This is a genomic window from Allosalinactinospora lopnorensis (assembly GCF_000981225.1).
In the GTDB taxonomy this organism is placed as follows: domain Bacteria; phylum Actinomycetota; class Actinomycetes; order Streptosporangiales; family Streptosporangiaceae; genus Allosalinactinospora; species Allosalinactinospora lopnorensis.
The window spans coordinates 1-48,203 of the sequence record NZ_LAJC01000043.1 but is presented as its reverse complement, the minus strand read 5'-3'; the positions used below and the strand labels follow the sequence as shown (position 1 = coordinate 48,203).

Here is a 48,203-nt window from a genome sequence, read left to right as displayed (position 1 = left end):
CCCCCGCTGCCGGAGAGCGCCGGGGCCGCGCCGGAGCCGGCGCGGCAGGCGGAACCCGGCGCCGGCGAGCCGCTGCTGAAGGCGGAGAACCTGCGTATGCGGTTCAAGGTGCGCGGTGGCCCGTTCAGCGGAGGCAGCGATTTCTACGCGGTCGACGACGTCTCCTTCGACCTGTACAAGGGGGAGACCCTCGGCGTCGTCGGGGAGTCGGGCTCGGGCAAGAGCACCCTGGCGCGGATGGTCATGCGGCTGCTGCAGCCGACCGCGGGCAGGGTCACCTTCGAGGGGCGCGATATCACCCGGCTGCCCGAACGGCGGCTCCGCCCGCTGCGGCGCGACGTCCAGATGATCTTCCAGAACCCCTACTCCTCGCTGAACCCGCGGGTGACCATCGGCGACAGCATCGGAACGGCGCTGCGTGTTCAGGGGGTGCGCGACACCAGGCTCATCAAGACCCGTGTGCAGGAGCTGCTGGAACGGGTGGGGCTGGAACCGCGGCACTACAACCGGTTCCCGCACGCGTTCTCGGGCGGGCAGCGGCAGCGGATCGCGATCGCGCGGGCGCTGATCCTCCGCCCGAAGCTGGTGATCTGCGATGAGCCCGTCTCGGCGCTGGACGTGTCGACACAGGACCAGGTGCTGCGGTTGCTGTCGGAACTCCAGGACGACTTCGAGCTGACCTTCATCTTCGTCGCGCACGACCTGGCGGTGGTGCGCCAGGTCAGCGACAGGGTCGCGGTCATGTGCAAGGGGCGGGTCGTGGAGATGAGCCACGGCGACGAGGTCTATGAGAACCCGAGCCACCCCTACACCCGGCAGCTCCTGGCGGCCGCCCCGGTGCTCGATCCCGACGAGGCCCGCGAGCACCGGGCCGAGCGGGCCGCGCTCCGCGGGCACGCCGGCTCGGAGGAGGCCGCGACCTCGGTGTGAACGCCGCCGCGGCTCAGGCCGGCGTCGGAAGCGTCGGGGCTCCGATCAGCAGGAGGACGCCGGCCGCCATGAGCGCACCGCCGACGATCCCACTGACCGGCCAGCCGTGCGGCAGTGTCTTCTCCAGCAGGATCACGCCCGCGACCAGTGCCATCCAGGCCAGGCTCATCACACCGAGAAGTACCAGGACGACCATCAGCGCCCAGCAGCAGCCCAGGCAGTAGCCGCCGTGTACGGCACCGGTCCGCACCCCCGCCAGTCCGCCTGACCTGAGCCGCGCCGCGTGCTCGGCGATGAATGCCAGCGGGGACCGGCATTGGCGCAGACACGCCCGCTTCAGCGGCGTGAACTGGTACAGCCCCGTCAGGACGAGCAGCGCCGCCCCCAACCTCACGGCGGTGTCGCCCGAGGGCAGCAGCGGAACCAGGTGGACGATGACGGTATAGGCGAGCAACCCGGCGGCGGACCAGACGAGTAGGTACCCGCTGACGAACAGGACCGTGGCCGCGCGGGGGCGGTCGGTCCGGGCGACCCAGCGGTCATAGGTGACGACGACCGGGAGGACCGACGGGAACATCATCGCCGCCATCATGATGACCCAGGTGGCCAGGAACAGTCCCAGAGCCGCCGGCGCGGGGCCGCCCCCGGCGTGCATGGGCATCATCTCGCCGACCCCGGTCAGCAGTCCGAGGCGCATGTGGGGATCGGCGAGCCGGCCGGTGGTCACCCATGCCAGGGCCGCCAGCCCGAGCAGGCCCGCGACCAGTGCCGCCTCCCAGGTCGACTCCGGCCGCACGCGGCGGGTCGTATGCCCGGTCACGGCTCGTCAGGGCCGCTCCAGTCGAACCGCATGTGCTTGCTCGACTGGCCGGACCGGTCCCATTGGAACGCGAACCCCTCGGCCCGGTCGGCGACCGACACCCCCTGGGTGGCCACGGTTCCCGGACCGACCTCGCTTCCCGCGGGGTTGTGCACCTGCACGCGCCGTCCGGGCAGGCTCGTCGGCCCCGCCAGGGCCTCGGCGCGGGCCTCGACGCGCCCGGGGATGCGCGCGCTCCACGACTCCAGATCGTCGTCGACGTCGAACTCGATGGGGGCGAACTCCATGCCCCGCATCTCCCCGATGAGCTCGGCGAATCCCTTGGGCCAGCCTCCTGCCTGGCCGGTGAAGATCGCCTGGAGCGCTGCACGTTGGCGCTCATCGGCCCGTTCGTCGAAGAACACCCCCATCGCGGCCTTGGTGCCGCCGGCCCAGATATTTCCGGTGAACGCACCCAGAGCCAGGACGTTCAGACCGTCGAGGACGACGTCTCCGTACCGGCCCTCACGGATGTGCCACACGAGCGTCCCGTCGCAGGAGCCGTAGGTCGGCGCTTGCGCGAAATAGCACGGGCACGGGATGTCGCACTTGCAGACGTCGAACCAGTCGCCCTGTAGGCGCCACTGCGGAACCTGGTTCATGGTTCCTCCCCTCCTGAGGGGGGATGGGCCCTGTGACTTGCGAGGCACTAAGTCTACGCCGCTCGACTGGAAAAACGCAGGGTTGGCGCCGAGAACGTACACGCGGGAGACGGGGCCGCGGCCCGGCGGGCGCTGAGGCTCACTGTGAGCGCCTCTCCGGGGCCGGTGTGCGCTAACCGGAGTTCCGTGCCAGGGCTGCCAGCAGGGTCTCCAGGCCCGCGCTGAAGCGCTGTTCGGGGGTGGTCTCCTCCTCGGTCAGCCGAGCGACGTGCGGGTAGCGTCCGTCCATCGCCGCCGGGTGCGGGCTGGCCAGTCCCTCACCGCGCACCTGGTGGATGACGGCGCCGGTCACATAGGAGTCGAGCGCGGCCGCGGCCTCGACAATGGCGCGGCCGGTCAACCCCGCCTCGGCGAACGCGGCGTAGTGCATCTCCAGGGAGCGCATGGCGGCGGCCGTGTCCGGTCTGCGGTTGATGAGCAGGCTCAGCGCGCCGGAATGGTCCAGCAGCGCCGTCCGGTAGTCGCGGGCCCAGGCCCGCAGCCGTTCGTCCCAGGGGCGCTCCTCGTCGGGAGGGGCCGCGGCGGGGTCTCCGTCCTCCTCGGCGTCATCCTGGGAGGCCCCGCTGGGGGAGACGTCGGTGATGTACTCAACGATCGCGTCGAAGAGCTGCTCCTTGCCCAGCGGAAAGTGGTGGTAGATGGCCATCGCCTCGACTTCGAGGGCGTCTCCGAGGCGGCGCATGGTCAGTCGGCGCAGGCCCTGGCCGTCGATGATGCGCAGGGCTTCGACGATGATGCGTTCGGTGCTGAGACCGGCGTAGTTACGGCTCACGCACCCTATCCTAGACTTACTTTGTAAAGGTGGTGATACGGGGACACCCCTTGCGCGCGGTGCCGCGCATCACCTCTAAAGTAGATCCCCGACCACACTGCATGCGTCCGAGAACAGCATCGAACTTTTTCGAACACGCCGGAATGGAGCGAGCATGGGGTTGTTGGCCTCCCGGAAGGTCGATGAGAGCGCGCAGCGCCGCTACGCCGAGGACCAGGAGCTCGCCGAGCGGCTGCCCGAACTGCTGAAGGCCGTCGCCTCCGCCGAGCGCGACCTCTACGACGCGCGTGAGCATGGGACGGACTACGCCGAACTGAAGCGGTGCGGAGTGGCCCTCGACCGTGCGCTGACGGACGCGATGCGCGCGGCCTATGCCAAGGAGCGTGTGCTGATCGGCCCGCGCGGTCTCACCGATCGCATCTACCGGCGCAAGCGCCTGGCCAGGCCCGAGGTCAAGCAGACCACCGCGCTCGCCGAGCGGCTGCTCACCGAACGCGAAACGCACCGGTTGCACGGGATCGAGCGCGTGCCGCGGAGCCTGGAGGTCGGGTAGCGGCCGAGCTGGAACGGAACGTGCGCGCCCGGCCCATTGGTGGCAGGATCGTGGGAAGCGCAGTGTCACGGCCGGGCCCCGGGCACCGATCACGGCAGGGAATGGGGGCGAGGATGCCGGATTTCATCCGGATAGACCCAGCGTCGAAGGTGCCCCCGTATGAACAGATCCGGGCTTCCGTGGCCAACGCGGCCGCCAACGGCGACGTCCCCGTCGGTTTCAAACTGCCCACGGTCCGCGCTCTCGCGGAACGGCTGTCGGTCGCGGTCAACACGGTGGCCCGCGCCTATCGCGAGCTGGAGCAGGCCGGAGTGGTCGAGACGCGCGGCCGTTCCGGGACCTTCGTCGCGGCGGGCGGAGACGACCAGCGCGCGGAGGCGGTGGCCGCCGCTCAGGAGTACGCCGATGTGATCGCCCGGCTCGGGCTCGGCTCCGGCGAGGCTCTCGACATCGTGCGGGCGGCACTGCGCCAGTCGTCTCCTTCGGTGTAGCCGCACCGCCCGCCGGCGCCCCGCGCCCGGGGTCAATGGCCGAAGCCGCGCACCGTGAGGATGTAGAAGGTGATCAGCCCGAGCCAGGCCGCGACCAGGCCGGCCGGCCCGACGAGCGCTCCCCCGATCGCTGAGAGGGGCACGGACAGCCCCAGCGCGATGATGCCGAGGATCATGCGCGCCGTGTTCGTCCCGATGCCCTGGTGCCGGGCGGGCTGGGGCCGGTGCCGGGCGAGCTGGACACGGACGCGTTCGTCGATGGTGTGTTCCAGGCGCTCGGCCAGCGAGTCCGCGATGGCGTCGTCGTAGTCCGGGCCGAGTTCGCGGCCGGCCCGCAACGACGCGGCCACCTCGCCTCTGGGGACGGTCTCTTCTGCCATTGCTCCAGTATCCCGCCGGCCCGCGCCCCGTATGCTCGCTCGGCCGGAAACTCAGGGAAACCCCAGGGGCATCCCTGAAGGGTGCGGCCCGGCGTGGGCGCGGCCGGAACCGAAAGACCCCGTGCCCGCTCCCAATGGGGCGGGCACGGGGTCGGGTGCTGTTGCTTCGGTCGGCCGCGGTCAGCTCGCGAAGTCCAGCAGCTGCTGGGCCCTGCTGGGATGCCGCAGCTTGGACAGCGACTGCTTCTCCAGCTGGCGGATGCGCTCGCGGGTCAGCCCCAGGTGCTTGCCGATCTCGTCGAGCGTGCGGGGTCGGCCGTCCATCAGGCCGAACCGCAGGGACATTATGGTCGCCTCGCGCGGTTCGAGGTCGTCGAGCGCGCGACGCAGCTGGTCGGCCATGAGCTGGCGGTCGACCACCTCGGACGCCTCAGAGGCGTCGATGTCCTCGATGAGATCGCCGATCCGGGTCTCGCCGTCTTCGCCGATCGTGGAGTCGAGGCTGATCGGCTGACGGGTCACCCGAAGCAGTTCCTCGATCTGGTGCGGGGTCTTGTCCAGCTCGAACGCCAGCTCCTCCGGTGTCGGCTCGCGCCCCAGCGTCTGGTGCATGTCGCGCTCAAGCCGGCTGACCTTGCTGAGCAGTTCCAGCACGTGGACCGGGAGGCGGATGGTGCGTGCGGAGTCCGCGAAGCCGCGCTGTATCGCCTGGCGGATCCACCACATGGCGTACGTGGAGAACTTGAAGCCCTTGGTGTAGTCGAACTTCTCCACCGCTCGGATCAACCCGAGGTTGCCCTCCTGTACGACGTCGAGCAGGGACATGCCGCGGTCGCTGTACTTCTTGGCGACCGAGACCACCAGTCGCAGGTTGGCCTCCAGCATGTGCGCCTTGGCCTGCCTGCCGTCCTCGGCGACCCATTCGAGCTCTTCGCGCTCGGTGTCGCCGAGTTCCTCAGGCTCCGGTGCCTCGTCGAGGGTTCCGAGCCGGTACTCGGCGTAGAGCCCCGCCTCGATCCGCTTGGCGAGGTCGACCTCCTGCTCGGCGGTGAGTAGTTGGCGGCGGCCGATGGTCTTCAGGTACGTGTGGACCGAGTCGCCCATGGCCGGGGACTGGTCGTCGAGGTCGGCTTCGGGAATCTCCGGTTCCGGGGATGCCTTCGGCCCACGGCCCTCGGAGGCGATCTCGTCAAGTTCACCAGTCTCGTTGGTGTCGACGGGCTCACTGGTGGTGGCGAGGGTCTCCTCCAGCACATCGTCCTCGGCGTCGGCGTCTACGGACTCCACCGCTGCGGCGTCGTCGCCCCCGTTGGCGAGCCGCACTCCGGTATCGGTGAGTTCGCGCAGAATGGAGCGGCCGTCGGCCGGACTGATCCCGGCGGCGGAAAACGCGGCGCGGAGCTCTGCGAGGGACAGATGTCCCTGGGAGCGCCCCCGTGTGATCAGCTCGTCGAGAGCCGCCGACGCGACCTCTTTGCCGTCTGCGGTCTCCGCCACCGTGGGAGAAGTGGCTAGGGCAGTGCGCGTCATGCGGGCACCTCCCTCCCTTCCAAGACGTGAGGCACGCGGCGGCTTCGTTCGTTCTCCGCCGTCTTGGCGCGCCATTATGTCTAACGTGTCAGAGAGTCAAATGTTCCCGGTCTCGATTGGATATCGGCGTTCGTGGTGTAATTCACGCTCATCGTTGTGGCCGACAGGTCCCCCGAGCGGGTATGGGGCAGTGGCCTTCGGGCGGGCTCCCCGGGGGCGCTGCCATGCGCGGAGCGCCCCGAGAACCGGGTGATCAGCACAGCGCCGCCTCCTTACTCATGGGGGAGAAAAGCAGGATGTCCTAATAGACGCCCACGAATGCCAGGAAGTTCCGGTTCATGGTTCGCGCAGGATACAACCGCAGATGTCGATCATCCTGCCCACGCACCGCCAGGTCAATCGGGAGCGGTGGACGGGTGCCGAAGGGCGACTATGTCGGGTTTTCCAGTGACGAGCAACGGTATCGTCCGGCGCAGATCCAGTTCGTGTGGTGCGGCGTAGCGGGGTAGGTGGCCGGCTACCCATGAGCGCAGCGCGTCAAGCGTGGGCGGTGCACCGGGATCCGCGGGAACCACGACCGCGGTGACGCGCTGACCCCATTCACGGTCCGGGCGGCCGACCACGACGGCTTCAGCGACCGAATCGAGCCGTGCGAGCAGCGCCGCCACCTCGGTACCGACGACCTTGCGCCCGCCGGTGTTGATCACGTCGTCGACCCTGCCGCGTATCCGGAGCCGGCCCTCCCCGTCGAACCGGCCCAGATCGCTGCTGCGGAACCAGGTTCGCCCGTCCGCCTCCCGCACCAGGTGCTCGGCCGTCCTCCGGGGGTCGAGCCGGTACCCGGAGAACAGGGCCGGTCCGGTCAGCAGCACCCGGCCACCGGGCTCCAACTCGGCACGCATGCCGTCGAGCGGAACGCCGTCGTAGACGCAGCCGCCGCAGGTCTCGCTCATCCCGTAGGTTGTGACGATCCGGCCGCCGGCGTCGCGGGCGGCCAAGAGCAGATCCTCCTGGGCCGCGGCGCCCCCCAGGAGGATCGCCCGGAACGGCGACAGGTCGGCGCCTGCGGCCAGCAGCCTGCGCAGCTGGGTGGGGACGAGGGACACGTATGGGCGGAGATCGGCAGCGGCAGCCATCGTCATCTCGACGCTGAAATCCCGGAACACCGGTTCGCGCCCGTTGGCCAGGGCGCGCAGGATGACCTGGATGCCCGCTATGTGCGCGGTGGGCAGCAGGCAGAGCCAGGGGTCGGCGCGGCCCGCGCCGATCCTGCGCACCGAGGCGCGGGCCGAGGCCAGCAGCGCCGCGGAGGACAGTTCCACGCCTTTGGGCTCGCCGGTGGAGCCGGAGGTGGCCACGACCAGAGCGGTGTCCTCGGAGGTGCCTGTTCCGCCGTTCAGGGCGGTGACGCCTTCGGGAGTCCGCAGCGAGGCGGGGCGGAGGGCCCGCAGCAGGGCGTTCACCCGCGGCGCAGGCGTATCCTTGTCGATCGGTAGCAGTGCGGGACCGCGTCCGTCCAGGGCGCCGGAGAGGAGCGCGCTGAAGTGGGCGGGCTCCACCCCGGCCACCGCTTGCAGGGGTCGGTTCGACACGCTCCCACGTTAACGCCACCGGTGGTGAGGCCCTTCGGCGTCCCTGTGGCGGAGGGGGTTTGCGGACGTCCGGTGCGGCGCCGTGCGGCGGAACTATTAAGGTTGGCCTCTGACCGGTACAGCGGCGGAGGGGATTCCGGTGCCGCCGGCCGTCCCGCCGCTGTACAGCGTCGTCCGCAGTGTCGCGTAAGGAGAACCGAGAATCGTGAATGGTCTGAGCTGGCAGAGATCGGGCGAGTACTCCGACATCATCTACGAGACCGCCGAGGGCATCGCCAAGATCACGATCAACCGGCCCGAGCGGCACAACGCGTTCCGCCCGCAGACGCTGTTCGAGCTCCAGGACGCGTTCAACGTCGCCCGCGACGATTCCGAGGTCGGGGTAATCATCTTCACCGGCGCCGGCGACCAGGCGTTCTGCTCCGGCGGTGACCAGAGGATCCGCGGCGACGACGGCTACATGGGCGACGACAACGTGGCCAGGCAGGGCATCGGCCGGCTCAACGTGCTCGACCTGCAGGTGCAGATCCGCCGGCTGCCCAAACCGGTGATCTGCATGGTGGCGGGCTGGTCGATCGGCGGCGGAAACGTGCTGCAGGTCTGTTGCGACCTGACGATCGCCGCGGACAACGCCAAGTTCGGCCAGACCGGGCCGAAGGTGGGCTCGTTCGACGGGGGGTACGGGTCGTGGCTGCTCGCCCAGACCGTCGGGCTGAAGAAGGCGCGTGAGATCTGGTACCTGTGCCGCCAGTACAGCGCGCAGGAGGCTCTGGACATGGGCATGGTCAACACGGTCGTCCCGCTGGAGCAACTGGAGACGGAGACCGTCTCCTGGGCGCGGGAGATGCTGGAGAAGTCCCCGCTGGCGCTGCGCATGGTCAAGGGCGCCATCAACGCGGTCAGCGACGGCGCGGCCGGCATGCAGCAGTTCGCCGGGGACGCCACGATGCTCTACTACATGAGCGAGGAGGCCCAAGAGGGGCGCGACGCTTCAAGGAGAAGCGCCGCCCGGAGTTCGACAGGTTCCCGCGCCGCCCGTAACGGGCCCTGCGCCCCCGTCGTCACCGGAGTCCCGGCCAACGCGGAATGGAGGTGACCTCGATGGCTACGCCCCCTGCGGGCCAGTGGTCCCGCCCCGCTGCGCGGCCCGCCCGCCGGGCGCCGGGACCCGGGGGAGCAGCCGCCCGACCCCCGCTTCCTGGACGGGCGCGGTCACGGCCGGCTCGTCCACCATGCCCCCCCGCTGCGGCGCGGCGGCTGCGCCCATACCGCCAGGAAGGAGGAGGGCGTTCCCTATCCGGCCTGAATGCCGGATCCCCACGCCCGAGAACCTGATGACCCCCGGACGGCATTCTCGATCCCCATGCAGACCCGGTTCCGCGGGGTCACGGCCCGCGAAGGTGTCCTGGTGCGCGGCGCTGCGGGCTGGGGGGAGTTCTCCCCCTTCGCCGAGTACGGTCCCGCCGAGTGCGCCCGCTGGTGGGCAGCCTGCTACGAGGCCGCTGAGACGGGATGGCCCGCTCCGGTGCGCGAGCGGGTACCGGTCAACGTCACGGTGCCTGCTGTCGGCCCGGACGAGGCCGAGCGGATCGTCGCGCACTCCGGCTGCCGGACCGCGAAGGTGAAGGTCGCCGACCCCGGGCAGTCCTCCGCTGACGACATCGCGCGGCTGGAGGCGGTGCGCGGCGCCATCGGCCCGCAGGGCCGGGTGCGTATTGACGTCAATGGTGCCTGGGACGTCGAAACCGCGGTTCGGATGCTCGATGAGCTGCGTCGTTTCGACCTGGAGTACGTCGAGCAACCCTGCGCCACTCTGCCGGAGCTGGCGCAGGTGCGCAGCCGCAGCGATGTCCCGGTCGCCGCCGACGAGTCGATCCGGCGGGCGGAGGACCCGCTCAAGGTCAGCGCGGCCGGTGCCGCCGACATCGTGGTGCTGAAGGTGCAGCCGCTGGGCGGGGTGCGCCCGGCGTTGCGGGTCGCTGAGGAGTGCGGGCTGCCCGTCGTCGTCTCCAGTGCCGTGGAGACCTCCGTGGGGCTCGCGGCGGGTGTCGCGCTCGCCGCGGCGCTGCCGAAGCTGCCCTACGCCTGCGGACTGGCGACGATGCACCTGCTCACCGCGGACGTGTGCGCCGAGCCGCTGCTGCCGGTCGGCGGCTACCTTCCGGTGAGCGCGCCCGAAGTGGACGAGCAGCGGTTGCAGGCCGTCGAGATCGAGCCTGGGCCCTGGCAGGAGCGAATGGCGGCCGCCCGCAGGGAGTGGCGACGGCAGGCCGGCCCGGAGGTCGCACCATGACCGCCGGTACATGGCCGGCGGAGTGTCCGCGCCGCTGCTCGGGGATTTCGCGCCCCGCGGCGGAGCCGGACAGCGCGCGAGAGTCCGCGCGGCCGCCGCGCGTTCCGGGGCCTCGGGGAGCGGCCCTCGGAGACTGCCGTGATACTGGACGGTAGCGGCCGCGGCGATGTGGTCGGTGTCGCCTCCGGATGTGAGATGACCGGGCTGGCGGAACGCGTTGCCGTGAGGAAGCGGGGCCGGAGCCAGTATCGGAGGCCACGTTCGGGGTAATGGGCGCCTGGAAGCGCGGTACCGCGTGCCCGTGTGCCGGCCGCTGACCGAGCGGTGTGGCGCGAAGGGAGGCCACAGGGGACCCGCTGATACTGACAGCTACGTGACGACTTGAGAGCAGCCTGGATGAACCCGTCTACCGCTCTGGCGCGTGTCCTCGTCGATGAGCTTGCCCGGTGCGGGCTGGCCGAGGCCGTTGTCGCCCCGGGGTCGCGCTCCACCCCCTTGGCGCTGGCACTGGTCGCCCACCCCGAGATCCGGGTGCATGTCCGCATCGACGAACGGTCCGCGTCCTTTCTGGCCCTTGGGTTGGCCCGGGCGTCCAGACGCACTGTCGCCCTGGTCTGCACCTCGGGGACGGCGGCCGCCAACTTCCATCCGGCCGTGCTGGAGGCCGACCAGAGCCGGATTCCGCTGCTGCTGCTCACCGCCGACCGCCCTCCGGAGCTGCGCGGCACCGGAGCCAACCAGACGATCGACCAGATCGAGCTCTACGGCACCGCCGTGCGGTTCTTCACCGAGGTGGGCGTTCCCGAGCCGGTTCCGGGCGCGGTCGACTACTGGCGCTCCCTGGCCTGCCGTGCCTGGGCCGCCTCGATCATGGACCGGCCCGGGCCGGTCCACCTCAACCTGGCCTTCCGCGACCCGCTGGTTCCCGACGACTCGGAGGCGGGCCAGGAGTGGCCCGAACCGCTGGCCGGGCGCGCGAACAGCCGGGCGTGGATCGAGCGGCCGGCCCCCCCGCAGGAGCCCGCCCCGATGGAGCTGCCGCCGGTGGAGCGAGGCGTCATCGTCTGCGGCGACGGCGACTACGACCCCCTTCCCTACCTGGCGCTCGCGGCCGAGACGGGGTGGCCGCTGCTGGCCGAACCCACGTCGAACGCCCGTCGCGGCGATGCGGCCTCGTCGTACCGCCAACTGCTGGCGGTGCCCGGGTTCGTCGCCCGACACGAGCCGGAACTCGTGGTGAGCGTGGGACGGCCCGGCCTCTCCCGGCAGTTACTGGCCTACCTGCGGCGCGCCTCCAGGCACGTCGTCGTGGGCGATCCCAGGTCCTTCGACGACCCGGTCCGCACCGCCACCGATGTGGTCCCCGCTGTCACCGCCCCGCGGGACGCGACCCCCCACAGCGACTGGTCGGCCTCGTGGTGGGCGGCCGAAACCGCTGCCCGGGCCGCTACGGACGCGCTGCTCGACGAGGAGGAGGCGCTCAGCGAACCGCGCCTGGCGCGCGACCTGGCCGGTCAGCTGCCCAACGGATCGCTGCTGTTCGCCGGTTCCAGCATGCCGGTCCGGGATCTCGACGCGGCTATGGAGGCCCGTTGCGGGATCAGGATCATCGGCAACCGGGGAGTCAGCGGTATCGACGGCACCGTCTCCACCGCCGCCGGAGCCGCGCTGGCCCACCAGCGCGACGGCGGAGGGTGCGGCTACGCGCTGCTCGGCGACCTCGCCCTGCTGCATGACCAGAACGGCCTGGTCATCGGTCCTGAGGAGCCCAGACCCGATCTGGCGATCGTGGTCGTCAACAACGACGGCGGCGGTATCTTCTCCGGCCTGGAGCAGGCCGGACACCCCGATTTCGAGCGGGTCTTCGGTACTCCGCACGGAGTCTCCATGGAGCGCGTGGCCGCGATGGCCGATCTGCCCTATACCCGGCTGGAGTGGGCGACCGACCTGCCCAAGATCCTGCTGGGGGAGGGGATGCGCATCATCGAGGTACGCACCGGCCGCGTCGACTCCGCTGCTCTTCGCCGCCGACTGCAGGACACCGTGACCCGCGCCGTGAGCGGGTGACGATCGCCGTTCCCAGGGGGCCTGAGCCGGACCGGCGAACGGAACGCGATACTGGGCGCATGCCCCACGTCCTCCATATGACCGGGATGAGCCGGTGGCGCGACTCCCGCGGCGACATCGTGCCCGATTCGTTGAAGACCGAGGGGTTCGCGCACGCCTCGCCGGACGTCCCGACCCTCCTCGCGGTGGCCAACGCGTTCTACCGTGACGCGGCCGAGCAGCAGGTGGCACTCGTCATCGACACCGGGCGCCTGGACGCCGAGGTGCGCTGGGAAGCGGCGTCGCCCGCCCCGCCGCCCGGGGCCGTCCCCGGGTGGAGTTCCCGCACATCTACGGCCCGATCCGGCGTGCGGCCGTCACCGGTGTGCGCTACCTCCGCCGGGGCCCTGCGGGCGCGTTCACGGCGGTGGAGCAGCGGAGCGACACCGCTGACACGCTGGACCTGCTCCCGCACCCGGAAGGGGGCTGGTACCGGCCCACCTGGCGCACCGGCGTCGGCGTCCGGCCGCCGGGATATCCGGGAGAGCGCGACACCGCTTCGGGCATCCACTTCCTGCTCTGTCCCGGCGAGCATTCGCGCTGGCACCGGGTGCGTTCCGACGAGGTCTGGGTCTTCAACCGCGGCGGGCCGCTGGAACTGACCCTGGGCGGTACGGGCGAGCGCCCGGTCGAGGGGCGGTCCTGGACGCTCGGCCCGCGTATCGAGGCGGGGCAGGTACTGCAGGTTCTGGTGCCGGGCGGTACCTGGCAGGCGGCGCGCCTCCTCACCGCTGCGGAGGCGGTGGTCAGCTGCTTCGTGTCCCCGGGGTTCGAGTTCGCGGACTTCGAGGTCGCACCCGAGTAGCGCGGCGGCCGGCGCCGTTTCAGAGCCGTAGCAGGACCCAGAACACGCCGCACAGCACCGCTGCGGCGATCGCCAGCGAGAATCCGAAGTCGGTCCAGCGCGACCGCGGCCGCGTGCCGCGGGTGACCGGCAGCCGGGGCCAGCGCCACGCGACCAGCACCGCGGCCAGTGCGAGCGCGCCCCCTCCCGTCGCCCACACGGCGGGCATCGGGTCCAGGTCGCCGAGACGCAGCGACCACACCCACAGGGCGCCGCCCAGGATCAGGCGCGAGACGGCGCCCGTCCGGTCGAGCCGGGGCGCCCACCAGGTGGCGCGGCGCCGCGCCACCTGCAGCAGCAGGAAGAGCGGGTAGCACACGGCGAAGAACACCGACATCAGGGTCGTTGGGAGCGGCACCAGCGAGGGGCCCTCGAACCCGGGCGCGTCCGCGTCCAGCAGGCGCAGGCCGATCGTCTCGGCCGGAACGCGCGCGCTGTTGGCGAGCACGACGACGCCGCGGCCGTCGTCGGTGTGGGCGACGAACGAGCGCGAGCCGGCCGTCGCGCCGTTGTGCCAGGTGATCTCGGTGCCGTCGACGTTCCACAGCACCCATCCCAGACCGGTGCGCTCCCCGTGTTCCGCGTCCGAGGACCGTTCGGCGTGCGGCTGCCGGGCCGTCTCCATGGCCGGGGGGTCTCCCGCCATGGCGGCCTCCAGCAGTCTCACCAGGTCCCCGCTCGTCGTCCAGGTGCCAATGCCGGCCGGCGCGTTCGCGGGGTTGAAGGACGGCTGGACCTCCAGTAACGGATTGCGGTGGGGAGGAGCTCCGTTCTCCGGGACCTCGGGGCCGCTCAGAAACGTGGTGGCGTCCATCCCGATCGGCTCCAGGACACGCTCGGTGAGCAGCGACGGGTAGTCGTCGCCGGCGACCTTCGCCAGTGACTGGCCGAGAAGGGCGAAGCGAGGTTGGAGTACTCGAACCCGGTGTCCGAGTCGGGGCCATGGCCGGTGAGGTCCGCGGCCGCCTGCGCCGGGTCGCCGACCCCCCGGTACGGATCGGCGCCGAAATAGTTGTGCAGGGACAGCGAGAAAAGGTATCCGGCGTCCATGGAGATGGAGGGCAGGCCGGCGCGGTGCGTGGCGAGCTGCTCCAGGGTGATCGCGGCGACGTCGTCGTCGGCGAAGTCGATCTCGGGCCAGATCTCGCCGAGCGACGTGTCGAGTTCCACGTCGCCGGATTCCAGCATGTCGGCGAGTAGTGCCGCCGTGAGCACCTTCTGCACCGACCCCGTCTCGAACGCCGTGTCCGGCTCCACCGGAGTCGATCCGTCGGTCGTGCCGATCGTGGTCTGCCTGACCTCGTCTCCGTCGATCAGGGCGACCGAGACGCCCACGGCCGACCCTTCGGGCAGCAGCCCCCGCACGTCCGCCGCCACGCCGGCGTCGCCGCTCTCGTGGGCGGGGAGCGGCTCTGCGCGGGGCACCAGGAGGAAGACCGGGAGCGCTACGGCGGCGGCCGCGGCGCAGCCCGCGAGCCAGACGGTTCGGGGCGGGCGCGGGCTGGTCTCAGAGTGGGGGATGGTCATGGCCGCTTCTCTCCTAGGCGTGTCAGTGCCGCGCCGCGAGCAGCACGATGAACAGTGGGACAACGCGCGTCGGCGGTACCCGGTAGTGGCCCCGCCCCGCGGTCTGCAGCCAGCCGGCGGCGACGAGCCGCCGCAGGTGGTGGTAGAGCTGCCCGGTGGTTCCCAGCGCCGGGTCCTCCTTGAGGTCCGCGGCCGCGGTCACACCGGAGAGGACCCGCTGCAGCAGCAGCAGCCGAACCGGGTGGCCGAGCGCCTCCAGCGCACCGCTGACCTCCGTCCAGTCGCTGTCCAGCAGGTCCGCGGCGGTCCCGGCCTCCTGCCACTCGTACTTCTCGCCGGTGGGCAGTGGTGTGACACCGGTGAACAGGACCGCGCCGCCGCCGTCGCCGGCGAGTGACTTCAGCCTGTTCAGCGCCCAGTAGACCGACTCCGGATCGTCGCCGGCTGTGGGCGCCGCTTCCTGCGCGGGTGCGGATTCCAGCCGGGCCACGCGCTCCTCGAGGTCGGCCAGGCGCCGCCGCAGCTCATCGTCCGGTCGCTCCATGCCACTGATTATACGTAATTACGTAATTAAATAAAAATGCGCGTTCGTCCCGGCCGGGCAGGGCGGGCCGCCGAGGTAGGGGACGGAGCCGCGTCCGGGGGACCGCCCGTGCGGGACCGGGTGCGTGAGGCGGCCGGCACCGCGGCCGCATGGCCGGAGGCCGCGGCGGTGCCGTCTTCGCCCGCGGATGCCTCGACGCCGGCCGTGAGCCGCTGCCGCGGAGGCGTCAGTCCGTCAGCGCGGTCCGCATGACCCGGAACTTGGACTCGGTCTCGGCGATCTCCGACTCGGGGTCGGAGCCGGCGACGACGCCGCAGCCCGCGAGCAGCCGGGCGCGGGGCCCGTCGATCTGCGCGCAGCGCAGCGCGATCCCCCATTCGCCGTTGCCGTGCGCGTCGATCCAGCCCACGGGCCCGGAATAGCGGCCCCGGTCCATACCCTCCAGTTCGCGGATGAGCTCCATCGCCGTCCAGGCCGGGGTGCCACCGACGGCCGCGGTCGGGTGCATCGCCGCGAGCGCGTCGAAAGTGGAGACGCCCTCCCGGAGTGTGGCGCGCGCGGGGGAGGCCAGATGCTGCACGTTGGCAAGGCGCAGCAGCCGCGGGCGGTCGGGAATCTGGATCGAGGAGGACAGCGGGGACAGCGCCGCGCGCAGCGAATCGACGGCGTAGGCGTGCTCCTCGCTCTCCTTGGCCGATGCGACCAACTCGTCGGCGAGCCGCCTGTCCTGCTCGGCGCTGGTTCCGCGGGGGCGGGTCCCGGCCAGTACCAGGGAACTGACCTCCTCCCCGTCGCGCCGGAGCAGCAGCTCTGGTGTGGCCCCGACCATCCCGTCGACGGAGAACGTGTAGCAGCCGGGATAGGCGCCCGCCAGCCGGGAGAGCAGTGTCCGGGCGTCGATCGCGTTATCGGCCTCGGCGTGGAGATCGCGGGCCAGCACGACCTTGTGGAGCTCCCCTGTCCTGATGCGCCGCACCGCCGCGGCGACCGCCTCGCCCCACTGCGGCGCGGGCATGAGGCCGTCGCTCCAGTTCATCGGGCCGATTTTGCGGGTGGGGGTGACGCGGGAGAGGAGATCGCCGGGGTGCATGCCCGGCCGGTCGCAGACCGTGGTGAGCCAGGAGTGCCCGGCCCGGTGCCCGATCAGAACGCGCGGGACGACGAGTGCCGAGCCCGGGGATCGGGGGTCGAAGGTGAAACTGCCGAAGGCGACCGGTCCGGTGCCGGGCAGGCCGACCGCGTCGTCCACCTCCGTACGAGCGACCAGTTCCGACAACCACTGCGCCGCGGCGCTGAAGCGCTGTCCGTCCAGGCCGTCCTCGGCGGGCAGGGTGAGCCGCGCGGCCTCCCCCCACCCCACCAGTCCGTCGCTTCGTCGCAGCCAGGCCAGGGGAGTGGTTCCCGGAAGATGCCCGAGGAGATCACGGTGGTCCCGCAGCGGAACAGTACGAACCACCAGGCGCGGACTTTCACGGGCGACGCTCACGACATCCCAGCATAGGAGGTCCTCTGGGATGTTGGGTGCCTTCCGGGGCAGCGTTGCCGCGACCAACGCGAAAGGGCCCCGATTTGACGATCACGCCTAAGCTTTCCAGGTGCGTTACGAAATAGTTGTAGATGGGTGAGGGAGTCGGGTGAACGGGTGGGTGGGCCGAGCGGCCGCCGCTGTTGCCGTGTTGCCGCTGCTCGCAGGGTGTGTCAGTACTCCGTTCGGAGGAGGTGCGGACGCGGACGCGCCGGGGCGGATCCCACGCGACTGCGAGGCCGACACCGAGTCCGACAAACGGGACATGCGCGGCTCCTGGATCACCACCGTGCGCAACATCGACTGGCCCTCAGAGCCGGGCCTCAGCGCGCAGGAGCAGCAGCAGGAACTGCGTGACCAGCTCGACAGCCTGCGCGACCTCGGCTTCAACGCCGCGTTCTTCCACGTCCGCCCCACCGCCGACGCGGTCTACGAATCCGACAAGGAGCCGTGGGCCCGCTACCTGACCGGTAAGCAGGGCGGCGATCCCGGCTACGACCCCCTCGCGTTCGCCGTCGAGGAGGCGCACAAGCGCGGCCTGGAACTGCACGCCTGGTTCAACCCCTACCGCGTCGGCCTGAAGGATCCGGATCTGGAGAACCTGGTCGACGAGCACCCCGCGAAGCAGAACCCCGGGTGGTTGATCGAGTACGGCGACGAAGGCTACCTCGACCCGGGCAATCCCGAGGTGCAGGGGTGGGTCGGCGACGTCATCCTCGACGTGGTGGAGCGTTACGACATCGATGGCGTGCACTTCGACGACTTCTTCTACCCCTATCCCGATGGGGACGAGGAGTTCGACGACGACGCCAGCTGGAAGGAGTACGGCGAAGGCTTCGACGATCGCTCGGCCTGGCGCCGAAGCAACGTCAACACCCTGATCGCCGACGTCCACGCCCGGATCGGCAAGACCAAGCCGTGGGTGCGGTTCGGGATCTCGCCGTTCGGCATCTGGCGGAATGACGGGAGCGACGCCAGCGGCTCCGCCACCAAGGGCCTGCAGTCCTATGACGACCAGTACGCGGACACCCGGAGCTGGATCCAGGAGGGCATCGTCGACTACGTGCTCCCGCAGCTGTACTGGGAGCGCGGGTTCGAGAACGCCGACTACGAGGAACTGGTCCGCTGGTGGTCCGAGGAGGTCAGCGGGAGCGAGGTCGATCTCTACATCGGCCAGGCCGCCTACAGGGTCGGAGACGACGGCTGGACCGACGCCGACTCGCTCTCCCGTCAGCTCGACTTCAACAAGGAGCACCCAGAGGTCAGCGGGAACGTCTACTTCTCCCAGAAGGATCTGACCGGGCGCGCCGGCGAGGCCGTGGACCGCCTCGTCGAGGACCACTACCGCAGCGCGGCCCTGCCTCCGCGGGCCACCGGGTCCGAGGACGTCCCCGACCCGGTTCCCCGGCTGGACGCCGAGCACACCGGTGATTCGGTGCAGCTGGAGTGGGACGCGGTCGAGAATGCCCGCTTCTACGCCGTGTACCGCGTGCCGGGAGAAGACGCGGAGTTGTGCGATCTCGCCGATGCCACGCACCTTCTCGACGTCATCGGCCCGGGCGGGGACGGCTCCGTGCGTTTCACCGACACCTCCCCGACGGAAGAGCCCGCCGAGTACTTCGTGACCGCGCTCGACGACCATCGGAGCGAAGGCGCCCCCAGCCCTCCCGCTCCTGTAGATCACGGGTAAGAAAATCATTACCTAGGGGTTAGGAATACCAGAGGGGAAACCTGATGTATTCCGTCCGAATGACGGATAGAAATCGTGTAACGGGGAGATTTCCGGCATGCCCAGTGCGTAGGGTCGCCTACCGGCCGAGGAGGGTGCAATGGCTCTGCGGGAGTATGAGCGGCGGATCCTTGCCGAGATCGAGCACCACCTCTGCGAGGACGATCCGGGATTAGCCGACCGTATGGAGACGTTCGGCGCCGATGCCCCCTCCGAGGCCGAGGAGACACCGGGGGGCGGCTGGAAGCCGTGGGTCGTGTGCGCCATGATCGCGGTCGTGGTGATCGGTCTGCTGGCGCTGCTCTTCGCCCTCACACCGGGGGCACCCAGTGAACAGCCGCCGGCACCGGCGAACAACTCCGAAGTGGTCGTGCCCGGGCCCGGCGCCGACGCGTCGTAAGGGTCCGACCGGAGACAGCGCCGCGGACATGGGGACCCGGTCCGCCCGGGCGGCGACGGCGCGCAGGTATGGAGGAGAGGCAGGCATGCCGCGGAAACGGTGGCGCGATCTCGCCCCCGGAAAGCGCAAGGCGATCATGCTTCTGGGAGCCGCCCAAGTGAGCCTGCAAGCGGCTGCTCTCGCCGATCTCGCCCGCCGCCCACCCGAACGTGTCAGGGGACCCAAGCCCGTGTGGGCGGCGTTGTCGTTCGTCAACTGGGTCGGGCCGATCAGCTACCTCCTCTGGGGACGCCGCTGAGCTCCGGCCCTCCGCTCAGATCGCGTCCGCGAAAGCCGCGGCGATGGGACCGGCGACCTTTCCGCCGCTGCCTCCGCCCTCGACCACGACGGCGAAAGCGACGTCGCCCTTGTAGCCGACGAACCAGGCGTGGCTGTCGAGCTCGTCGTCCTCGTCCTCCGCGGTGCCGTACTCCGCCGAGCCGGTCTTGCCGTAGACCTCCCCGTTGAAACCCGCGTCGTCGGCGGTGCCTTCCGTCACGACCTCGCGCATCATCGGGCGCAGCTGATCGGCGTGTGCGATCTGCGCGGGCTCCGGCTGATCCTCCATCTGGGGATCGTTCACCAGGGTCGGCGAACGCCACGAGCCATCGGCGACCGCAGCGGGCACGGTGGCCATATGCAGCGGCGAGGTGAGGATCTGGCCCTGGCCGATGCTCTGCGCCGCCAGCATCGTGGTGCTGTCGGGCGCCGGGAACGCGGGTTCGGTCGTCGGAACACCGATGTCGAGGTCGCTGTTCATGCCGAACTGCTCCGCCGTCGCGGTGAGCGCCTGCGAGTCGAGCCTGTTCGCGACCTCCTGGACCAGCGCCGTGTTGCAGGAGGTCGCGAACGCCTCGGTCACGCTCTGCCGACCGTACTCGGCATCGCCGGCGTTCTTGAACTCCCAGCCCCCCACCTCGGCGGTCTCCGGACAGGTCATGGTGGCGTCGGCGGTGAGGCCGTGGCCGAGAAGGGCCTGGTAGCTGACGATCTTGAAGGACGACCCCGGCGCGTACTGGCCTTCGAACGCCCGGTTGTAGCCGCCGGGGATGTTCGCGGCGGCCAGGACCTCTCCCGTCGAGGGGCGAACGGCGACGAGCGCCGTCGGGTCGCTCTCGCCGTTGATGGCCTGCGCCGCGGCACTCTGGACCGCCGGGTCGAGGCTCGTCTGCACGTCCTCACCGTCGGTGCCCTCGATGGACTCGACGACGATGGGTTCCTCTTGGGCGGCGGCCTCCTCCTCTTCACCCTCGTTCACGACCCGGATGGAGGTTCCGGCCTCCCCGGCCAGACGCTCCTCGTAGGTCCGTTGCAGCCCGCTTACCCCTGTCGGGTCGCCGACGTTGTAGGCGGGCCCGAGCCGCTCCAGATCGTCTTCGGTGGCGGCGCCCACCTCGCCGACGATCATGCCGATCGAGCCGCCCCCTTCCTCGGTGTCCAGCCTGGAGCCGTCGGCGGCGAGGATACGCCCGCGCTCGCCCCAGGCATTGACGCGCGTGAGGGTCTCACCCTCACCGAGGTCGGGGTGCATCACGGAGGGGCTGAACTCCACCAGCCACTCCCCGTCGTTCCGGGTGAGCGGCAACTCACCCTCGTAGCTCCAGTCGCCGGCGTTCTTGAGCGAGAGCGTGACCTCGTAGGAGGTTCTGGCGCTGTCCCCATCGGCACTGACCTGACCCAGCTCCACCTCGATTCCGGTGATGCCGAGGTTGTCGGCGAAGCGGGTGAGGGTCTCCTCCACGTCCTCGCCGGTGGCCAGGTTCGCCGCTGCGCCGTAGTCCTCGGAGGCCAAGGCGGCGGTGTAGGCCTGGGCGGTCTCCTCGGGCTTGGGCATGTTCAGCACGTACCAGGAGACGCCGCCGCCAACCAGGGCGAGGGCCACCATGGTGCTCAGGATACCGATGATCAGCCCTTTGCGGGATCGGCGGCGCGGCGGCTCCTCCCAATCCGCGGAGTCGTCCGGGCCCTGGAACGAGGAAGGGGGCGCCGCTCCTGCGGCGGGGGGCCGGTTCGGGTCGGAGGCTGATACGCGATGGGCAGGTCCCCGGTGGGCGGCTCCGCTTTGGCGGCCGCCTCAGGCTCGTAGAACGGTTCACCGCGCTGTTCGGATCCATAGGACTGGTACCCCGGAGGGGCGGCCTCGGCCGGAGCTCTTGGGACCAGTGGGAGGCCCCATCGAACTGTCGGGGTTCGTGCCGGTGGTCGGTGGGGTGCGATGCGGCGGGCCGCTCCCATGGTTCGCCGAAGGGGGCGGGCGGTGGTGCCTGCGCGGAGCGGGGGGTGTGGTCGGCCGAGTCCGCGGTTGAGGGAGCCCAGTGGTCGTAAGCGGGCTGCGAGGGCTCGTAGGGCTGGTAGCCGCCGGAGTGGTCCGCAGCGGGACGGTCCGGTATGTCGTAGGTGGGGTCGGTGTGGAATCGCGGTTCGTAGGGGTCGTATGCGGTTGTGGGGGAGCTGGTGAAGTGTTCCCAGGGTTCGTGCGGGGGTGTGTTGGTCTGGTGGGTGTCGTAGTAGGGCTGGGCGGTCGGGTCGGCTGTGGTGGGGGGTTCCCAGGGCTGGTGGTGGTCGCTTGGTTGTTCTGGGGTGTAGGGGAGTTGTCCGGTGGGGTCTTCCCAGGGGGTGTGTGGGGAGGGGATGGGGTCTGCGCCGGGGGTTTCCGGTGTGTCCTGGGTGGGGTCGGTGTGGAATCGCGGTTCGTAGGGGTCGTACGCCTCAGGGGAGAAGGCGTCGGGCGACTCCGCGGACGCATCGGAGTACTGCGGCTCCGAGGGCTGCTGGTCAGAGGTGGGCCGCCCGTGATCAGTGGGCGGCTGCGCCTGGGAACCGGCCTCTTCGGGCCAGGACCGTGCTGCGGTGGATCCCGTCGCCCCCCATCCGTCGTCCAGCTTGCCGGCGAAGGTCCAACTCCACGAAGTGTTGTCCGTGCCCTCGGATGTGGGGAGTCGATACGGGCTCGCCGAGCTCTTCGGCTCCTGCGTGGCCGCGCCGGAGCCCCCGTCCTCGGGTGCCGCGGAGCTGTCGACCTCTCCCGGCTCCTCAGGGGCCGTGGAACTCTCCGGGATATCCGTGTCGGCCTGCGGCTCCTCGGCCGCCGGCGCCTCTGGCGGGGCCGACTCACCTGAATGCGGGCCTTCGGGGTCGGGCGGAGGCGAGGGCCGCTCGTCCCCCTGCCCTGGAGTCCACCTCTCGTCCACGCCGATTCGTCCTTCCGCTCGCCCAATACGAGATCGCCCCGCGTCCCTTGGGCCGGGACAGCGGGGCGAGGATGTCTAAGTGGCCGATGTGGCGGTCGCCTCTCGGCGCGTGGCACAACGCGGTTCCAGGTGACCGTGCGGCCATCCGGCTGGGCGGAGACCGCACGCGGTATTCCGCGAAGGCAATAGGTGAGGCCCGGGGGACACTTGCTACCACACCGGCCACCAGAGACTCTAACCTATTGCGTCCGCCTGATGTTCCCGCGTCCCGTATCGGAACCGTGCGGAGGAGATCACAATCAGGCGTAGCGGCGACGGTCAGCCGGACTCTCCGCGGGCGATCCGGACCATCTCGTCACGGGAGCGGACCTTGATGCGCTTGCGGCCGTGCGGTTCGCCGAGCGACTCCTCGTGGGCCTCCAGGCGCTGCCATCCCTCCCACGTCGTGTAGGGCACGTGGCGCTCCTCCAGCAGCCGCAGGAAGGAGACCGGGTCGGGGTCGGGCGCCGGGGCGAACGACGCGCGGTCGGCCACGAGGTTTCCGACGGTTTCCAGCGCATCGCCTTTGGTGTGTCCGATGAGGCCGACCGGCCCCCGTTTGATCCAACCGGTCGCGTAGACCCCGGGGATCGGCTGCTCGTCCAGGTCGAGTACGCGCCCTCCGTCGTTGGGGACGACGCCCTGCTCCTCGTCGAACGGCAGGCCGGCGGCGGGAGAACCGAGATAGCCGATCGCCCGGTAGACGGCCTGCACCTCGTGGTCGACGAACTCGCCAGTTCCGCGTACCCGCCCTCCGCCGGCGGGCTCCATACGTTCGGTGCGCAGGCCGCTGACCCGGTCCTGGCCGAGGATCGCCACCGGACTGTGCAGGAAGTGTAGGTGCAGGCGGCGCTCTTCGCCGCGCGGGTCGCGGATCGCCCAGTTCTGCAGCACCTTGACGTTCGTCTTGACCTGGTTGGACTCCTCGATGGCGGCGAGGCTGTCATCGTCGAGCTCGAAGTCCTCGGGGTGGACGATCACTTCCACCCCCGGCTGCTTGTCCAGCTCGCGCAGCTCCATGGGGGTGAACTTGGCTTGGGCGATACCGCGCCGGGCGAAGACGTGCACGTCGGTGATCTTCTTGGCGCGCAGCCCCTCGTGCACGTTATCGGTGATGTCGGTATCGAGCAGGTCGTCGGCGTTCTTAGCGAGGATCCGGGCGACGTCGACGGCCACGTTTCCGGCGCCGATGACCGCGACACTGGACCCGTCGACCCGCCAGGAGGAGGAGACGTCGGGGTGGCTGTCGTACCAGAAGACGAAATCGGCCGCCCCGTGGCTGCCGGGGAGGTCGGCGCCGGGAATGTCCAGGGGGCGGTCGCGGTCGGACCCGGTGGCGAAGATGACGGCGTCATAGTGCCGGCGCAGGTCCTCCAGCTTGAGGTCGACGCCGTACTCGACGTTGCCGAGGAAACGGATCCCGGGTTTGTCCAGGATCTTGTGGAGCGCCCCCTGGATCTGCTTGATGCGCGGGTGGTCGGGTGCCACGCCGTAGCGCACCAGGCCGTAGGGGGTCGGAAGCTTCTCCAGGATGTCGATGCTGACAGGGAGCCCCTCGGCGGCCAGGGTTTCGTTCTTGGTCAGCAGGTCCGCCGCGTAGATACCCGCGGGGCCCGACCCCACGATCCCCACTCGCAGTGGTCGCGTCATTGACAGGCTCCATTCTTCGCGTCTGCTCGGGGCGCCACGGCGGGCCCGCGTCCTTCCGCATTCCACACCACCGGACACGGTGGCACAGGCAAGGCTAACCTAAATAATCGGGATTGTCCCATTAAACCGACTACGAAGATAGACAATCGGTTCCGCCGCGGCCGTACTGGGGGTAGCCAATGCTTACCTGGTGCTTCCGACGCACGTCACCCGGGTGATCCGTCCTCAGGGCGCGGCCGACGCGCGGTTTCGCGACAATCGACCCGCAGCGCGTGTGGAGTGCCTCACATCGACGGTGAGCTCGACGCCCGTGCGCGGTGAGACCGGACACAACCGGAGAGCGGCTCCGCTGTCCCGCCGGTCCTCTCGACCGCGGGGCGGAACCGGGCAAGCGCCTACCGATGATCGTACGGGAGTGTCCCGGCTTTCAGGTCGGGGGTGGATCGTATCCCTAACCAGGCCGGAGGCTAGTCCGGTCTGGTTTGCTGCGAGATGTAGTCCTTGACGAGGGGCAGCGGAGCGCCACCACACGAGCCCGCGAAATACGACGGTGACCAGAACCGCCCCTGTAGCACCGCTTGGTTCACCCTTCCGGTGAACTCTGAACGCAACCGGCGCGACGATACCCCTTTAAGGCTGTTGACCAGTACCGACAGCGCAACCTTGGGCGGGTAGTATACCAACAGGTGAACGTGGTCGTGTTCACCATTGAAGTCGCGTAACTCGGTTCCGAAGTCGGCGCACACGTCGCGCATGACCTCCTCGCATCGGGCGAGCATGGCGTCATCGAAGACGCCCCCGCGGTATTTGGTGACGAACACCAAGTGCGCGTGAAGGGTGAAGACTCCCGATCGGGCATGGCTGTCGGAGGTTTCAGCGGTCGTTCTTCAACAGTCGTTGCGGGACCTGGACACCGCCTACCGGAACTTCTTCGAATCGTTGAAGGGCACGCGTCCGCGCATGGGCGCACCCCGGTTCAAGTCCCGCAAAGACCGACGTCAAGCCGTCGGACTGGCCGTGTCAGCCTGTGGAGCGCAGGTAAGCCCCGAGCATGCTCAGGCCCAGCGAGGCGAAGCAGGAACCCACCAAGACCCGGACCTGCGGGTAGTAGGAATCCCGGGCCTAAAGGCCCAGGAGGATGTCAACGGTTCCCCTCCAGCTCGGCCTTGACCGAGGCGGCGAACCGCGGCACCTGCTGCTGGCCGGACAGCCGCTGGATGGCCGCCATAATGGCGTCGGTGGCGGACCTGCGCGAGCGAGCGCGGCCGGCTTCCCCCGCCCACGGGGAGAGGTCCACCGCGGGGCCGAAACGGACACCGATTCGGCGGAACGCGGGGGTCCGGGCGCCGGCCGGCAGGATGCGGTCGGTTCCGGACAGCGCGAGGGGCACCACCGGAGCGCCAGAGCTCAGAGCCAGCCACGCCAGCCCGGTCTGGCCGCGGTACAGCCGGCCGTCGGGGGAGCGGGTGCCCTCGGGGAAGATCCCGAAGGCGGTGCCCTCCTTCAGCACCCGGAGGCTGTTCTCCATCGCCTCCTGAGAGCTCTGCCCGGGACGGCGGTCGATCGAGAGCTGGCCGATCGCGCGCAGTGCGCGGGTGAAAGTGCGCTGGACGAGGGTGCCTTCCGCGAACAGTTCCCGCTTGGCGATGAAGACGACCGGACGCGGAACGGCCACGCCGATAAAGAGCGGGTCGATGTTGGACAGGTGGTTGGAGGCGAGGATCACCGGCCCCTGTGGGGGGATGTGGTGGGTGCCTTCCACGTGCAACGGCCACATGGCCCGCGTGGCCGGTGCGATGGCCAGTTTGGCGGCCCCGTACAGCGACACTGCGCGTCCCCTCTCCTCTGATGTGCCGGTCGAGCAGGCGCCGCAGGCAGCGGCGCCGACCTGACATTATCGAGGTCGCCGGAACCGTGCGGACCTGGGATAGGCGACCGGGACGATCACGCCGGTTCGGAACGCGAAGGAAAACGGACGGCGCCGCATGGCCGCGGGGACAGCGGCGGTACTCCTCGGCGCCGCGGCCGGGTCTTCCGTGAGCAGGTTCCGAGCTGGTTTACCGTGGGGTTCAGCCTTTAGGGAGCGCCTATGGCCAGGTCACCTGCTGGGGAGCCGGTGCTGACGCGCGTCGTGCGCGTGCTGGACGCCTTCGAGCAGGACGGTCCCGCGTTGACCGTGTCCCAGATCGCGCGCCGCGCCGATCTGCCTGTCGCCACCGCGCACCGCCTGGTGAGCGAGCTGGTGGAGATGGGGCCGCTGGAGCGGGACTCCGACCGGCTGCGGAAGGCGATGGCGACAGCGAGCGGCTGCAGACGACGGCCGCCCTGATGGAGCAGTACGGGATCGTCGACGAGCCGTTCAACGTCAGCGACATGATCATCGGGTCCTGAGCATGCCCGGCGCCCCGGTCCGGCGGCACCGGACCGGGAGCCTGGGGCCGGCCCCGCCCTTGGCGTGCCGCCGGCCGTTCCCCGCCGGCGCCGGTCGAGGCGTTTGCGCCAAAGGGTGGGTGACACGGGTCTCACGCGCTAGGGTGCGGTCTAGACCTCTTGTGAGGTCGGAGGTTGACCACAGTCCGGCGCAGGCCCCGAGCAGGGTGGGCGCAGGGCGCGCAGAGAAGAGGGCGGAACAGTGACGCACCTGGTCGACGTCAGCCATCAGGTCACCGATGGGATGACCACTTATCCAGGCTTGCCCGGGCCCGTCATCGAGGACTATCTGACCTTCGAGGACTCCCAGCGCAACTATGCCCCTGGTACCGAGTTCAGCATCGCGCGCGTCTCGATGGTGGCGAACACCGGCACCTATCTGGATACGCCGGCCCACCGCTACCGCGAGGGCGCGGACCTGGCTGATCTCGAACTGGAGAAGGTCGCCGGGCTGCCGGGTGTGGTCGTGACGGCGGAGGCGGGGCAGCGCGCGGTCGGCTCGGACTCCTTCGAGGGCGTCGACGTTCAGGACAGGGCCGTTCTCATCCGGACGGGGTGGGACCGCCACTGGAGGACCGAGCGGTACGGCGATCCCGAACACCCCTACCTGACCGAAGAAGGAGCCAAGACGCTGGTGGGAGCGGGTGCGGTACTCGTCGGCATCGACTCGGTCAACATCGACGACACCTCTCCCCACTGCGGCGGCGCGCGGCCGGCGCACTCGACACTGCTGGCGGCCGGTGTCCCGGTGGTCGAGCACCTGCGCGACCTCGACCGACTGCCCGCGGCGGGATTCACGTTCTTCGCGGTCCCGGTGAAGATGCGCGGCCTGGCCACCTTCCCGGTCCGCGCTTTCGCCATGGTCGAGTGAGCGGAGCCGCCGCCCGGCCGCCCCAGCGTGCCGGCGCGGTTCAGAGGTCGGCGTCGACCTCCTCCCGGGCGCGGCGCTTCTCGCGCTGCGCCCGGCGCTCCTCCTGCAACGCCGCCGCCCGGGTGTCCTCGGCCACCGCGGTGCGCATCGACGCCGAGAGCGCGCGCAGCTCCCTGTTGATCTGCGGATAGTCCACCAGCCGCGGCAGCGCGCCCAGCCGCGGGGTGCGCCTCTCCCGCATCGCTGACATCAGTTCCTGGAACGCCAGGTCCAGGCGCTGCAGCGTGATATGCGAGGCCGAGGGCGGATTCTCCAGCGCCAGCGCCGCCAACGCCAGGTAACCGGTTCGCTGGGCCGCGACCACCACCGGCCACAGCGGCCGGGTCGCCGTGGCGCGCGGTACGTCGCCGATGGCGCTGTCATAGACACCGCGCAGGCTCACCAGGGCCGCACGCAGATCCCGTCGGAGGCGGTATCGCCGTTCCGGGCCGAGCCCGACATCGGGGTCGAGAACCGCCGTGATCGAGGTCCGAGCGTGGTCGAGAACATCGATGATGGTCTGCGGCAATCGGGTCGCCGAAGCCCGGCGCCACAGCAGTACCGCCCCCGCCATCCCGGCTATCGAACCAAAGAGGGTGTCGACGACGCGCTCCTGGGCGAGCGCCTCCACGGGATAGGGCGCGGCGGTGTGGGCCAGCAGCAGCGCCATCGGAGTGAGGAAGAACGTGGCGTGGAAGAAGTTCCGGGTGACCGTGAACTGGGCGAGCCCGTGGAAGAGCGCGGCCAGGCCGATGACCGCGGGCATCGGCGGGGCTAGGAGGAGCAGGCCGGCGCCGATGACGACGCCCAGCAGCGTCCCGAGCGCGCGCTGCATGGAGCGGTTCACGGTCAGTACCACGTTTCCGCCCTGCAGGACCGCGGTCGTGGTGATCGAGATCCAGTAGAAGCGGTCGATCCCCAGCGCGAGCCCGGCGACCCCGGCCAGCGCGACCGTGATCCCCATCCGCAGCGCGGTCGGCCGGATCAGCGACTCCCGGCTCAGGCTGGAGCGGAACGAGTCCGTCAGCGACGGGAAGCGCGTGTCGTACAGTTCCAGGCCTTGCCCGTCGCTCTCGTGCTCGGGGCGGCGCGCGGCCTGGGCCGCGCGGGACAGCTGGTTGTAGAGCCTGGACTCCAGGGAGCGCGGGCGCAGACCCTTGCGCAGCTCGTCGAGGTCGTCAGGATCCGGGCAGAGCGTGGGTCTGGCCACGGTAGCGGCCAGAGCATCGGCGAAGCGGGCGGCCTCCTCGGGGAGAGGTTTGATGCGGGCCATGGAGACGTCGGTGGCCGCGAGGTGGATGTCGGAGACCCAGCGCAGCAGGGCGCGCAGCCGCGCGGCGGCCGGAGTGTCGCGGTATCCGCGCGACTGGGCCAGGAGCATGATCCGCCACGCCTGCGCGACCGCGACCGACGCCTCGTGCTGGACATGGTCGAGCCGGGGCGTGCCGATCGCCCGCAGCAGGGCCGCCAGCTGCACGAACGCCTGCGCGACCGCCTGGTTCTCCGGGCGCCGGCCACGCGGCAGCGCCCCCGACATCGACACCAGCCAGCCCATGGCCGCGCCGAGCGCGGCGATACCGGCGTGCAGCGGAACCTCCGCGAGCCCGCCCGGAGCGATCGTGGAGATCGCGCCGACCAGCACGAAGAAGAGCGGGCCGGGACGGTCGACGCGCAGTGCCTGGCAGAGCCAGGTGGCGACGCCGGCCACCACTCCGATGGTCACCGCGGCCGCCCACGGATTGAGCGCGGACAGCGACCCCAGCGTCACGCTGCCGACGAACCCCAGACCGACGAGGGACAGAGCGATGGCCCGGTACCCGTAAGGAGTGTTCTTCTCATACAGGACCGTCATGGAGCCCAGCGCGGCGAGTGTCCCGAGCTGCGGACCGAACAGGAACGTTCCCAGGGCGAAGGAGACCGCCATGGCGACCGCGGCCTGGAAACCGGTGGCCCAGCCCCACCCGCCGGAACCGAGACCGAAGATCGCGGCGAGGTCCACCCGGTACCGCGGCCGGTCGGCGACCCGCGGCCGGCCCCTCTCCGGCGGCCGCCACTCGGGCCCCTCGTGCGTGGAATCGCCGGACTCACCGCTGCTCGCCGCCTCCTGGTCTCGCACATCCCCAATGGTAGGAGGGGTCGCGATCTCCGATGACGCCGGCTACACGGGCGTTCTTGCAGCGGCTTCGGCGGTCCTGGCGTTGTCGGAGCCGGAACGCCGAGCGCCTCGGAACCTTAGGCGGTCACGGCCGGTGCTGCGCGGCGCTCTCCGAAGCGCCGCGCAGCCGTTTGAGTTCGGACGCGGCGTCGTCGAACTGCTGTTCAGCGCGCTCGGCGCGACGGACGGTCTGCGCGCGGGCATCCTCAACGGCCGCGAGCCGCTCGGCCGCGGACTCCCTCGCCTCGGCGAGGACACGCTCCGCCGCGGCACGCTGATCGTCGAGTTCGGCCCTGAGACGAGAGCGTTCCTGCTCCGCCCCGGAACGGGTGCGTTCCAACTCGGCCGAAAGCCGATCGCGTTCGGCAGCCAGGTCAGTGGCCCGGTCACGCGCGCGTTCCGCGGCGGACTCGGCGCGCTCGGCCCGGCGTTCCGCCTCCTCGCGACCACGGCTCTGCTCCGTCAGCAGCCCCTGGAGACGCTCCTGTTCGGCCGCCGCCTGCCGGCGGACCTCGGAGAGCTCCCGCCGGGCGCGCTCCCGCTCCGCTTCCAGCTCCTCAGCGACCCGCTGCTCGGCGGCCCGGACACGGCGCTCGGCATCGGCCAGGCCCGCGTTTCCCTCAGCGACAGCCGCGTCGCGCTCCTCAGCGGCCCGCTTTGCGCGCACCAGCGCGCGATCGCGCTCGGCCAGCCCGGCTTCACGCCGGGAGACGGCCTCATCGGTCATGCGCTCGGCAGCCCCGGCCGCAGCGACCGCCGAGGCCGCGGCCTCCCGCGCCCTTCCGCGCTCCTGTTCGGCCTCGCGGCGGCGGTTCTCCGCCTCCAGCCGGGCGCCGTCCGCCTCCGCGACCCGCCGGGCGGCATCCAACCGGGCCGCCTCGACCTGAGCCTCAGCGCTGGCCGGGTCGCTCATGGTGCCGAAAGCCTCCGTGGCGGCGTTCAGCGTCGCGGTGAGCTGCTCCGCCTGGACCGCGAAACGGGTCAGCAGATCATCAGCGCGCAGCCGGGCACTGCTGACGGGAGCGGGATCGGCCGAACCGACCGGAGGGCCATCCGGTGAGGAGGCGGAGCCCCGGGAGACCCCCTCCTCCTCAGCGGAACGCTGCCGCTCCGCGGCCTCCTGCTGCAGCCGCTGACGCTCCCGCCAAGCGCGCCAGCGGGTGTGCTCGGGCAGGTCGCAGTACTCCGGCGGCCGACCGGGAGAGGAACCACGCGGGACAGGACGCTCGCACCCGGGAAAGTTGCAGGTGTTCGCGTCGGTGCTACCTTGCGCGCTCACGTTCCTCACTCTCTGCGCCGCCGGTGCGGGGGCCACCAGGACGAGACTAGCGGTTCGGCCGGGAAGAGCCGTTCCTCGGCGGGCCGGACCGCCGCCTCGGACACGGAGCCGCGCCGCGGTGCGGACCCGCACGAACGAGGCACAAGAGGGATGCGTAGATTCGCGGCATGACCGCCACCGCGATCGGCTCCGCGCGCAGGCGCGCGCACCGGAGCCCGCGCACTCCCCGGACCGCGGGATCGAGCGCCGCAGCGGCCCCATCGGCCGCGCCCGGCGGAGCGGTGACGGACACGGCGCCCGGAACGCGCGGATCCCGCCGGGATCCGGATGAGCACCCGGGCCCCGGCGGGATCCGCGCCGCGCGTATGCGGCGATACTGGCCGTGCGTGTCAGTCGTGCGCGCCGACCCCCACGATCCGGCAGACCATGGTCGTCACGAAGGGGCGGAACCCCTCCTGCTCGAAAAAGCGGATGTCGTCGGAGCTCGTCGCGAGCGCCGACAGCTCGATCTCGCGGATTCCGAGAGCGCCCAGCTGCCGCCGGACCTCCTCCAGCAGTCCGGAGCCCACACCGGTGCCGGTGTGCTCCGGGGGAACCGCGAGAGTCTGGACGACACCGACCCGCTCGCCCCGGTCCCACGATCCCTGCTGGCTCTCGCGGATCGTCACCATGGCGTAGCCGACGGGCTCGCCGCCGCGTTCGGCGAGCACCGCAAGGGTGTCGGGGTCGGCCAGCCAGTTCAGGTACTGGCTCCGCCGACGCCGCCAGGACTCATCGGCCCCCACGGAGATGATGACGTCCTCCAGGTGCGGGGCGACCGCGGTGTGCTGCTCGTGTACGGCGGTCCAGAGTTCGGCGAGCTCGTCGATCTCGCGCGGTCCGAGGTAGCGGAAACGCAGCATGTCCGAAACACCCACATGTGGTTTGGTCGCCAACGAAGATTCCATCTTTTTCTCACCCGTTCCACCCGCATCGACGCCGCTCAACCCCCGCTTTGGTCCATACCAATCTCGGTGGTGAGCTGTACATCCAAGCGTATGTGCCGACCTCGCGGGCGCGTTGGAGGACACGAAGAAAAGGAGGGGGTGTAATGACGACAGAGAAATTTTCTCCGTTTTTCACGATCCTGGGTCCGGGGGGCGTCGGCGGTCTGCTGGCGGGCCTCCTGGCGCGCCGGAGCCACCCGGTGACCGTCGTCGCCGGCGGGTCCACCGCCGCGCGGATCGCCTCCGAGGGGCTGCGGGTGGAATCGGCCGCCTTCGGCGACTTCACGGCCCGCGTCGCCGCCCGTCCTCGGCTGCGGCGACTCCCGGACGCGTCGGAGCGCGCCCGCCATGTGCTGTTCGTGGCGCCGAAGGGGACGTCTCTTTCCGCCGCTCTCGACCGGGTCCCCCCGGAGGCCGCGGCCGACGCCCTCATCGTCCCGCTGCTGAACGGATTCGAGCACATGGAGCTCCTCCGGTCGCGCTACCCGCGCTCGCTTGTGGCCGGCGCCGCGATCCACGTGGGAGCCGCCCGTGTCGCCCCCGGGCACATCGAACACACCAGCCCTTACACACGGGTGGAGCTCGCCGGGTCCGCGGCGGCGGGGGAGCGGACCGAGACGCTCTCCGCGGTGCTGCGTGATGCCGGCGTCGGAGTGCGGCTCGTCGAGGACGAGGAGCGCGTGCTCTGGGAGAAGTACGGTTTCCTGCTGCCGACCGCCCTGGTCTGCGCGCACACGGGGCTGCCCATCGGCGAGGCCCGCGTGCGCCACCGCACCGACATGGTGGGGGTGGTGGAGGAGGTGGCCGCGGTGGCCTCCGCCAGAGGCGTTCCCCTGGACACCGCCGCGATCATCGCCATGGCCGACGAACGCCCGGCCCACACCAAGCCGTCGATGCTGTTCGACCGCGAGACGGGGCGGCCCATGGAGCTCGACCCCCTGGGCGGTGCGCTGCTGCGCGCGGCGGAACGCGCCGGGGTCGACACCCCCACCACCGCGCGCATCGTCGCCGGCCTGCGTGCGGTCGACCGCGCACGGCTCTCGTAGACCGGGCCCCGTAACGCGGACCGGCGTTCCCGTATCGTGGAGTCCGACCGTTTCGGCTACCGGGGCGCGGGCTCCGCGGCCTGCCACGGAACCGTGATGCCGACCGCTGGTGCGGAGCGGGCCGGAGCCGAGACAGCCACTCTCACGATGGACAAGGGGCGCAGCGATGTCTCAACCCCTCGGAAACGCCGGCTCCGACCAGTCGCCTCCCCCCACTTTCCCCGGACGCATCACCGTCCTGGGTCCGGGGGGCGTCGGCGGTCTGCTGGCGGGGCTCCTGGCGCGCGACGGCCGCGAGGTGACGGTCGTCGCCACCGAATCCACGGCGGCGCACATCGCCTCCGAGGGACTGCGGGTGGACTCCGCCGTCTTCGGCGACTTCACCGCCGAGGTCGAGGCCGTCAGCCAGGCGACCGCCCCCACGGACGTTCTCGTCGTCGGCTGTAAGGCGACCTCCCTTGACGCCGCCCTGCGCCGGGTACCGGCCGAGTGCGTCTCCGGTGCGCTCGTGCTCCCGCTGCTCAACGGCCTTGAGCACATGGCCGTCCTGCGGTCGTGCTACCCCGGGGCGCACGTTCCCGCCGCCGCGATCCGGGTGGAGTCGACACGCGTCGCTCCCGGACGCATCGTGCAGAGCAGCCCGTTCACCATGCTCGACATCGCATGCTCCGGCGTGCCGGCCGAACGCGTCGAGGCGCTGGCCGAGGCCGTGCGGACCACCGGCTTCTCGGTCCAGGTGCACGACGGCGAGAACGCCGAGAACACCGTCCTCTGGACGAAGCTCCATGTCCTGCTGCCCATGGCGCTGGTCTGCGCGCATTCGGGCCTGCCCGTCGAGGGCGCGCGCACGACGCGTCGAGACGACCTCGCCGGGGTGGCCGGCGAAGTCGCCGATACCGCCGTCCGCCTCGGGGTGCGCCTCGACACCGCCGGGGTCCTAGCGATGGTCGACGCGATCCCGGGCCGGACCAAACCCTCGATGCTGCGCGACCGGGAGGCGGGGCGGCCGATGGAGGTCGACGCCTTGGGCGGCGCCCTCCTGCGGGCGGCCCGACGCGTCGGCGCTGACACCCCCGTAGCGGCCCGGATCGTCGCCGAACTGGAGCGCGTCGACCGCGCGTCGGCGCCCGCGACCTCCTGAGGCGGTACGGGCGGCCCTTCAGCGGAGAATTCGGCCGGACCAGGGAGTTCAGCGATCGGCTAAGGTCGGGCCAGTCATGAGCGAGAAAACTGATCTGGAACTCCTCCGGCAGTACGAGCCGGTGCTGAAGTACACCCGGGGCGAGCTGTTCTTCCCCACCGGCATCGAGGCCTACCTGAACTGCTGCAGCCTGTGGGTCGGGGACGACGAGGACAGGGAACGCGAGGTCGTCCCCGCTGGGGAGCTCACGGTGGAGCGCCTGGCCGGCGCCGAGGAGGAGTGGCCGGGCCGGTACAAGCACCTGCGGTTCGTCCAGGAGGCGTCCCTGGCGGCCGAGGCGCGGCGGTTCCGGCACGGCACGCGGCCGGAGATCCCGAAGAGCGGCCGGCTGGCGGCCGTCGGCGTCTTCGGGCGCATCCTCGACGTTCTGGTCAAGTTCTCGCTGCTGATCCGCGGTGCGGTTCCGGGCGGTCTCGCGGCGGCGGCCGTGACCCGCTACCGGGAGTACGTGGACGACGGCGGGGCCACCTACTACGGCCGGGTGGTCCGCGAAGGCGGCTACATCGTCCTGCAGTACTGGCTCTTCTACGCCATGAACGACTGGCGCTCCATATACGGCGGCGTCAACGACCACGAGGCCGACTGGGAGAAGGTCACCGTCTACCTCGTCGAAGCCCCCGATGGCGGTACCCGTCCGATGTGGGTCGGGGCGTCGTCCCACGAGTACACCGGGGACGACCTGCGGCGCGGCTGGAACGATCCGGACCTCTACCGCGAGGGCGACCACCCGGTGATCTTCGTGGGCGCCGGCTCGCACTCCCATCAGATGCTGCCCGGCGACTACCTGATCCAGGTCGACCCGGCCGTGCTGCGCGGCGTCGTGCGTTCCTGGCGGCGCCTCACCGAGCGGCTGTTCCCCAGCACCAGCGCGATCGTGCGCCACGGCATCGGGGTTCCGTTCGTCGACTACGCGAGGGGAGACGGCACGCGGGTCGGCTCCGGAGGGGACCGGGAGTGGCGGGCCGTGGTCATCGACGACGAGACCCCGTGGGTGCGCGGTTTCCGCGGCCTCTGGGGACGCGACACCCGCGATTTCTTCGATGGGGAGCGCGCACCAAGCGGGCCGCGCTATGAGCGCGACGGCACCATCCGCGGTTCCTGGGCGGATCCGCTGGCCTGGGGCGGGCTGCACAAGACCCCTCCAAGCGAGGACGTCGCGCGCGCCGAGCTCAAAGAGCACCTGGGCCGGCTGGACGAGGAGATCAGGGAGATCGACGTCGAGATCGCCCGGCGGCGATCCGAGCTCCGGCGGCTGTCCTCCGCCCAGCTGGTGCTGTCGCGCTCTGCCCACACCAGGGCACGGGCGCGCGAGTACACCGAGCAGATCCGCTCGGAGGAACGGGAGTTGGCCGAGGTCTACCGGCGGCGCGCGCTGGCGTCCGACGAGCGCGACACGCACCACGCGGCGCTGGACGGCGGCGAACCCCTCGAACCCGGGCCGAAGGACCACCTGCGCTCGCCGCACCTGCCCTACGCCTCGGGCGAGCACCGCCCTACTCGCTTCGTACACGTCTGGGCGGCGCTGAGCACCCCGCTGCTGATCATCGCGCTGTCCGCCATGCTGCTGCTCCAGGGGCCCTACACGGTGCCGGCGATGATCGGCGTGGTCCTGCTGTTCGCGATGTTCGACAGCTTCGCCCGCCGGAAGCTGCTGTCGTTCCTGGCGGGACTGGCGGCCTTCACCGTCGTGATCGTCGTGATAGCCGCGGTCATCTGGGTGTTCACGGTGAACTGGCGGATCGCCTGATGGTGCCGCTTACTTTCGTCGTCGCCGTGCTTCTCGTGGTGAACATCCGGGACCTGCTGCGCAAGTGACGGCGAGCCTACGGCTGGTGCGGCCGGTTCCCGGCGGCGCCTGCTCTCAGAGCCGTCGCACGCGTCCCGGCCCCGCGGATTCGGTGCCGCGCGCCGCGGCTCCTCCCATCTGCCGAGTGCCGAGTGCCGGTTGCCGCGTGAACCGTATCCAGTCATCGGCGGCGGGGTGCGGCCCTCGGGGGCACGGAGGGTCGCACCGGTTTCGTACCTGGCTCCCCTCTTCCGCGCCTGCCGGAACGGCCGTCGGCGGCCCGGCCGGCGCGGAGCGGGAGGACGGGAGCGACCGGAGGCGCGGCCTCCCGTCGAGGGGGAGAAAACGCGCGCTTTCGGAGGTCCTCCGTTCTGCGCACGGTGAGTGCCGTCGCCTTCGCCGGGTACCGAATGGCGCCCACCGGTCAGGTGGAAGTTCGACGGCGATCCGGATTCCCGATCGCCTTGCCGAGTCATTCCTGCCGGATAACAGGCGGCCGCACCGAATGATATTGGTCTGACTCTCCGTGTAAAGGCCCGGTGCGCGTGCTCGTTCCCTCCGAAACCGGTGACCGTGCCGGATGGGATTTCGGCGCACTGGTCGAGCGGTTCCCTCGATAACCGGTGTGGACTGCGGATCTCTCCCGACTTCTGGTGAACGGCACCCCACTGGACGGCTCTCCCGTGTTTTCGGATTACCTCGGGCCGGCGCGAATGCGGTGTCCTATTTCACCGGGTGGTTTATCCGCACACTTTTTACCGGAAAGAGGAGTCGGGGGAAGGGGGGCGGGCGGCCGCGTCCGCCGGTGGAGCCCTGCTGAAGGTGACCTGCGGGGCGCTGCGCGTTCGACTGTGCCCGCACCACATGACCACGTGCGCGGTCAACGCATCACGGGAAAGGAGCCAGGCCCGTCGCGCGGATGGTGATGTTGAGCCGACCGGACGCGAGCCCGCAGTCGGGGTCGGTACTGCCCGGTCGGGTACGGGGCACGCCGTGATAGGCCCGCCTGGAGGGGCCGCCGAACACGAACAGGTCGCCGCTGCGCAGTTCGATGTCGGTGTAGGGGCGGCCGCGCGTCTCGGTGTTGCCGAACCGGAAGACGCAGGTGTCGCCGAGGCTGAGCGAGACGACGGGGACGTCGGCCGGTTCCTCGCGGTCCTGGTGCATCCCCATTCTGGCCTCGGCGCCGTAGTAGTTGATCAGGGCGACGTCGTAGTCGGGGGCATTGCCGGGCAACGGAGCACCGCAGGCCTCCCGGACCCCGGCGCGGGCGAGGTCCCCGAGCAACCGCGGAAACGGGGCGACCGGACCGGCGCCGGGGACCTCGCGCGAGTAACGGTAGGGCTCCCAGTACCAACCGAGCGCGGTCATCTGCACGCTCATCGTGCCGCCGCGCGGTGTGCGGTGCCTGCGCATCCCGCCGGGGCCGCCCGCCCATTCCCGGCAGCGCTCGACCAGCTCGCGCTGACTCCGGATGTCCAACCACCCGGGTACGTGCACCGCACCGGGCGCGACAGTGACGGCCCCTGCCTCGAAGAGCGGTTCGCTCATGCGAACGGTCTTCCCGCCGGAGCGGGAACGTGCACCTCGGAGCCGTCGGGATCTGCGGGTGAGCGCGGCGACCGTCCCGCCGTGTTCGCGCCTTCCCGCGGAGCACGCCGCGCGTCCGCGGGCCGGAGGAGCGCCAAGCTGCGCGTTTTGCCCGGACCTGGGATCGTCTTTGCTCGGATGTTCCCGCCCGTGGCCGATCCTGGGCGGCCGGGGCGCCGGGTCCCGGAGAACGCAGGGAAGGGAACGGCATGGCCAGGACCGACCACCCGATCCATGTGGAGCACCCGCACACCCACGGCCCGGGGTGCGGGCACGTCGCCGTCCGGACGCCGTGGTGCGCCGGCTCCGAGGCCGAGAAGCCCGGCGGCCGCGCGCGAACGCAAGGCGGGGAAGGGGCGTGCGCGAGCGGTCCGGTTTCTCGTCATTCTGCGGCTGACACCCGTCTTCGACCTGCGTATGATGGTGAGGGCTAGGGGAAGAGAGCGCATCGTCGAGGAACGCGGCGCTCTGCTGTGCGAACCGGGCCCGTGCATCACGGAGGTCCGCGACCTCCCGGTGGAGAGGCACCTTCCTGCGGCGGAACCGGTGTGAGCCATCGCCCACCCGGTCTCCGCTCCGCGAAGGACTTTGGGCCCGTGCAGTGCGGCACTGTAGATCTGCACAATAAAACCCCGGAATCCCACCCCTGACGGACGGGTTCACCGTGTTCATCGCAGCGGGTCCGAGAACGGAACTCGGGGCCATACCGAGCCGTTCCCGGTAAGACGCCGATTTCGCGAAACGGTGCCCGGACAGTCGCGGAGGCGTTACGATCTTCTGCGCGGGGGGGTAATGGAGAAGCTACTCGGGGTCGCATGGAGAGGCGGAGCTGCGTGTCCGGACGAGATCGGGAACGCTTCGAGTGTGCGGAGGCCGTAGTCGTTCCCGTTTGCGGTGAGATCGATATCGCCACCGCCGACGGGATGCGCGAGCAGCTGCTGCACGCTGCCCGGTGTTCCCGCGGCGCCTGTGTGGTCGTCGACCTGTCGGGTGTGGACTTCTTCGACGCCAGTGCCGTCCGCGCTCTGATGGCCGTCTACCGGTTGCTCACCCGGGACGGGAGACACGTACTCCTCGCCGAGCCGCAGCCTGTGGTCATGCGCACCCTCCAGGCGCTCGGTCTGCAGAAGACCTTCGAGATCTATCCCATCGTGGAGATGGCGCTCACCCACGCGCGCAGCGCCCGACTCGCCGGCGGGGCCAAGCGCGTTTCGGGAAGTGAGTGAGCAGGCGCCCGCCGTCCCACGGATGAATCACCGCCGACCACCGCGGTTGCTGTCCAAACTGCCGTAACAGCGCCGTGTTCGCAGGTCCGCGCCACTGCTGCCCCGTGGATCGTGGCAGCCCCGACCGTCGGCCCCGCCTTTCCAGTGCGGCCGTCCGGCGCGCCGCCGTTTCCCGCGGCCAGCCGTCCGAGTTCGGCGCCGACGGCGCTTTCCGCCCCCACCACCGCGCAGGAGGAACCGGAAACCTCGCCGCGCCGCTGTCCGGGAAGTCCTTAATTCCGGATGCGCGTCAATGGGGGTTTTCTGACCGTATTCGGACGAAATTCACCCCATGATACCCCCTTTGCCGTCGTTCGTGATCATGCTTTTCTGCGCCGCGTCCCTCTATTCTCCATAAGGGAGGCATGAGGCGAATGTCCCGACATGGGAAGAGTGTCGCTTCTACGTGTTCCGGAATGACCAGGAGGAACGTACTCCGGGGCGCAGTGGTGCTCGGTGGAGGGGCCGCGCTGCTCAGCGGTGCCACGGTGCTCGGAAGCTCCATGAACGAGGCTGCCGCGTCAAGCACGCTGCAGGCCGAACCGACCGTCTTCACCCGGAGCGACTGGGGCGCGTTCGGCTCCGCCGCCGCAGGTAGTCACCGCACCGCCGAACTACATCGTCGTCCACCACACGGCGGCCCCGAACAGCACGGACTACTCGCAGGCGCACGCCTTCGCGCTGTCCCGTTCGATCCAGGACCACCACATGGACAGCAACGGGTGGTCCGACACCGGCCAGCAGCTCACCATCAGCCGCGGCGGCTACATCATGGAGGGCCGCAACAGGTCACTGGAGGCCGTCCGCAGAGGTGAGCATGTGGTCGGTGCGCACGTCGCGAACCACAACTCCGAGGCCGTCGGTATCGAGAACGATGGAACCTACACCTCCGAACCGCCGACCGGTGCCCTCTGGGACTCGCTGGTCGAAACCGTCGCGTGGCTGGTCGCCCAGTACGGAGTCAGCCCGGCCAACGTCGTCGGCCACCGCGCCCTCGGCGCTACCGAGTGCCCGGGGGACCGCCTCTACGGGGTGCTCGACGACCTGCGAGCCGCGGTCAGCGCGGCAGTGGCCGAAATGGGCGTGTCGGACTCCGACCTCAGGACCACCCCGCTGCCGCCTTCGCCCGGAGCCCCGGAGAACGAACCGGAGCAGGAGTTCTACCATGGGCCGGCGCTGGGAGTCCGCGACCCGAACGACGAGGAGGAAGGGTAGCCCGACGCCCCTCGGACGAAGGGGCGGACCACGCAGAGGGCCGGCGGTGATGTGGCAGGCGGTCCCTGAGCGGACAGGCGCGCCGGTACACCGGGAGAGGTGCCGGTTCCCGAGTGGTCAGGCGTAGCGGGTGCCGGGGCGCAGACCGTCCCCGGGCACCCGCTACGCCCTCACTCCTCGGCCCAGCCCTGGTCCCGCTTGATCTGCTTCTTCAGCAGCTTTCCGGCGGCGTTGCGCGGCAGCTCCTCCACGGTGATCCGGATGTGCCCGGGGACCTTGAACGCGGCGATCCGCGACTCCAAGTGGTGCCGCAGATCGTCGGCGCCCAGCCGGTACCCGGGCAGTGGCCGCACCACGGCTGCGACCTCCTCGCCGTAGACGTCGTGCGGTACACCGACCACCGCCACCTCACCCACCGCGGGGTGCTCGTGGATCGCGGCCTCCACCTCGGCGCAGTAGACGTTCTCCCCGCCGCGGATGATCATGTCTTTGGCGCGGTCGACGATGTAGAGGAACCCCTCCTCGTCCAGGTGTCCAAGGTCGCCGGTGCGCAGCCAGCCGTCGACGAAGGTCTCGGCGGTGGCGTCGGGTCTTCCCCAGTAGCCGAGGACCACGCCGGGGCCGTTCAGCCAGACCTCGCCGATTTCCCCCGGTGGCAGCTCCGCGCCCGCCGGATCGACGATCTTGACGTCCACGGTGGCCACCGGGGCCCCGCAGCTCTCCGGGCGAAGCAGGTAATCGCTGCCTCCGTTGACCACTGCGGTCGCCGAGCATTCGGTCAGTCCGTACCCCTGGCCGAGCAGGAGTTCGTGCAGGGTACTGCGAGCGCGCGAAACCAGTGCCGGGGGCGCCGGCGCACCGCCGCTGCCAAGGACGAGCAGGCTGGACAGGTCGTAGTCGGTGAGCCGGGGAAAGGCCAGCAGCTGCGAGATCATCGCGGGAACGGCGGTGATCGAGGTGATCCGCTCCCGTTCGATCAACCGCAGCGCCTCCTCGGTCTCCCACTTGTACATCAGCACCAGGGCACCGCCCCTGTAGAGCGTGGGCAGCATGACCGTTTGCGCCCCGGTGGTGTGGAACAACGGCAGCGCGCACAGGATCGACGGAGTGGGCAGCGCGTCCCGGAACGCCTGGTAACCGCTCAGTTCCAGGCCGAGCCGCATGAGCGCGCGGGCCCGGGTGAACTCCCCTGAGACGATGTTGGTGACCATGTTGCGGTGCGAGCCGACCGCCCCTTTCGGCACGCCCGTGGTCCCCGATGTGTAGAAGATGGTCGCCGGGTCGTCCGGAGTAGGGGCGGCCGCGGGCAGCCGTGCGTCGCCGGGGATCTCGCCGAGCACCTCCCTCCATGTCCGGATGCCCTCTGGCAGAGGGCCGTCCGCGCGTACGGCGAGGGCGGGGATCGCGAGTCCGGGCAGCGCACCGGCCAGGCGCTCGATCCGCTCGCCGTCGGCGACGAGCAGTTTGGCGCCGCTGTCTGCCAGGCCGAACTCCAGCTCATCGGCGGTCCACCACGAGTTGAGGGGCACCACGATCGCGCCGATGCTCACCGTGGCGAAGAACGCGACCACCCACTCGGGGTAGTTCCGCATGGCCACCGCGACCCGGTCGCCCTCGGCCACCCCGTAGACGTCGACGAGCCGGTGCGCCAGCGTGGCCGCGGTCCGGTAGTACTCGGCGTGGGACATCCTCTCCTCGCCGTACACCAGGGCGGGCGTGTCGCCGTGCTCCAGGCTGGCCTCCAGGCAGGCGCGCAGGTGCGAAGGGGCGTGTCTCCAGACGCGGGTGGGTCTGCCGCTGATCTCGGCCGTGTCCGTTTCGAACGGGCTGCCGCCGGTGAGAAGCCGGGTGGTGACCGCTGCCAACGAACGCAGCGGGCGCGGGATGTTCGGATCCGTCATGTCCACTCCGATCGATCGGTTCCCCGGCAGGGCCCGGGGAGCAAGGGGCGGGACGGCGACCGCGGACCGCTCCGCCCTGTCAGTCGAACCGGATCAGCGAGCGTGCGCCTTTGCCGTCCCGCATCCGCCGGAAGGCATCGGGGAGGTCGTCGAGAGCGATCTCATCGGTCACCAGGCCGCGGGATCGATGCCGCCATCGCGCACGTGCCCCGCAAGAACAGGGATGTCGCGGGCCGGGTCGCAGGATCCGTACACGCAGCCGCGCAGGGTGCGGGCGAAGTGGAAGAGTTCCAGGGCGCTGAACCCCGCTATGTCCTCCTTCGCGCCGACTCCGACAACGGTCGTGCTCCCCCCGCGCCGGGTCATGCTCCAGGCCGTGCGGATGGCCTTGGAGGACCCGACGACCTCGAACGCGTGGTCCACCCCGCGGCCGCCGGTGAGCGCCCGGACCTCCTTCGCCAGCGTGTCGCTCGCGGTCGCGAAGTGGGTCGCCCCCGTCTCGCGCGCCAGCCCCTCCTTGTCCGGGGAGAGGTCGACAGCGATCACCGGATCGGCACCGGCGAGCCGCGCGGCCTGCACGGCGGCCAACCCGACCCCGCCCAGGCCGACGACGGCCACGGAGTCGCCCGCACGGACCTTCGCGGAGTTGGTGACGGCGCCCCATCCGGTCAGCACCGCGCACCCCAGGAGCGCGGCGGCACCGGTGTCGAGCCTTCGGGCAGCGGGACGATCGCCTTGGCCGGCACGATCGTTGCTTCGGCGAACGCGGCCGTTCCCAGGCCCGCGTAGACGGGCGTCCCGTCGGACAGGGCTGCGTAGGGATTCCGGGCCGCTTCGGTGGCGTATTCGCACAGGTAGGGCTCGCCGTGCTCGCAGAACCAGCAGGAGCGGCACGGCGGCGCCCAGTTGAGGATGGCCCGCTGGCCGGGCTCGACTCCCTCCGCGCCGGGACCGGTCGCCTCGACCGTGCCCACCCCTTCGTGACCGAGCACGGCGGGCATCGGCTGCGGGAGGGTGCCGTCGGACAGCGACAGGTCGGAGTGGCAGACGCCCGCTGCCGCGAGGCGGACCCGGACCTGACCCGGTCCGGGATCGGGCAGCGCCACTTCGTCGATACGCGGCGCCTCACCGCTGCCGGTGAAGACTGCGGCCTTGACAGTCGTGGTCATCGGTGTCTCCCGGGTGCGTCCTGCTCTGTCCGACGTGCTGAAGACCCTATAAGACCAACTGGTCGGTAACCAGAAGGGGCGTCCGGGAACGCTCGGTGAACACCGGTTCCCGGGTATAGGACGGCTATGACCGCGTCGTAGCCTCGGTCGGAGGGCAGGCTCGCGCCGGTTCACCGCCGGGGTGGAACCGGGCATGTGGCGTGGAACGTCGGTAGAGTCGCGTAACCATGTGAGAGGCGGGGTTGGCGGTGACCATTGTCGAGTTCCTCGAGGAGCGCCTCGGAGAGGACGAGTGGAACGCCTATCGCGGGAGCTTTCCAGGGCAGCGCGAACGGCAGCGCGCGCTCGCGGACATCCGGGCGAAACGGCGTATCGTGGCCGGCTATCAGGAGGCCTATCGTGCGTGCACCTCGGTGGTCGCCGTCCAGGCGAGCGCGGCCCATGGACAGGGGAGGGGACCGGACCCGGCCGACGCGGACGGCACCCTTTCGGCGCTCTGGGCGTGGCGCGAGGCCCTGAAGCACCTCGCGTCCGTCTACTCCGACCACCCTGACTACGATCGGACCTGGGAGTCCTGAGCCTCTGCCGCTTCCTCCGCAGGCCGCGGCGGGCCCGGCACGGCCGGTGGCACCCGTGCCGGGCACGGATCAGTCGGTGAACAGCTCCAGGTCCCATTCCTCGAGGATGGGCGCGACCGGCTGGAAGAAGGTGACACCGTCGGAGCTGCAGTCGCCCGAGCCGCCGGAGGTGACCCCTTGGGCCTGGTCGCCGCTGACGAACGATCCTCCGGAGTCACCGGGCTCGGCGCAGGCGTCGGTGCGGGTCAGGCCGTAGACGACCCCTTGGGGGTAGGTCACGGTCTGGTTCTTCGCCTCGACGGTGCCGCAGCGCCAGCCGGTGGTGGCTCCGGACCGGCAGATGGAGGCGCCGACCTGGGCCTCCTCGCTCCCGGTGACGGCCACCTCGCCGCCGTCGTAGTCGTTGACATAGGGCGTCGGGGACCAGTCGTCGTCGGTGACGACCCATCCGTGTCGCGCCCGGGGAAGGTGGAGCCGGCGACGGTTCCATTGCCGCCGTCGACTCCTTCCACGGGGGTGCCGGCGGAACCGCAGTGGCCGGCGGTGACGAATCCGCTCTCGTCGTCGCTCTCGGCCGAGAAGCCGACGGAGCACTGGCCGGCGCCGTCGATGATGTAGCCGTTGCCCCCGATGATCGGGGCGAACACCCGGGGCGCGGCGGCCCCCTCTGTGACACGTACCGCGTCGGCCTCCACACCGGCGTCGGCCACCAGCCCCTCCGCCGCCTCGCTCGCGCCGTTGTGGACGCTCACGACAACGGTGTCGGCGTCGATGTCGGTGTACCAGCCCTGCACGTTCGGGTCCGCGGAGGAGGCCTCGGCGTTCAGGGCTGCGACCATGTCGTCGAGCGCATCCTCGCCGTACTGCACGACCCTCGCCCGCGCGCCGGCCTCCTCGACGGCGGTGACCGCCGACGGGTCGGTGACCAGTACGGTGAGCTGCCGGGTCTCGATGTCGAACACGGCGCCGCCGAAGGCGCCGCCGATCGTATCGCGTATCCGCCGCTCCTGGTCGCGGGCGTGCTGCTCCTGTTCGAGCAGCCGCGGCACCTCGTCCGCGGGAAGGCCGAGGTCGCGTTGGAGCGCCTGCTCGAATGGGCCGGCGGTCGGTTCCGTGGACGCCGCGGCGGTTCCGGGCGCCACGGTGAGCAGTCCGGTGGCCGCCACGGCCGCGCCGAGTGACGTGGTCAGAGAGGATTTCCGCACGTTTCCTGCTCCTTGTTCGGAGAGAACGAGGCAGCCGCCGGACCGCGGTCCGGCGGCCGGTTCCGGCGGTGGGCCGTTCAGAGGTTGCCGCGTCCTGGTGGCCGGCCTGGCCGCGTGCCACCGACCGCTCCGTTCCGCAACGGAGTGGGAAGCGGTCGGGGACGGGCGCGGTCATACCGGACCGCCGTTGGCGGGGGTGGAGCCCGCAGTGCCCCCCTCATGCCGGAGTGCGCGGATGGCCGGGAAGCGCCGAAGCGCCGGGTGCGTCATGCTCAATCCGGGCCTCCTACTACTCGATTTCGGCACAGCGCTCAATGTGGCGAGTGCCACGAGCGTGGTTATTTTTGCGTATCGTAACCGTTACAGCACGTATACCACGCGCTGAGTGATTTTATGCATACATACTGTTGTCAAGGCGGTCGGTAGGGTCAGGAAGCGTGGTCACAAGACAGCAGAAGCGGTTGCCGCGTCAGATTCGGGAACAGCAGATGATCGATGCCGCTGTGCAGGTGTTCTCCCGCTCCGGGTACCACACCTCCAGCGTCGAGGAGATCGCCGAGGCTGCGGGCATCTCCAAACCGATGGTCTACATCTACCTCGGTTCCAAGGAGGGGGTCTTCACCGCCTGTATCCACAGGGAGGCCGACCGGCTGGTTCGGGCGCTGCGCGAGGCCGTCCGCCCCTATGACCCTCCCGAGCTCGGACTGTGGCAGGGGCTTGGGACGTTCTTCCGGTTCGTGGCGGACAACCGCGACAGCTGGAAGGTGCTCTACCAGCAGGCCAGGACCCAGGGCGAGCCTTTCTCCAAGGAGATCGCCGAAGCGCGCCGCCGGGTCATGGACGAGATCACCGCCCTGGTGGTGGCCGGGACGGAGCTGCCCGGAGGCGAACGAATCATCGCCCAGAGGGACGCCGAGATCCTGGCGCGCATGGCGGCGGGCGCCGCCGACGCGCTCACCGAATGGCTACTGGAGAATCCGGAGGAGACTCCGGAGAGCCTTTCGGAGCGGGTGATGAACCTCGCGCTCGCCGGTGTGGAACGCTTCCACACCGGCGATATTCAACAACCCTGACCTGCGCCCCTCCCGCCGGCACCTGGGGCCTGGTCCCCGGGCCTCCGGTCCAGGCGCGTGAGGGCGAACCACAGGCGCATCCGGTGCTCGGGGTCGGCGAGGTCGACCCCGAGGTCGCGTTCGATGCGGCCGATCCGGTAGCGCACGCTGTTGCGGTGGGAGTCCAGGTCGGCGGCGGTGCGGTCCCAATTGCCGTGCCGAGCCAGCCATACCCGCAACGTCGCCCGCAGGCTCGCGGCCGATTCGGTGTCCGCGGCGAGCGGCCCCAGGATCGTTCGAGCGGCACTGCGGGCCAGTTCCGGATCCAGCGCGGCCTCCAACGGGTCGGAACCGTCCGACCAGGCCTGCGGCGCTCCGGCGGAACGCGCGCGTTCCAGGAGCGAGGCGGCACGGCGGCTCGCGTCGGCGAGGCAGTCGGGGCCGGCGGGGTCGCTCAGAGCGGCCAGCCATCCCCTGCTCCGCAGTTCGGCGAGGAGGCTCGCCGCGGAGTCGCCGGGGTCGGCCAGTACCGCGCGGACCGTGTCGCCGCCGTCAGGTCCGGGGGCGTCGACGAGATCGGTACCGAGCAAGGAGGAGAGCGCGCCGTCTGAAGCGGGGCGGCCCTGCCTGCGGTCGACCCGTTCGGCGTGCAGGACGCGGTAGGCCGCGGCGTCCCCCGCGGTCAGCTCGCGCAGCAGGGGAGTGATGCCGTCGCCGGAGGCGGAGTCCAGGAGCAGCCGGGCGGCCAACTGCCGCAGGGCCCGGTCGGAGCCCGCTTCCTCCCGCGCCACCAGCCTGAGCAGTGCCACGGCCGTCCCGAGCACCGCGCGGTCGGTCACCCCTATGGGGGAGGGGCGGCCGATGATCAGCACCCCGGTCTCCTCCGGGGGCTCGCCGACGGTGTGCAGGAACAGTTCGTCGGCTCCCAGGCGCGCCTTGGCGCTGCGCGGCCCTCGGGGCTCGCGCAGCTTGCCGACAAGTCCCAGGACCTCGTCGTTGAGCGGCGGCACCGCCGCGCCGCGGGTGGTCTCCGTGCCGCTGACCAGCGCCGTCCAGCATTCCAGTGCCTCGGCGAGCGCCCGGACGACCCGGCCGGCCGGGTCGTCCGCTGTTACCGCCCTGGTGAGGGCACGGTGTGCCGCGCCGAGCCGGCGCAGGTCCTCCAGGTGCAGCTCCTCCAGCGCCTCGCCCACGGCCTGGCTGACGGCGACGAAGGGGGTGGTACCCGGCACTTCCAGGAGGGGCAGGCCGTGCGCGCGGCACCGCTCGACGAGTTCCGCGGGAACGGTGTCGTAAACCGGCGTGACTCCGAACCCGAGGGCGCTGACCCCGGCCTCCACCAGGCTCGCAACGTAGCGGTCGATGTCGGGCCCTGTCGTGGGGATGTTCACCCCGGCCGTCAGCAGCAGCTCGCCGCCGTTCACATAGGGTACCGGATCGGCGACCTCGCTGATGGCCGTCCACCTGATGCGCGGCCCCGCGCCGGCGACCGTGACGAGAGTGCGCAGCGCGAGCTCCGGTCGGCCCGCGGTCACCGCGTGCAGTGGGATCGTCTGCCGCTCCTGGGCGCCGTCACGGCCGCCGGTATCCGTTCGCACGTGGTTCTCCCCGCTCACACCCGGCCGTAGCGTTCTCCGCCCAACGGCGGTGGGTCGAATCGCACAGACGCACCGGGAGAGCGGTGCCATCCGTCTACTTATCCGGAGTGTAATCGCCACCTAGCATGCAGGAGGCTTCGGAGCTGGAGCCGTGCGGATCCAGCGGTAGCGCCCGCGCTCCATACGGGGCCGGGCGGGGGAGTGGAACAGTGAAGAGACAGTGAGGAACGGCCACATGACCTCTCCGATCGGACCGACGGATTCCAGCAGGGTGCCGCGCTTCGCGGGGCCTGCGACGTTCGCGCGCCTGCCGGGGCTCGACGAGGTCGGTGCCGCCGACATCGCGGTCGTGGGGGTGCCCTTCGACACCGGGGTCTCCTACCGGCCGGGGGCGCGGTTCGGCCCCGCGGGGATCCGGGAAGCCAGCCGGCTGCTACGGCCCTACCACCCGGCCCTGGACGTGGCGCCGTTCGCCAAGGTGCAGGTGGCCGATGGGGGCGACATCGCGGTGAACCCGTTCTCGATCAGTGAGGCGATCGAGACCGTGGACGCGGCCGCCGACGGTTACGCGCGGGCCGGCACCCGGATGGTGGTCCTGGGCGGGGACCACACGATCGCGCTGCCGCTGCTGCGTTCCCTGCACCGGCGGTACGGGCCGGTGGCGATGGTGCATTTCGACGCCCACCTGGACACTTGGGACACCTACTTCGGCGAGCCCTACACGCACGGGACCCCATTCCGCAGGGCGGTGGAGGAAGGGGTACTCGACACCGAGGCGATCTGCCATGTGGGGACACGCGGCCCGTTGTATGGGCCGCGGGACCTGCAGGAGGATCGCCGGTTCGGGTTCGGCATCGTCACCGCGGCCGACGTGCTGCGCCAGGGGGTGGACGCCGTCTCCCAGGCGTTGCGGGAGCGTGTGGGGTCGCGCCCGGTGTATGTGTCGGTGGACGTCGACGTGCTGGATCCGGCCTACGCGCCGGGGACGGGCACCCCCGAGGCGGGTGGACTCAGCAGCCGGGAACTGCTGGAGATCCTGCGTGGACTGGCCGGCTGCCACCTGGTGGGAGCCGACGTGGTCGAGGTGGCTCCGGCGTACGATCACGCGCAGATCACCGCGACAGCGGCGTCGCATGTCGCCTACGACCTGGTCAGCCTCCTCGCGCTGAACAGGGTCGAGT

The 48,203-nt window shown here is 70.6% G+C and carries 38 protein-coding genes and 5 pseudogenes; 21 read left to right on the top strand and 22 right to left on the bottom strand.

The features are described 5' to 3' along the window. On the top strand, positions 1–930 hold a 930-nt coding region (locus VS93_RS16310; protein ID WP_046470776.1), incomplete at its 5' end, for an ABC transporter ATP-binding protein. 13 nt (positions 931–943) lie between these two features. Here the strand turns inward: VS93_RS16310 and VS93_RS16305 are convergent. The 3 genes from VS93_RS16305 to VS93_RS16295 all read right to left on the bottom strand — a co-directional run bounded on the left by VS93_RS16305 (position 944) and on the right by VS93_RS16295 (position 3,223). Continuing rightward, positions 944–1,750, bottom strand: coding sequence for a DUF2182 domain-containing protein (locus VS93_RS16305; protein WP_046470775.1), 807 nt, complete (start codon positions 1,748–1,750; stop codon positions 944–946). Continuing rightward, complete coding sequence (locus VS93_RS16300) at positions 1,747–2,391, bottom strand: DUF1326 domain-containing protein (protein ID WP_046470774.1); 645 nt, start codon at positions 2,389–2,391, stop codon at positions 1,747–1,749. Before VS93_RS16300 ends, VS93_RS16305 begins: the two co-directional genes overlap by 4 nt. Before the next feature lie 172 nt (positions 2,392–2,563). Next, positions 2,564–3,223, bottom strand: coding sequence for a TetR/AcrR family transcriptional regulator (locus tag VS93_RS16295; protein WP_046470773.1), 660 nt, complete (start codon positions 3,221–3,223; stop codon positions 2,564–2,566). Positions 3,224–3,377: 154 nt separating this feature from the next. On the opposite strand from VS93_RS16295, the gene VS93_RS16290 reads away from it, so the two are divergent. After that, on the top strand, positions 3,378–3,776 hold the full coding sequence (locus tag VS93_RS16290; RefSeq protein ID WP_046470772.1) for a hypothetical protein: 399 nt from the start codon (positions 3,378–3,380) through the stop codon (positions 3,774–3,776). A gap of 113 nt (positions 3,777–3,889) precedes the next feature. Continuing rightward, positions 3,890–4,267, top strand: a complete 378-nt coding sequence (locus VS93_RS16285; RefSeq protein ID WP_046470771.1) for a GntR family transcriptional regulator — start codon at positions 3,890–3,892, stop codon at positions 4,265–4,267. A 32-nt stretch (positions 4,268–4,299) separates the two neighbouring features. Here VS93_RS16285 and VS93_RS16280 read toward each other — a convergent pair whose 3' ends face one another. The 3 genes from VS93_RS16280 to VS93_RS16270 form a co-directional block, all read right to left on the bottom strand. Further along, positions 4,300–4,647 carry a hypothetical protein gene (locus tag VS93_RS16280; RefSeq protein ID WP_046470770.1) on the bottom strand — a complete coding sequence of 116 codons (348 nt, stop codon included), beginning with the start codon at positions 4,645–4,647 and terminating at the stop codon, positions 4,300–4,302. Between the two features lie 180 nt (positions 4,648–4,827). After that, the gene (locus VS93_RS16275) at positions 4,828–6,177 is read right to left on the bottom strand and encodes an RNA polymerase sigma factor (RefSeq protein WP_046470769.1); all 1,350 of its coding nucleotides are present in this window, start codon (positions 6,175–6,177) and stop codon (positions 4,828–4,830) included. Positions 6,178–6,572: 395 nt separating this feature from the next. Beyond that, entirely contained in the window at positions 6,573–7,769 is a 1,197-nt protein-coding gene (locus VS93_RS16270) for an AMP-binding protein (protein WP_046470768.1), read from the bottom strand. 214 nt (positions 7,770–7,983) lie between these two features. Here VS93_RS16270 and menB point away from each other — a divergent pair. From menB to VS93_RS16250, 5 genes and pseudogenes are all read left to right on the top strand, one after another. Then, positions 7,984–8,810, top strand: a pseudogene (gene menB, locus VS93_RS16265) (1,4-dihydroxy-2-naphthoyl-CoA synthase). 265 nt (positions 8,811–9,075) lie between these two features. Continuing rightward, a complete protein-coding gene (locus VS93_RS16260) occupies positions 9,076–10,062 on the top strand; it encodes an o-succinylbenzoate synthase (protein WP_046470767.1) in 987 nt (328 codons plus the stop codon). A gap of 396 nt (positions 10,063–10,458) precedes the next feature. Further along, entirely contained in the window at positions 10,459–12,129 is a 1,671-nt protein-coding gene (gene menD, locus VS93_RS16255) for a 2-succinyl-5-enolpyruvyl-6-hydroxy-3-cyclohexene-1-carboxylic-acid synthase (protein ID WP_046470766.1), read from the top strand. Between the two features lie 59 nt (positions 12,130–12,188). After that, positions 12,189–12,350 (top strand): annotated as a pseudogene (locus VS93_RS33040) (cupin domain-containing protein); the annotation flags it as partial. Between the two features lie 92 nt (positions 12,351–12,442). Further along, entirely contained in the window at positions 12,443–12,973 is a 531-nt protein-coding gene (locus tag VS93_RS16250; RefSeq protein WP_338022754.1) for a cupin domain-containing protein, read from the top strand. A 19-nt stretch (positions 12,974–12,992) separates the two neighbouring features. Here the strand turns inward: VS93_RS16250 and VS93_RS31800 are convergent. The 3 genes and pseudogenes from VS93_RS31800 to VS93_RS16235 all read right to left on the bottom strand — a co-directional run bounded on the left by VS93_RS31800 (position 12,993) and on the right by VS93_RS16235 (position 16,569). Continuing rightward, positions 12,993–14,539: pseudogene (locus VS93_RS31800) on the bottom strand (serine hydrolase domain-containing protein). A gap of 22 nt (positions 14,540–14,561) precedes the next feature. Beyond that, positions 14,562–15,083 (bottom strand): hypothetical protein, encoded by a 522-nt coding sequence (locus tag VS93_RS16240; protein ID WP_046470765.1) that lies wholly within the window; start codon positions 15,081–15,083, stop codon positions 14,562–14,564. A gap of 226 nt (positions 15,084–15,309) precedes the next feature. Further along, positions 15,310–16,569 (bottom strand): isochorismate synthase, encoded by a 1,260-nt coding sequence (locus VS93_RS16235; RefSeq protein WP_046470764.1) that lies wholly within the window; start codon positions 16,567–16,569, stop codon positions 15,310–15,312. A 148-nt stretch (positions 16,570–16,717) separates the two neighbouring features. Between VS93_RS16235 and VS93_RS16230 the strand changes: the two genes are divergently transcribed. From VS93_RS16230 to VS93_RS16220, 3 genes are all read left to right on the top strand, one after another. Next, a complete protein-coding gene (locus tag VS93_RS16230; protein ID WP_046470763.1) occupies positions 16,718–18,298 on the top strand; it encodes a glycoside hydrolase family 10 protein in 1,581 nt (526 codons plus the stop codon). A gap of 139 nt (positions 18,299–18,437) precedes the next feature. Then, a complete protein-coding gene (locus VS93_RS16225; RefSeq protein ID WP_046470762.1) occupies positions 18,438–18,737 on the top strand; it encodes a DUF3040 domain-containing protein in 300 nt (99 codons plus the stop codon). Between the two features lie 85 nt (positions 18,738–18,822). Next, positions 18,823–19,035 (top strand): PLDc N-terminal domain-containing protein, encoded by a 213-nt coding sequence (locus VS93_RS16220; RefSeq protein ID WP_046470761.1) that lies wholly within the window; start codon positions 18,823–18,825, stop codon positions 19,033–19,035. Positions 19,036–19,050: 15 nt separating this feature from the next. Here VS93_RS16220 and VS93_RS29260 read toward each other — a convergent pair whose 3' ends face one another. The 4 genes from VS93_RS29260 to VS93_RS16200 form a co-directional block, all read right to left on the bottom strand. Next, positions 19,051–20,661, bottom strand: coding sequence for a penicillin-binding transpeptidase domain-containing protein (locus tag VS93_RS29260; RefSeq protein WP_156184875.1), 1,611 nt, complete (start codon positions 20,659–20,661; stop codon positions 19,051–19,053). A gap of 1,624 nt (positions 20,662–22,285) precedes the next feature. Then, a complete protein-coding gene (locus VS93_RS16210; protein WP_046470760.1) occupies positions 22,286–23,638 on the bottom strand; it encodes an FAD-dependent oxidoreductase in 1,353 nt (450 codons plus the stop codon). Positions 23,639–24,123: 485 nt separating this feature from the next. Next, on the bottom strand, positions 24,124–24,480 hold the full coding sequence (gene tnpA, locus VS93_RS16205; RefSeq protein ID WP_046470759.1) for an IS200/IS605 family transposase: 357 nt from the start codon (positions 24,478–24,480) through the stop codon (positions 24,124–24,126). A 317-nt stretch (positions 24,481–24,797) separates the two neighbouring features. Continuing rightward, positions 24,798–25,484: a lysophospholipid acyltransferase family protein gene (locus tag VS93_RS16200; protein WP_046470758.1), complete on the bottom strand. Its 687-nt coding sequence runs from the start codon at positions 25,482–25,484 to the stop codon at positions 24,798–24,800. 261 nt (positions 25,485–25,745) lie between these two features. On the opposite strand from VS93_RS16200, the gene VS93_RS16195 reads away from it, so the two are divergent. Together VS93_RS16195 and VS93_RS16190 are read left to right on the top strand one after the other, a co-directional pair. Then, positions 25,746–25,985, top strand: coding sequence for a helix-turn-helix domain-containing protein (locus tag VS93_RS16195; RefSeq protein ID WP_082126931.1), 240 nt, complete (start codon positions 25,746–25,748; stop codon positions 25,983–25,985). 303 nt (positions 25,986–26,288) lie between these two features. Continuing rightward, the gene (locus VS93_RS16190) at positions 26,289–26,957 is read left to right on the top strand and encodes a cyclase family protein (RefSeq protein ID WP_082126930.1); all 669 of its coding nucleotides are present in this window, start codon (positions 26,289–26,291) and stop codon (positions 26,955–26,957) included. Between the two features lie 40 nt (positions 26,958–26,997). Here VS93_RS16190 and VS93_RS16185 read toward each other — a convergent pair whose 3' ends face one another. The 3 genes from VS93_RS16185 to VS93_RS16175 all read right to left on the bottom strand — a co-directional run bounded on the left by VS93_RS16185 (position 26,998) and on the right by VS93_RS16175 (position 31,332). Further along, positions 26,998–29,112, bottom strand: coding sequence for an FUSC family protein (locus VS93_RS16185; protein ID WP_394298828.1), 2,115 nt, complete (start codon positions 29,110–29,112; stop codon positions 26,998–27,000). A gap of 124 nt (positions 29,113–29,236) precedes the next feature. Further along, on the bottom strand, positions 29,237–30,430 hold the full coding sequence (locus VS93_RS16180) for a coiled-coil domain-containing protein (RefSeq protein ID WP_046470756.1): 1,194 nt from the start codon (positions 30,428–30,430) through the stop codon (positions 29,237–29,239). Positions 30,431–30,819: 389 nt separating this feature from the next. After that, positions 30,820–31,332, bottom strand: a complete 513-nt coding sequence (locus VS93_RS16175) for a GNAT family N-acetyltransferase (RefSeq protein ID WP_046470779.1) — start codon at positions 31,330–31,332, stop codon at positions 30,820–30,822. 188 nt (positions 31,333–31,520) lie between these two features. Between VS93_RS16175 and VS93_RS16170 the strand changes: the two genes are divergently transcribed. The 3 genes and pseudogenes from VS93_RS16170 to VS93_RS16160 all read left to right on the top strand — a co-directional run bounded on the left by VS93_RS16170 (position 31,521) and on the right by VS93_RS16160 (position 35,478). Continuing rightward, complete coding sequence (locus VS93_RS16170; RefSeq protein ID WP_046470755.1) at positions 31,521–32,462, top strand: ketopantoate reductase family protein; 942 nt, start codon at positions 31,521–31,523, stop codon at positions 32,460–32,462. Between the two features lie 166 nt (positions 32,463–32,628). After that, positions 32,629–33,603 carry a ketopantoate reductase family protein gene (locus VS93_RS16165; protein WP_046470754.1) on the top strand — a complete coding sequence of 325 codons (975 nt, stop codon included), beginning with the start codon at positions 32,629–32,631 and terminating at the stop codon, positions 33,601–33,603. A gap of 76 nt (positions 33,604–33,679) precedes the next feature. After that, a pseudogene (locus tag VS93_RS16160) lies at positions 33,680–35,478 on the top strand (hypothetical protein). An 859-nt stretch (positions 35,479–36,337) separates the two neighbouring features. Here the strand turns inward: VS93_RS16160 and VS93_RS16155 are convergent. After that, positions 36,338–37,000 carry an alpha-ketoglutarate-dependent dioxygenase AlkB family protein gene (locus VS93_RS16155; RefSeq protein ID WP_046470753.1) on the bottom strand — a complete coding sequence of 221 codons (663 nt, stop codon included), beginning with the start codon at positions 36,998–37,000 and terminating at the stop codon, positions 36,338–36,340. An 872-nt stretch (positions 37,001–37,872) separates the two neighbouring features. Here VS93_RS16155 and VS93_RS16150 point away from each other — a divergent pair. Both VS93_RS16150 and VS93_RS16145 read left to right on the top strand, forming a co-directional pair. Beyond that, a complete protein-coding gene (locus tag VS93_RS16150; RefSeq protein ID WP_269082865.1) occupies positions 37,873–38,265 on the top strand; it encodes an STAS domain-containing protein in 393 nt (130 codons plus the stop codon). 552 nt (positions 38,266–38,817) lie between these two features. After that, complete coding sequence (locus tag VS93_RS16145; protein ID WP_338022755.1) at positions 38,818–39,519, top strand: peptidoglycan recognition protein family protein; 702 nt, start codon at positions 38,818–38,820, stop codon at positions 39,517–39,519. Between the two features lie 170 nt (positions 39,520–39,689). On the opposite strand, the gene VS93_RS16140 is transcribed toward VS93_RS16145, so the two are convergent. Continuing rightward, positions 39,690–41,420 carry a class I adenylate-forming enzyme family protein gene (locus tag VS93_RS16140; RefSeq protein ID WP_046470751.1) on the bottom strand — a complete coding sequence of 577 codons (1,731 nt, stop codon included), beginning with the start codon at positions 41,418–41,420 and terminating at the stop codon, positions 39,690–39,692. Positions 41,421–41,499: 79 nt separating this feature from the next. Next, a pseudogene (locus VS93_RS16135) lies at positions 41,500–42,589 on the bottom strand (zinc-binding dehydrogenase). A 248-nt stretch (positions 42,590–42,837) separates the two neighbouring features. Between VS93_RS16135 and VS93_RS16130 the strand changes: the two are divergent. Next, on the top strand, positions 42,838–43,167 hold the full coding sequence (locus VS93_RS16130; RefSeq protein WP_046470778.1) for a DUF6221 family protein: 330 nt from the start codon (positions 42,838–42,840) through the stop codon (positions 43,165–43,167). 69 nt (positions 43,168–43,236) lie between these two features. Here the strand turns inward: VS93_RS16130 and VS93_RS33035 are convergent, their stop codons facing one another. Continuing rightward, positions 43,237–43,551 carry a S1 family peptidase gene (locus VS93_RS33035; protein WP_338022753.1) on the bottom strand — a complete coding sequence of 105 codons (315 nt, stop codon included), beginning with the start codon at positions 43,549–43,551 and terminating at the stop codon, positions 43,237–43,239. Further along, positions 43,443–44,372, bottom strand: a complete 930-nt coding sequence (locus tag VS93_RS16125) for an alpha-lytic protease prodomain-containing protein (protein WP_338022752.1) — start codon at positions 44,370–44,372, stop codon at positions 43,443–43,445. The genes VS93_RS33035 and VS93_RS16125 overlap by 109 nt, the downstream gene beginning before the upstream one ends. Positions 44,373–44,860: 488 nt before the next feature. Between VS93_RS16125 and VS93_RS16120 the strand changes: the two genes are divergently transcribed. Continuing rightward, positions 44,861–45,445 carry a TetR/AcrR family transcriptional regulator gene (locus VS93_RS16120; protein WP_046470750.1) on the top strand — a complete coding sequence of 195 codons (585 nt, stop codon included), beginning with the start codon at positions 44,861–44,863 and terminating at the stop codon, positions 45,443–45,445. On the opposite strand, the gene VS93_RS16115 is transcribed toward VS93_RS16120, so the two are convergent. After that, on the bottom strand, positions 45,433–47,022 hold the full coding sequence (locus VS93_RS16115) for a PucR family transcriptional regulator (RefSeq protein ID WP_236700580.1): 1,590 nt from the start codon (positions 47,020–47,022) through the stop codon (positions 45,433–45,435). The genes VS93_RS16120 and VS93_RS16115 overlap by 13 nt on opposite strands. A 235-nt stretch (positions 47,023–47,257) precedes the next feature. Between VS93_RS16115 and speB the strand changes: the two genes are divergently transcribed. After that, on the top strand, positions 47,258–48,203 hold a 946-nt coding region (gene speB, locus VS93_RS16110), incomplete at its 3' end, for an agmatinase (RefSeq protein WP_046470749.1).

Bases quoted from the DNA above. Each gene is read 5' to 3' on its own strand.
- VS93_RS16300 (WP_046470774.1), bottom strand. From the start codon at position 2,391: ATGAACCAGGTTCCGCAGTGGCGCCTACAGGGCGACTGGTTCGACGTC.
- VS93_RS16290 (WP_046470772.1), top strand. From the start codon at position 3,378: ATGGGGTTGTTGGCCTCCCGGAAGGTCGATGAGAGCGCGCAGCGCCGC.
- VS93_RS16285 (WP_046470771.1), top strand. From the start codon at position 3,890: ATGCCGGATTTCATCCGGATAGACCCAGCGTCGAAGGTGCCCCCGTAT.
- VS93_RS16280 (WP_046470770.1), bottom strand. From the start codon at position 4,647: ATGGCAGAAGAGACCGTCCCCAGAGGCGAGGTGGCCGCGTCGTTGCGG.
- VS93_RS16275 (WP_046470769.1), bottom strand. From the start codon at position 6,177: ATGACGCGCACTGCCCTAGCCACTTCTCCCACGGTGGCGGAGACCGCA.
- VS93_RS16260 (WP_046470767.1), top strand. From the start codon at position 9,076: ATGCCGGATCCCCACGCCCGAGAACCTGATGACCCCCGGACGGCATTC.
- menD (WP_046470766.1), top strand. From the start codon at position 10,459: ATGAACCCGTCTACCGCTCTGGCGCGTGTCCTCGTCGATGAGCTTGCC.
- VS93_RS16240 (WP_046470765.1), bottom strand. From the start codon at position 15,083: ATGGAGCGACCGGACGATGAGCTGCGGCGGCGCCTGGCCGACCTCGAG.
- VS93_RS16225 (WP_046470762.1), top strand. From the start codon at position 18,438: ATGGCTCTGCGGGAGTATGAGCGGCGGATCCTTGCCGAGATCGAGCAC.
- VS93_RS16220 (WP_046470761.1), top strand. From the start codon at position 18,823: ATGCCGCGGAAACGGTGGCGCGATCTCGCCCCCGGAAAGCGCAAGGCG.
- VS93_RS29260 (WP_156184875.1), bottom strand. From the start codon at position 20,661: ATGGTGGCCCTCGCCCTGGTTGGCGGCGGCGTCTCCTGGTACGTGCTG.
- VS93_RS16195 (WP_082126931.1), top strand. From the start codon at position 25,746: ATGGCCAGGTCACCTGCTGGGGAGCCGGTGCTGACGCGCGTCGTGCGC.
- VS93_RS16175 (WP_046470779.1), bottom strand. From the start codon at position 31,332: ATGCTGCGTTTCCGCTACCTCGGACCGCGCGAGATCGACGAGCTCGCC.
- VS93_RS16170 (WP_046470755.1), top strand. From the start codon at position 31,521: ATGACGACAGAGAAATTTTCTCCGTTTTTCACGATCCTGGGTCCGGGG.
- VS93_RS16165 (WP_046470754.1), top strand. From the start codon at position 32,629: ATGTCTCAACCCCTCGGAAACGCCGGCTCCGACCAGTCGCCTCCCCCC.
- VS93_RS16155 (WP_046470753.1), bottom strand. From the start codon at position 37,000: ATGAGCGAACCGCTCTTCGAGGCAGGGGCCGTCACTGTCGCGCCCGGT.
- VS93_RS16140 (WP_046470751.1), bottom strand. From the start codon at position 41,420: ATGACGGATCCGAACATCCCGCGCCCGCTGCGTTCGTTGGCAGCGGTC.
- VS93_RS16120 (WP_046470750.1), top strand. From the start codon at position 44,861: ATGATCGATGCCGCTGTGCAGGTGTTCTCCCGCTCCGGGTACCACACC.